Source organism: Rhodococcus sp. 05-2255-1e (genome assembly GCF_002259025.1).
Classification (GTDB): Bacteria; Actinomycetota; Actinomycetes; order Mycobacteriales; family Mycobacteriaceae; genus Rhodococcoides; species Rhodococcoides fascians.
Genome location: NZ_NOZE01000005.1, coordinates 54,969 through 112,639 on the forward strand (window position 1 = coordinate 54,969; position 57,671 = coordinate 112,639).

At 65.1% G+C, this 57,671-nt stretch carries 45 protein-coding genes (1 of these 45 only partly in view); 24 read left to right on the top strand and 21 right to left on the bottom strand.

Annotated elements, in window-relative coordinates; translation table 11 throughout:
• Together CH262_RS01795 and CH262_RS01800 are read left to right on the top strand one after the other, a co-directional pair.
• A protein-coding gene (locus tag CH262_RS01795) for a lysophospholipid acyltransferase family protein (protein ID WP_027494833.1) crosses the window boundary here: on the top strand, positions 1–51 show its end. The gene continues 690 nt to the left of window position 1, outside the view; 51 of the gene's 741 nt are visible here — the last part of the coding sequence; the start codon falls outside the window, past its left edge; the stop codon is at positions 49–51.
• A 9-nt stretch (positions 52–60) separates the two neighbouring features.
• Positions 61–546, top strand: coding sequence for a GNAT family N-acetyltransferase (locus CH262_RS01800; protein WP_032385346.1), 486 nt, complete (start codon positions 61–63; stop codon positions 544–546).
• A 25-nt stretch (positions 547–571) separates the two neighbouring features.
• On the opposite strand, the gene CH262_RS01805 is transcribed toward CH262_RS01800, so the two are convergent.
• Positions 572–1,987 (bottom strand): sensor histidine kinase, encoded by a 1,416-nt coding sequence (locus CH262_RS01805; RefSeq protein ID WP_256988618.1) that lies wholly within the window; start codon positions 1,985–1,987, stop codon positions 572–574.
• The gene (locus tag CH262_RS01810; protein ID WP_080731811.1) at positions 1,984–2,667 is read right to left on the bottom strand and encodes a response regulator transcription factor; all 684 of its coding nucleotides are present in this window, start codon (positions 2,665–2,667) and stop codon (positions 1,984–1,986) included. The genes CH262_RS01805 and CH262_RS01810 overlap by 4 nt, the downstream gene beginning before the upstream one ends.
• Before the next feature lie 127 nt (positions 2,668–2,794).
• Here CH262_RS01810 and CH262_RS01815 point away from each other — a divergent pair, with 127 nt between their 5' ends.
• A complete protein-coding gene (locus tag CH262_RS01815) occupies positions 2,795–3,391 on the top strand; it encodes a hypothetical protein (protein ID WP_143547043.1) in 597 nt (198 codons plus the stop codon).
• An 83-nt stretch (positions 3,392–3,474) separates the two neighbouring features.
• Here the strand turns inward: CH262_RS01815 and CH262_RS01820 are convergent, their stop codons facing one another.
• The 6 genes from CH262_RS01820 to CH262_RS01845 all read right to left on the bottom strand — a co-directional run bounded on the left by CH262_RS01820 (position 3,475) and on the right by CH262_RS01845 (position 8,525).
• Positions 3,475–4,308: an LLM class F420-dependent oxidoreductase gene (locus CH262_RS01820; RefSeq protein WP_094716752.1), complete on the bottom strand. Its 834-nt coding sequence runs from the start codon at positions 4,306–4,308 to the stop codon at positions 3,475–3,477.
• A 61-nt stretch (positions 4,309–4,369) separates the two neighbouring features.
• Entirely contained in the window at positions 4,370–4,828 is a 459-nt protein-coding gene (locus tag CH262_RS01825; RefSeq protein WP_094716786.1) for a nitroreductase family deazaflavin-dependent oxidoreductase, read from the bottom strand.
• Positions 4,829–5,219: 391 nt separating this feature from the next.
• Positions 5,220–5,813: a DinB family protein gene (locus CH262_RS01830; protein ID WP_094664345.1), complete on the bottom strand. Its 594-nt coding sequence runs from the start codon at positions 5,811–5,813 to the stop codon at positions 5,220–5,222.
• Between the two features lie 5 nt (positions 5,814–5,818).
• The gene (locus CH262_RS01835) at positions 5,819–6,562 is read right to left on the bottom strand and encodes a CPBP family intramembrane glutamic endopeptidase (RefSeq protein ID WP_032385351.1); all 744 of its coding nucleotides are present in this window, start codon (positions 6,560–6,562) and stop codon (positions 5,819–5,821) included.
• Between the two features lie 19 nt (positions 6,563–6,581).
• Positions 6,582–7,880, bottom strand: a complete 1,299-nt coding sequence (locus tag CH262_RS01840; protein ID WP_373453760.1) for a YhgE/Pip domain-containing protein — start codon at positions 7,878–7,880, stop codon at positions 6,582–6,584.
• A 51-nt stretch (positions 7,881–7,931) separates the two neighbouring features.
• Positions 7,932–8,525 (bottom strand): TetR family transcriptional regulator, encoded by a 594-nt coding sequence (locus CH262_RS01845; protein WP_032366746.1) that lies wholly within the window; start codon positions 8,523–8,525, stop codon positions 7,932–7,934.
• Between the two features lie 94 nt (positions 8,526–8,619).
• On the opposite strand from CH262_RS01845, the gene CH262_RS01850 reads away from it, so the two are divergent.
• Complete coding sequence (locus CH262_RS01850) at positions 8,620–9,666, top strand: NAD(P)-dependent alcohol dehydrogenase (protein ID WP_032366747.1); 1,047 nt, start codon at positions 8,620–8,622, stop codon at positions 9,664–9,666.
• A 53-nt stretch (positions 9,667–9,719) separates the two neighbouring features.
• Here CH262_RS01850 and msrA read toward each other — a convergent pair whose 3' ends face one another.
• Positions 9,720–10,232 (bottom strand): peptide-methionine (S)-S-oxide reductase MsrA, encoded by a 513-nt coding sequence (gene msrA / locus CH262_RS01855; protein WP_032392964.1) that lies wholly within the window; start codon positions 10,230–10,232, stop codon positions 9,720–9,722.
• Positions 10,233–10,287: 55 nt separating this feature from the next.
• Positions 10,288–11,319, bottom strand: a complete 1,032-nt coding sequence (locus tag CH262_RS01860; RefSeq protein WP_094716754.1) for an NADP-dependent oxidoreductase — start codon at positions 11,317–11,319, stop codon at positions 10,288–10,290.
• A gap of 75 nt (positions 11,320–11,394) precedes the next feature.
• Here CH262_RS01860 and CH262_RS01865 point away from each other — a divergent pair, with 75 nt between their 5' ends.
• Positions 11,395–12,231: a Cof-type HAD-IIB family hydrolase gene (locus CH262_RS01865; protein ID WP_027494821.1), complete on the top strand. Its 837-nt coding sequence runs from the start codon at positions 11,395–11,397 to the stop codon at positions 12,229–12,231.
• Positions 12,232–12,309: 78 nt separating this feature from the next.
• Here the strand turns inward: CH262_RS01865 and CH262_RS01870 are convergent, their stop codons facing one another.
• Positions 12,310–14,496, bottom strand: a complete 2,187-nt coding sequence (locus CH262_RS01870) for a peptidoglycan recognition protein family protein (RefSeq protein WP_179274890.1) — start codon at positions 14,494–14,496, stop codon at positions 12,310–12,312.
• Positions 14,497–14,678: 182 nt separating this feature from the next.
• Here CH262_RS01870 and cobM point away from each other — a divergent pair, with 182 nt between their 5' ends.
• The 16 genes from cobM (at position 14,679) to CH262_RS01950 (ending at position 38,912) form a co-directional block, all read left to right on the top strand.
• Positions 14,679–15,422: a precorrin-4 C(11)-methyltransferase gene (gene cobM, locus CH262_RS01875; RefSeq protein ID WP_094693452.1), complete on the top strand. Its 744-nt coding sequence runs from the start codon at positions 14,679–14,681 to the stop codon at positions 15,420–15,422.
• A complete protein-coding gene (gene cobF, locus CH262_RS01880) occupies positions 15,419–16,168 on the top strand; it encodes a precorrin-6A synthase (deacetylating) (protein ID WP_032407198.1) in 750 nt (249 codons plus the stop codon). Before cobM ends, cobF begins: the two co-directional genes overlap by 4 nt.
• Before the next feature lie 67 nt (positions 16,169–16,235).
• The gene (glf, locus tag CH262_RS01885) at positions 16,236–17,465 is read left to right on the top strand and encodes a UDP-galactopyranose mutase (protein WP_032366753.1); all 1,230 of its coding nucleotides are present in this window, start codon (positions 16,236–16,238) and stop codon (positions 17,463–17,465) included.
• On the top strand, positions 17,462–19,369 hold the full coding sequence (locus CH262_RS01890) for a glycosyltransferase (RefSeq protein WP_094716756.1): 1,908 nt from the start codon (positions 17,462–17,464) through the stop codon (positions 19,367–19,369). The genes glf and CH262_RS01890 overlap by 4 nt, the downstream gene beginning before the upstream one ends.
• Entirely contained in the window at positions 19,347–19,883 is a 537-nt protein-coding gene (locus CH262_RS01895; protein WP_174557191.1) for a phosphatase PAP2 family protein, read from the top strand. Before CH262_RS01890 ends, CH262_RS01895 begins: the two co-directional genes overlap by 23 nt.
• Positions 19,880–20,785 (top strand): decaprenyl-phosphate phosphoribosyltransferase, encoded by a 906-nt coding sequence (locus CH262_RS01900; protein WP_027494814.1) that lies wholly within the window; start codon positions 19,880–19,882, stop codon positions 20,783–20,785. Before CH262_RS01895 ends, CH262_RS01900 begins: the two co-directional genes overlap by 4 nt.
• Complete coding sequence (gene zomB / locus CH262_RS01905) at positions 20,763–22,628, top strand: flagellar motor control protein ZomB (RefSeq protein WP_032388102.1); 1,866 nt, start codon at positions 20,763–20,765, stop codon at positions 22,626–22,628. The genes CH262_RS01900 and zomB overlap by 23 nt, the downstream gene beginning before the upstream one ends.
• 213 nt (positions 22,629–22,841) lie before the next feature.
• Entirely contained in the window at positions 22,842–23,852 is a 1,011-nt protein-coding gene (locus tag CH262_RS01910) for an alpha/beta hydrolase (RefSeq protein WP_174557192.1), read from the top strand.
• A gap of 331 nt (positions 23,853–24,183) precedes the next feature.
• Positions 24,184–25,197 (top strand): alpha/beta hydrolase, encoded by a 1,014-nt coding sequence (locus tag CH262_RS01915; RefSeq protein ID WP_057473080.1) that lies wholly within the window; start codon positions 24,184–24,186, stop codon positions 25,195–25,197.
• A 219-nt stretch (positions 25,198–25,416) separates the two neighbouring features.
• The gene (locus tag CH262_RS01920) at positions 25,417–27,318 is read left to right on the top strand and encodes an alpha/beta hydrolase-fold protein (RefSeq protein WP_094716757.1); all 1,902 of its coding nucleotides are present in this window, start codon (positions 25,417–25,419) and stop codon (positions 27,316–27,318) included.
• Between the two features lie 83 nt (positions 27,319–27,401).
• Entirely contained in the window at positions 27,402–27,953 is a 552-nt protein-coding gene (locus CH262_RS01925; RefSeq protein ID WP_032374174.1) for a DUF732 domain-containing protein, read from the top strand.
• Positions 27,954–27,962: 9 nt separating this feature from the next.
• Positions 27,963–28,916 (top strand): cutinase family protein, encoded by a 954-nt coding sequence (locus tag CH262_RS01930; protein WP_027494808.1) that lies wholly within the window; start codon positions 27,963–27,965, stop codon positions 28,914–28,916.
• A 289-nt stretch (positions 28,917–29,205) separates the two neighbouring features.
• Positions 29,206–30,204: an LLM class F420-dependent oxidoreductase gene (locus CH262_RS01935; RefSeq protein ID WP_057473079.1), complete on the top strand. Its 999-nt coding sequence runs from the start codon at positions 29,206–29,208 to the stop codon at positions 30,202–30,204.
• Positions 30,205–30,383: 179 nt separating this feature from the next.
• Positions 30,384–32,282, top strand: coding sequence for a long-chain-fatty-acid--AMP ligase FadD32 (gene fadD32, locus CH262_RS01940; protein WP_094716758.1), 1,899 nt, complete (start codon positions 30,384–30,386; stop codon positions 32,280–32,282).
• A gap of 42 nt (positions 32,283–32,324) precedes the next feature.
• Positions 32,325–37,364 carry a polyketide synthase Pks13 gene (pks13, locus tag CH262_RS01945; protein WP_094716759.1) on the top strand — a complete coding sequence of 1,680 codons (5,040 nt, stop codon included), beginning with the start codon at positions 32,325–32,327 and terminating at the stop codon, positions 37,362–37,364.
• 3 nt (positions 37,365–37,367) lie between these two features.
• On the top strand, positions 37,368–38,912 hold the full coding sequence (locus tag CH262_RS01950; protein WP_094716760.1) for an acyl-CoA carboxylase subunit beta: 1,545 nt from the start codon (positions 37,368–37,370) through the stop codon (positions 38,910–38,912).
• 162 nt (positions 38,913–39,074) lie between these two features.
• Here the strand turns inward: CH262_RS01950 and CH262_RS01955 are convergent, their stop codons facing one another.
• The 5 genes from CH262_RS01955 to CH262_RS01975 all read right to left on the bottom strand — a co-directional run bounded on the left by CH262_RS01955 (position 39,075) and on the right by CH262_RS01975 (position 49,500).
• Positions 39,075–40,046, bottom strand: a complete 972-nt coding sequence (locus CH262_RS01955) for a hypothetical protein (protein WP_094716761.1) — start codon at positions 40,044–40,046, stop codon at positions 39,075–39,077.
• A 315-nt stretch (positions 40,047–40,361) separates the two neighbouring features.
• Entirely contained in the window at positions 40,362–43,679 is a 3,318-nt protein-coding gene (locus tag CH262_RS01960; RefSeq protein ID WP_094716762.1) for an arabinosyltransferase domain-containing protein, read from the bottom strand.
• Between the two features lie 75 nt (positions 43,680–43,754).
• Complete coding sequence (locus CH262_RS01965; RefSeq protein ID WP_256988623.1) at positions 43,755–46,925, bottom strand: arabinosyltransferase domain-containing protein; 3,171 nt, start codon at positions 46,923–46,925, stop codon at positions 43,755–43,757.
• A 10-nt stretch (positions 46,926–46,935) separates the two neighbouring features.
• Positions 46,936–48,705 (bottom strand): glycosyl transferase, encoded by a 1,770-nt coding sequence (locus tag CH262_RS01970; RefSeq protein WP_094716764.1) that lies wholly within the window; start codon positions 48,703–48,705, stop codon positions 46,936–46,938.
• A gap of 96 nt (positions 48,706–48,801) precedes the next feature.
• The gene (locus CH262_RS01975) at positions 48,802–49,500 is read right to left on the bottom strand and encodes a nitroreductase (protein ID WP_094716765.1); all 699 of its coding nucleotides are present in this window, start codon (positions 49,498–49,500) and stop codon (positions 48,802–48,804) included.
• Positions 49,501–49,582: 82 nt separating this feature from the next.
• On the opposite strand from CH262_RS01975, the gene CH262_RS01980 reads away from it, so the two are divergent.
• Positions 49,583–50,035: a winged helix-turn-helix transcriptional regulator gene (locus CH262_RS01980; protein ID WP_094716766.1), complete on the top strand. Its 453-nt coding sequence runs from the start codon at positions 49,583–49,585 to the stop codon at positions 50,033–50,035.
• Positions 50,036–50,080: 45 nt separating this feature from the next.
• Here CH262_RS01980 and CH262_RS01985 read toward each other — a convergent pair whose 3' ends face one another.
• From CH262_RS01985 to CH262_RS01995, 3 genes are read right to left on the bottom strand one after another with little or no spacing between them, the layout of a single operon-like run.
• Positions 50,081–52,078 carry a galactan 5-O-arabinofuranosyltransferase gene (locus CH262_RS01985; RefSeq protein WP_094716767.1) on the bottom strand — a complete coding sequence of 666 codons (1,998 nt, stop codon included), beginning with the start codon at positions 52,076–52,078 and terminating at the stop codon, positions 50,081–50,083.
• A 5-nt stretch (positions 52,079–52,083) separates the two neighbouring features.
• Positions 52,084–52,848 carry a decaprenylphospho-beta-D-erythro-pentofuranosid-2-ulose 2-reductase gene (locus tag CH262_RS01990; RefSeq protein ID WP_027494796.1) on the bottom strand — a complete coding sequence of 255 codons (765 nt, stop codon included), beginning with the start codon at positions 52,846–52,848 and terminating at the stop codon, positions 52,084–52,086.
• Positions 52,845–54,296 carry an FAD-binding oxidoreductase gene (locus CH262_RS01995; RefSeq protein ID WP_027494795.1) on the bottom strand — a complete coding sequence of 484 codons (1,452 nt, stop codon included), beginning with the start codon at positions 54,294–54,296 and terminating at the stop codon, positions 52,845–52,847. The genes CH262_RS01990 and CH262_RS01995 overlap by 4 nt, the downstream gene beginning before the upstream one ends.
• Before the next feature lie 47 nt (positions 54,297–54,343).
• Here CH262_RS01995 and CH262_RS02000 point away from each other — a divergent pair, with 47 nt between their 5' ends.
• Positions 54,344–54,862, top strand: a complete 519-nt coding sequence (locus CH262_RS02000; RefSeq protein WP_080729430.1) for a GtrA family protein — start codon at positions 54,344–54,346, stop codon at positions 54,860–54,862.
• Positions 54,863–55,036: 174 nt separating this feature from the next.
• On the top strand, positions 55,037–56,065 hold the full coding sequence (locus CH262_RS02005) for a TerC family protein (RefSeq protein WP_032385366.1): 1,029 nt from the start codon (positions 55,037–55,039) through the stop codon (positions 56,063–56,065).
• 62 nt (positions 56,066–56,127) lie between these two features.
• On the opposite strand, the gene CH262_RS02010 is transcribed toward CH262_RS02005, so the two are convergent.
• Both CH262_RS02010 and rfbA read right to left on the bottom strand, forming a co-directional pair.
• Entirely contained in the window at positions 56,128–56,709 is a 582-nt protein-coding gene (locus CH262_RS02010) for a dTDP-4-dehydrorhamnose 3,5-epimerase family protein (protein ID WP_027494792.1), read from the bottom strand.
• Positions 56,706–57,578 carry a glucose-1-phosphate thymidylyltransferase RfbA gene (gene rfbA / locus CH262_RS02015; RefSeq protein ID WP_094716768.1) on the bottom strand — a complete coding sequence of 291 codons (873 nt, stop codon included), beginning with the start codon at positions 57,576–57,578 and terminating at the stop codon, positions 56,706–56,708. The genes CH262_RS02010 and rfbA overlap by 4 nt, the downstream gene beginning before the upstream one ends.
• Positions 57,579–57,671 lie beyond the last annotated feature (93 nt).

Here is a 57,671-nt window from a genome sequence, read left to right on the forward strand (position 1 = left end):
AAGCTCGACGCCCAGGATCTGGCGGCGCGCGCAGCCAAGCGCGTCGAGTAGTCGGCGGGCATGAACCTCCGCGGTGAACGGGTCGTGTTGCGGCCGATCACCGCCGAGGACGTGCCGGAGCTACGCCGAATACTGCACACCCCCGAGGTGCATGCGCGGTGGGGTGACGAGGACGCCGACGAGAGCTGGCCGTTCGACAACCCTGAAGAGACCCGCCTGGTTGTCGAATTGGACTCCGCGACAGTCGGTTTGATCCAGTACGGCGAAGAGACCGACCCGATGTACCGGCACGCGTCGATCGACATCTTCCTCGATCCGGCTGTACACGGCCGCGGCGTCGGAAAGGACGCGGTAGGCACGCTGGTGCGTTACCTGACGGTCGATCTCGGTCATCACCGCCTGGTGATCGATCCGGCCGCCGACAACGCGGTAGCGATAGCCTGTTACAGCGCAGTCGGTTTCGAGCCGGTCGGGATCATGCGCAAGTACGAGAAGGGACCGGACGGCTGGCACGACAGTCTGCTGATGGACCTGATCGTCGAATAGCTGACATGTTCGGGGTTTCAGGGGTTCACGCGTTCAGGGGGAGAGTCAGCCGGAATCGCGCGCCCGAAGGCCCTGCGAGGCAGACGAGTTCGCCGCCATGGGCGCGCGCCAATGTCCGAGCGATCGACAGCCCCAGTCCGACGCCACCGGATGCGCGGTCACGGGCGGAGTTCAGCCTGACGAGTCGTTCGAAGATGCGCTCACGGTCTGCCTCTGCGACACCGGGTCCTTCGTCGTCCACGGTGACGAATGTGTGGGTGTCCCGGCCGACCGCTACCCGAATCGTGCCGCCGGACGGGGTGAAACGACCGGCATTGTCGAGCACATTCGACAGGATTTGTTCGATGCGTCCGACATCGATGTGAACCATAATCGGTTGCGCGGCAGCGACATCGAACCGAATATCCGGCATGACCAGAGCTGCTCGCTCCACGGTGCGGCGGGTGATGTCGGCAAGGTCGGTATCGGTTGCGTCGAGATCCGACGTGTTCTCCGCACGGACGGAATCGAGCATGTCGCCCACCAAGCGTGACGCCCTGCTCGATTCCCCGACCAGCAGCTCGCTCCAGCGTGGGACTCGATCGGGGCGATGCTCGGCATCGCGCTGCAGCGACTGCGCCAACGCCGAGATCCCGGCGACGGGAGTGCGCAGCTCGTGTGCGGCGTCGGCCAGAAAGCGCCGCATGTCCTCCTCGGCGAGCCTGGCCGTGCGTGCGGCCGCGGCCTCGCGTCGTTCGGCGTCCTCGAGGGCGTCGAGCATCTCGTCCACGGCCGAGGCGGTGCGGCCGAGGTCGGTGTTCGGTTTGGTGGGAAGCAGCCGTCTACCCCTGTCGCCGTTGGTTATTCGGCGCGCGACCGATGTCATCGAGTCCAGCGGGGACAGTGCTCGCCGTACGGCAAAGGTGAGTGCAGCGGCGGCCAGTAGCAGCGTCACAGCACCCGCTACCAGCATGAGGATGCGCAGTTGTCGCCGAACATCGGCGATAGCGGTGGTATCGCCGAGGAGAGACAGCGTCGAACCGTCGGGCAACGGTTCGGTGATCTCGAACGAATCGGACGGGGGCGCAGGAGGATCCGGCGGACCAGGGGGACTCGGAGTTCGCGACTGGCCCGCAGGCGGAGCCGGGGTGGCAGGCCGGATGTCCGGGCCAGGCGGTCCGCTGCCGGGAGCGCCGTACACCGTGCCGTCCGCAGCGGTGACACGAACTCGGATGGCGTCGCCCTGCAGCGCCTGCACCAGATCCCCGGGCCCGACGCCGCTCTCCACGAGCTCGACAGCCCGAGTTGCCCGGTCCGACAACCGCGCCTCCAGATCACGCCGAAGCTGTTGACCCAGAACGACATCCACCGACGAGCCGACAATCACCAGCAGTGCCGCGAACAATACGACGACGGTGGCGACCACCCGCATCCGAAGCGACGGAGTCGGCGTCCGCTTCACTGCGGAGCCCGCAATGCATAACCCAAGCCGCGGACGGTATGGATCAACCGCGGCCCATGCGCTTCCATCTTGCGACGCAACGCACTGATGTGAACTTCCACCAGGTTACCGTCGTACGCGCCGTAGCCCCAGACCGATTCCAGGATAGAGGTTTTGGAGACAGTACGTCCGCGTTGTGCGACGAGGAACGTGGCCAAGCGGAGCTCCGTCGCCGTCAGATCGAGAACCTGACCCGCCCGAGTGACCACTCCGGCGGGCTCGTCGACCAGTAGATCACCGACCTGGACCGCGTCGGACGAACGACCGCGACGCCGCAGCACGGATTTGGCGCGGGCGACCACCTCGTCGAGTTGGAACGGCTTGACCACGTAGTCGTCGGCACCGTCGCCGAGTCCACGCAACCGGTCGGCCAGCTGATCTTTCGCGGTGACCATGATGATGCCCGCGTCGCTGCTCTGCCGGACGACGTCGATGAGATCGAACCCGTCCCGTGCACCGGGCAGCATGACGTCGAGGATCACCACATCGGGACGAAAGCCTGCCATCGTGGGCTCGAAGTCGTCGCCGTCGGGCAGGGACACGGCGGTGAAACCCGCGTCCTCGAACGCCGCCACGAGCGCTTCCCTGATGGGTAGCGAATCCTCCACCACCATCACCCGGGGAGCGGAACTGTATGTCATGCCTCGATTGTCACCCACCAGCTGAAGTGATCCTGAAGATGCGCCCAGCTTCAGGGTGACTTCAGCTAGCGGCGGCAGTGTCGGTGACAGACCGAAACGAACGACGCAGTCCGAACAAGGAGTGAACGTGAACGATCAGACTCAGCCGATTCCCGCCGCATCGAACCCCGAACCCGGCACCGCTCGGGAGAACAAGCCCAAGCGGTGGAAGGGAAGGGTGCCGCTGGCCGCGACCGCAGCAGCGGGACTTGCCATCGGAGCCCTGGTGACGGCGGCGGTGTTCGCAGCCGCCGGACCCGACGTCTCGCCAGGCGTGTCCACCGTGGCGTCGTCTTCTGCCCTCGGACAGCGAACCGATGGCGGCGGCGGTGTGGATGCATCGGAGGTGCCTGCGGCTCCTGCCGCTCCCGATTCCGGTGACGGATCGACGGTTCCCGCAGTTCCGACCCCACCGGGTGATGGCTCAACACCACCGGCACCGGGTGACGGCGCAGCGCCGCCTGCCCCGCCCGCGGGTGGTCCGGGCAAGGGCGGGCCGGCCGATGGTGGTCCGGGTAAGGGTGGGCCGGGCGCAGGTGGCCCGGGAGCGGTGTGCGCACCAGAAGACGGAGCGACGCCGCCCGCGCCGCCGGCACCGGCCGATGGCACAACTCCGCCCGCGCTGCCGGCACCCGCTGACGGTGCGACGCCTCCCGCACCGCCGGCAGCGCCGTCCGGTTCCTGAACGCAAGCTCGGTCGGTCCCCGCACCGGATCGGTGCGGGGATCGGTGTGGGTGGAGGCGCGACTTCCGAACGCGCCCAGGGGTTTATCTCCCGCGGTACGCGGACGCCAGCGCGGCGTACTCGTCGAGAATTTTCAACGATTCGTCGTGCGGCGCGGTGGGCAGCATGAGCGCAAGCTGCCCGAATCCCAACTCTTCGCAGGCTTGCCAGTACTCGGGATCCGCGGGGGTGCCGAACTGTAGCAACGGAACGTCGTGCCCGAGTCCTTCGCGCATCGCATCGATGCGCGCGGACATGACATCGACGGGCTGTGGGTTGGCTATCCACCCGCCGTCGTGCCGGATGACGCGCTTCACCGTCGCATCGGAGGCACCGCCGATGAATATCGGGGGGTGCGGTGTCTGCACCGGCTTGGGACGGAGGTAGGAGGGTTCGATATCGACGTGCTTGCCGTGATACTCGGCCGGCTCGTTCGTCCACAGGGCTTTGATTGCTTCGATCTGCTCGTCCAACAGTGCACCCCGTGTCTTCGGGTCGGTGCCGTGGTTGCGGATCTCCTCGAGGATCCAACCCGCTCCCACGCCGAATACGAACCGGCCCCGTGAGATCAGGTCGATACTGGCGGATTCTTTTGCAGTGGTGATGGGATCACGCTGAATGAGCAAGGTGATACCGGTGACCAGCTCGATCTTCGATGTCACCGCTGCGGCCGCTGCCAGAGTGACGAAGGGGTCGAGCGTCCGATAGTAGAAGTCGGGCATCTCTTCGCCGGTGGGAAACGCCGTCTCCCTACTGGCTGGGATGTGAGTGTGCTCGGCAACAACCAGCGAGTCGAATCCACGCTCCTCGATGGCGCGAGCCAGCGACACCGGGTCGATCCCGTCGTCGGTGACAAAGGTGGAGATTCCGATCTTCAAGGCTGTTCCTAACGTCGGGTGTCGCCCGTGCACGGGGCGTGAAGTGGGATCACAGCCGGGGTCACTCCAGGATGAAGACGGGGAGTTGCCGGTCTGTCTGGGACTGGAATTCGGCGTACTGAGCGAAGGACTCGACGGCTAGCGTCCACCATTTCTCGCGCTCGGCCCCGTCGAGCTCGCGGGCCTGGAGGGTGAGAACCTTCGTCCCGTCTTGCACCGTGACGGTGGGGTTTGCCTTGATGTTGTAGTACCACGACGGGTTCGTGGCACCGGCACCGTTCGAACCGACCATGGCGTACTTGCCCTCGGCTTCGACGCGCATCAAGGGCACGTACCGCTTCTTGCCGGACTTCGCCCCGGTGATCGTGAACAGCACGACAGGCAGACCCTGATACTCGGCCCCCTCGGTGGTGCCCTGCTCGAGAATCTGCTCGGTCAGCTCGCGGACCCAGGACTTGGGGCTCAGCTCGGTTTCGGTGGCGGTCTCGTTATCAAGCACGTGGGCGCCAACAATCGCCATGGCCGGAAATTCCCGATACGTCTCGCTCAACGAAACTTTGCCCCTCTCCTGGTAATTCCACCCCTTCCACACCGGGGATCGTGGCATCGATGCGTGGGCAACGCGTGGTGGCCGCGGGCGCAGATTATTGCCGAAGACATTTTGGGGTACATCCGTGTCGGACGTGCATCCGATGCGCGATCGGGCAGGCTGGGGTCTTCGCTTCGATAGCAGGGGCGACACCGGTATCGAAGCTGCGCTCCGGGAAGGCCGTGAGAATCGAGAAAAAGAACGGTAGACGGACAGTGATCACTGCCCGGGATTACCGCGCAGGCTGTCGTCGCGCTGAATCGGGTCATCGATCGCGGTTGGACAGGTACACCGCGAAAATAGCCGTCGAGCCGAAAAAGGCTCAGTCGGCGGGACGGGCTTGATCAGCCTCGAGAGCAACGGTTTCCAGCTCGGATCGGTACTGATCCCACCAGGCTGCGTCGCCGTCGGCCATGTTCTCGTTGCCGAGGCGCAGTCCGACGGAGTTGTCGATCAATTCGCGCAGTATGTCTGCGTGTCCGGCATGTCGATTCGTTTCGATGCACAGATGCACCAGTACGCGATGCAACGTCACTTCTTGTTTGTCCGCAGGCCAGTGCAGGACGCGTCCCGCTGCATCCAGGTCGAGTGAATCGATGGTCTTGTCGGCATACGTCCACGCCTCGCGGTACAGGGCGACAATGGATTCCGACGATTCTTCGGCGGTGGCCCACATGTCGGAATTCAGCCGGGCCATGCCCTCTGCTTCCAATTCCGCGAAAGGAGATGGAAATTCGCGACCGAACGTGAGGCCGAAGTAGCCGTATTCGACGATGGCGAGGTGTTTGACCAACCCCAACAGGTTGGTTCCCGTCGGCGTCATCGGTCGGCGCTTCTGGTATTCGGTGAGGCCGTCGAGCTTCCACAGCATGTTCTGGCGAGCGATCCGAAGGTACTGGTGCAGCTCGTCCTTCATGTCGTTCAGCTCGTCGATGCGTGCCACACGAGGGCTGCGGCCAGTGCGCCGAGTCCGTTCAACGACCAGTGCAGGGCGATGGGTGCGATGAGACTTCCGCTTCGACTGCGCAGCCAGGTGAAGACGACCCCGGCTGCGGCGGTCGCGACGACTGCGAGCGCGATCCCGACGATTTGCCCGAACAGCCCGCCGCCGAGAAATCCGCTGAGTCCCACGTTCCCGGCGGTCAGGCCGAGCGAGGACGCGATGTGCCACAGACCGAAGAGCAGGGACCCTGCCGCGAAGACTCCGCGGGCGCCGTAGATGCGGCCCAACGTGCCGTGCAGCACTCCACGGAACGCGAGTTCTTCCGGGATGACCGTTTGCAGTGGGATGACGATCATCGAGGCGACCAGCGCCGCGGAGATGGTGGCATAGCGATCGGCCATGAAGAAGGGCCGCGTCATCGGCAGTAATGCACCGACGGCGATGACGGTCAGGACGATGCCGACGGCACCGAGTGCGTAGAGCGAACCCGTCTTCCATTGCTTGGGTGACAGTCCCAGCTCGGCCCATCCGAGTCCGCGACGGTTCGACAGGATCACCAGGAGAACGGCGGCGATCGGAACCGTCGCGATACTCGCCCACACCGTGGTGAAGTGTGCGATGAGGTTGGTGCCCACGAGGACGAGAACGACGATGGCGACGTCGAGATAGGCGCGGACGGCCCGTCGGGGTGCCACGCTCCCGGCTGGATTGACGGCAAGCATTGGATCGAGTGTACCGGCGTCAGCTGATGACACCCGGAGAATCGAGGCTTCTGTCGAGGCCCTTACGGTCGTAGAGAAGGGTGAACACCAGGCCGAACACGAGCCCGATGAGCAGCCCGAGGGACGTCATACCCACCGAATGCAGCAGGCCGGCGTCGGGCGAGGCGTTGAAGTACAGGATCGATCGGGTGCCGAGGAAAATCTGATGCATCGGCTCGAACTGGGCCAGCCACGTGAAAATCGGCGGGCTTGCCTCGAGAGGAATCGTGCCACCCGAGGACGGCAGGGCCAGGATGATGAAGACGACCAAGTTGACCAGCAACCCTGCTGTGCCGAATGCGGACATCACCGCCAGCGCCGTGAATCCGACGGCGGTGATCGCGAACGCGCCGTACATCCACAGGGTCCACGCATGGGTGATGGGCATGCTCAGCAAGTGGCTGATCAGTAGGTACAGGGCGGATACGAGCATGGCCAGAACGAACATCACCAGCCACTTGACCAACAGCGTCTGGAACCGGCTGATCCGGGTGGGTCCGCGGTGGATGTACTTCGGGCCGATTTCGGTGGGGGTGAACCCCAACAAGCCGTCGACGAGGGTGCTGACGATGGTCGCACCGGTGAATCCCGCCAAGACGAGCAGTAGCGCGTAGTAGAACGCAGACAGGCCACCGCCGGTACCGTCGGGCAGTGGATCGTGCTGAGCAACAATCACATTGATCGGCTGCGCCAACGTCAGAGCACTCGCGCCCGGAAGGGGAGTGTCGCCGAGCTGCTGGCGAACCTGATCGGTGATCTGTTGGCCCACGGTCTGATTCACCGATTCGAATGCAGGAGTGGCCACTCCGGTCACGAGCGACATTCCGAAGCTACCCGCCCGCGGATTCGTGTAGACGGTGATGATCGGCTTCTCGATATCACCGGGAATGATGCTGCCCTCGGCCAGAATTCCCATTCTCTTGGTGAAATCACTGGGGATGACGATGGAGCCGTAGACCTCGGCCGTGGACAGCAGCGATTCGGCCTGCGCCGGGCCGACCTCGCGGAACGCGACCTTCTCGGAATCGACGTTCTGAGTCAATCCGTCGACGATGTCGTTGCCGATATTGCGTTGCTCACCCGCAAGGGTGTCGCCCTCGTCCTGGTTGACGATCGCAATGGGCAGATCGTGCAAGTTACCCCGTGGATCGAGAACACCGCCCAGATACAGTGCCGCGAGAAACGACATGAGGGTCGAGACGAGAAGGATCGGAGCGAGCCAGAAGCGCGGCGAACGAAGGACGTCGGCCATCGACCGAGGGGTTCTGTCGGGTGTCACCGGATCAGTGTCGCAAGTTCGGCTCCCATGTGCGCGGTAGTTCGACCCCTGCTAGGAAGTCCCGCCCTTCTGGACAGGTCGGCAGAATGCACGCCGGACGGTGGCGGCGAGGGCGGCCCGGCGTCGGTCGTGGTCCGTCTCGGGCTCACTACGGTCGGCGGTGTGAATGATCGCCGCCTGAGCCCACGTGCCGGCCAACGCGATCAGCATCGACCAGATATCCGCGGGGTCTACGTCGTCCACGAGCAGCCCGGCGCGTTGAGCCTCGGCGATCATGACGAATTTCTCATCGTCGTGTCCGGGTCTGCGGTCGAACAGCGGCCCGGTCGGGGTTCGCTCCAGCCGGGCCCACGTCAGCAGACGTACCAGCGTGGGGTCGCCGAGGTACATGTCGTAGAGCTTCATCGCGTACCCGGGCAGGTCGCCGGGAGTGAAGGCGATGTTCTCGATATCGGTGTCGACTCGCGTGTCGAAGGCGGTGTCGAACAAGGTGTCCTTGTTGCCGAAGTAGCTGTAGATCAACGATTTGTTCGATGCGGCCGTCGCCGCGATTCGGTCCACTCGTGCTCCGGCGATGCCGTGCGTCGCGAACTCCTCGGTGGCGGCGGCCAGCAGCCGAGCTCGGGTAGCCGTCGAATTGCCCATGCGAGAACCATATATTTCCAACTGGTTGGTTGAAAACTGTCCCACGACCCGCTACCGTTTCCAACCAGTTGGTTATTTCTGAAGGGATACGAACATGCGGACAGCTACCGGATACAGAGCCGTCGACGAGACCGCGGCACTCGAGCGGTGGACATTCGACCGGCGGGATCTTCGCGACGACGACGTTGCCGTTCGGGTGACGTACTGCGGGGTGTGCCACACCGATCTGCACTCGACGCGGAATCCCGGTGACTTCCCTGTGGTGCCCGGGCACGAGTTCGTCGGGGAGGTGACCGAGATCGGTCCCGGAGTCACGGATTTTGCCGTCGGCGATGCGGTGGCCGTCGGAAACATCGTCGACTCGTGCGGGCGGTGCGATATGTGCACGGTGGGTCAGGAAAATTTCTGTCGAGAGTTCCCGACCCTGACCTATGGAGGGCGCGACAGACACGATGGAATTACCACTCGCGGTGCGTATTCCGACGAATACGTGGTTCGCGATCGGTTCGTCTACCACCGCCCGGAGAACCTCGACCCAGCGGCAGTGGCACCCCTGATGTGTGCCGGCATCACCGTGTGGGAGCCGTTGCGCCGCTGGAACGTCGGCCCCGGCGTGAGGTTGGGGGTGGCCGGAATCGGCGGGCTCGGCCATCTGGCGGTCAAGCTGGGCCGCGCACTCGGGGCGGAGGTCACCGTATTCACCACCAGTGCAGGCAAAGCCGCCGACGCGAAGGAGCTGGGTGCTCATCACGTGGTCGTCTCGACCGACGACGCCGCGATGAACGCACTGGCAGGTGGTCTCGATCTGATCATCGACTGCGTGCCCGTCGAGCACGATCTCGCGCCGTACCTACGTTGCCTCGCACTCGACGGAACGCTCTGCACAGTGGGCTATCTCGGCTCGACGACGGTCGATTTCCTGGATTTACTGATCGGCCGGAAGAGTCTGGCGTCGGCGGGCAGTGGTGGACGCCGATACACCCAGGAATTGCTTGATTTTTGTGGCGAACACGGCATCGTCGCCGAGGTGGAGACGATGCCGTCCGCTCGAGTGAACGAGGCTTTCGATCGGTTGGCAGCCAACGACGTTCGGTACAGGTTCGTACTCGATATGTCGGACCTGGCTGCCCTACCCATGTGAGTGGAACTTCGTAGCAGGCTACGAAGTTCCACGCACATGCGGCGCAGCCGCTCCTAGGCGGTTGCCCGACGCGGCAGCTTCCAGTCCGGGCGAACCCAGTGGCAGGTGTAGCCCTCGGGGTACTTCTGCAAGTAGTCCTGGTGCTCGGGCTCGGCTTCCCAGAAATCTCCTGCCGGGGTCACCTCGGTGACGACCTTGCCCGGCCACAGGCCCGACGCGTCGACATCGGCGATCGTGTCCTCGGCCACGCGCTTCTGCTCGTCGTTCAGGTAGAAGATGGCCGAGCGGTAGCTGGCTCCGATGTCGTTGCCCTGACGATTCTTCGTGGTGGGATCGTGGATCTGGAAGAAGAACTCCAGCAGATCCCGGTACGACGTCTGGGTGGGGTCGTAGACCACTTCGAGGCCTTCGGCATGGTTGCCGTGGTTGCGGTACGTCGCGTTGGGGACTTCGCCGCCGGTGTAGCCGACGCGAGTGGAGACCACCCCGGGCAGCTTGCGGACGAGCTCCTCGGCTCCCCAGAAGCATCCTCCGGCGAGAATGGCGGTTTCGGTGGCTGCAGACATGTGCTCTCCTAGTTCTCTATCGAGCGATACGTGGGGTTCAACGAACGAGTCGCCCTCATAATTCCGAATCGTGGGTGCGTTCGCCGACCTCGAGGACGAGTTTGCCGGTATTGGCACCGTCGAACAACAGGTTCAGCGTCGATCCGAACGCCGTGATTCCGCCGATCTCGATCTGTTCGCGCGCGGTCATCTTGCCGCTGGTGAGCAGCTCCGACAGAGCGTCGATGCCTTCCTGGTAGCGATCGAGATAGTCGAAGATGATGAACCCGGTCATCGACGCACGGTTGATCAGCAGGGACAGGTAGTGCGCGGGTCCGGGCTGCGGTTCGGTGGCGTTGTAGCCGGAGATGGCCCCGCACAACACCACTCGCGCACCTTTGCGCAGGCGCGAGAGCGCCGCATCGAGAATCTCGCCGCCGACGTTGTCGAAGTAGACGTCGATGCCCTTCGGTGCAGCAGCCTTCAGGGCCTTGTACACCGACTCGTTCTTGTAGTCGATCGCTGCGTCGAAGCCCAGCTCCTCGGTGAGCCAGGCGCACTTCTCGGGCCCGCCGGCAATCCCGATCACGGTGGCTCCCTTGGCTTTCGCGATCTGACCCGCGATGCTGCCGACGGCGCCAGCCGCCCCGGAGATGACGACGGTGTCGCCCTCGGCCAGCTTGCCGACGTCCATCAGGCCGAAGTGGGCCGTCAATCCCGGGAAGCCGAGGGCACCGAGCCACGTGGGTGCCGGTGCGATCGATTCGTCGACCTTCTGCACTCCCGACCCGTCCGAGATCGCATGCTCGGTGACGCCGAACGAGCCCGAAACGACCTCGCCCACAGCGTAATCCGGATGCCGAGACTCGAGGACGCGGCCGACGGCATGAGCACGCATCACCTCACCGATGCCGACGGGAGGCACGTACGAGCGCGCATCGTTGAGCCAGCCGCGCATGGCGGGATCGAGGGAGACGTAGTCGACGGTGACGACGAATTCGCCGTCGCCCGGGGTGGGGATGGGTTCCTCGGTGAGATCCCACGTCGACTCGTCGGGACGCCCCACGGGCCGCTGAGCCAAGCGGATCTGACGGTTCACGGATGTCATCTACCGTTCCTTCCACATCGAAGACGTGCATGTCGAAAACAGGGTCCTTCGACACTAGGGCAGAATGACGTCACGATGACCAACGCGCCGAACACCACCCGCCTCGCCCCTCGCCTCGTCGCCAGCGATGTCGACGGGACCCTGCTCGACCAGCACGAACGTGTCAGTGAACGCACCAAGCGAGCTGTCGCAGCCGTCGTAGCGGACGGAGTGCCGTTCGTGCTGTCCACCGGTAGGCCGCCGCGGTGGATCCACCCCGTCGTCGACGGTCTCGGATACGCGCCGATGTCGGTGTGCGCCAACGGTGCGGTCATCTACGACGCGGCCACCGATCGCGTGCTCAGTGCGGAGACCCTCGATGTCGAGACGTTGCAGTGGCTGGCCGACGTCGCATACCGCGCGCTACCCGGCTGCGGTCTCGCCGCCGAGCGCGTCGGTCGATCGGCGCACGACGCGGCCACGCCGCAGTTCGTCAGCTCGCCCGGCTACGAGCACGCGTGGCTCAATCCCGACAACGTCGAGATGTCCGAGGACGACGTCGTCGACGTCCCCGCGGTGAAGCTGCTGATACGACTGTCGGGATCGACCAGCGGCCACATGGCAAACATTCTTTCGCCGCTGATCTCCGGCCGCGCCGACCTGACCTTCTCCACCGACAACGGGCTCATCGAACTGTCGGCGCCGGGCGTCACGAAGGCGTCGGGCCTGGCGAAGGTCGCCGAGACGCTGTCCGTGGACGTCGCCGACATCGTCGCCTTCGGGGACATGCCCAACGACGTCCCGATGCTGTCGATGGTCGGCCTGGGCGTCGCCATGGGCAACGCGCATCCGGCCGCCGTCGCCGCCGCGGACGAAGTGACCGTCACCAACGCAGACGACGGAGTGGCGCAGGTACTCGAACGCTGGTGGTGATACGCCGGTACAGGGGCGCATCGAACACGACAAGGGCCGAGTCACCACGGTGACTCGGCCCTTGTCGACTGTCCGAACTCAGCCCGCGGGTGCGGGCTCCGGTGCCGGAGCGGGCTCGGCAACAGGTGCCGGCTCCACCGGCGCGGCGACCGGCTTCTGCATTTCTGCGTTGTAGGTGTCGTTGTACGTCTTGATCACCGTGGTCACGATGCCGGTGAGCTCATTGAAGATGAGCGAACCGTTCTCGAAGTCCGTTCGGAAGCCCTCCGGCACCTTGAACTCGTCGGTGAGCGGCAGACCGAGGACGCCGTCGACACCGCCCTGCTGCAGGTACTGCTGGAAGATCTTGCCGATGACGGCCACGGCCTGGCCGGCCATGTTGGTGATGATCTCGCCGTTCTGGAACTGAGCCTTCTCGCGGCCGCCGCTGACCTGAACCAGGCCGCTGACCGGTACGCCGAGAGCGCCGGTTTCGCCGCCCGAGGACAACCACTTCTGCGCGACGGGACTCGTCGACGCCAGGCGCTGCAATTCTGCGACCAGGGCCGGGATGTTCTCGCCCAGAGTCGAACTGACGTCCGTGCCCGGTCGTGACGGTGCCGGGTCGGTCACCGCGGTATCCGGTGCGGTGGCATCGGGCGCGGTCTCGGGTGCTGCCGGTGTGACGTCGCCGCCACCGCCGAGGTTCGCGGCCGCGATGTCGCGGATCTCCCCGAGCCTGGCGTATCCGGCGTCACCGGGGCATTCGGTGTTGCCGACGTCGCGGTGACCGAAGATCACCGGCAGGTCGACGCTCTTGCCTTTGCCGATGAACGTGAAATCCGTTCCCTCGGAGGTCATCGTCGTGGTCCCCTTGGGATCCAGACCTGCCTTGCCGAGTCGCCAGCCGAGGAACTTGCCGACCGAATCGACGGTCTCCTGCGACGGATCCTGAGTGGAGTAGTCGCCCATCATGGCCACTCCGACGGTGTTCTCGTTGAATCCACCGGCGTGCGCACCCTGGACCGGCTTGTCCAAGCCGCCGGCGCGACCCTCGAAGATCTGGCCGTACTTGTCGACGAGTGCGTTGTAGCCGATGTCGCACCAGCCCAGAGTCTGTGCGTGGTACGCGTAGATGGCGCGGACGATCTCGGCCGACTCGGACTTCGAGTAGTCGTTGCTGCCCGCGGTGTGGTGCACGGTGGCACCGCCGATGAAATCGTCGATTGTCGGGTTGGCGCAACGGATCGACTCGTCGGCACCCCACTGGGCGCGGGTGATGACGTTGGGACCTGCATCGCCCGCCACCGGAGTAGCGAGGTCGCTCAACGCCGAATCGGCGGGGGACGTGCCGGGGGTGATGAGCACGGCGCTGATGTCGCTCACTGCCGACGCCAACTGCTCGGCCGACACCTCAGGAGCGGCTTCGGGCGCAGCAGGCTCTGTCGGTGCCGGATCCTGTTGGCGCAGCGGCTTGCTCGACGACGCGGGTGTGTAGCCCAAAGGCTGCTCCGCAACGGCGGGAGCAGGCGCAGGTGCGGAGGCATCGGAAGGCAGCGGAACAACCGGGACCTCCGGAACCGGCGGCGTTGCAAAGCTTTCGGGAGCAGCGCTGCTCGTCAGCGGAGTCAACAGCACCTGCACGGCCTTGGTGAGCCCCACGAAGATCGGTTCGGTGCCCTGCTTTTCCGCAGCGGGAACGGCGTCGCTCGCAGTGGTATCCACCGGTGCGGTCTGCAGCCACGGGCCCCAGGATCCGTCCTCGAGCTGCCGACGAACCTGCGCGCTCGCGCCGTTCAGCTGCTCGGAGGTCAACGCCACCATGCTGAACGGGGTGTCCTGCGAGATCTCCTTGACTGCCGCTCCGAGCGGCGGCCCGGTGGGGTCGGCAGCCTCAGGATTGACCGGTGCCGAGGCGTCCACCCTGGGGATCGGGGCCTGCGCGGTTGCGCCACCCGGAGCCGGCGTCGTGAGACCCGGGATGTCGGGGATTTCGATCGGCGGGATCACGATGGAATCCGGCAACGGCAGGTATTTCAGATCGGAGAGCCGCAGATCGGGCAGCGGCAGGCCGGTGAGCTCCTGCAGCGGAATGACGATGTCCGGTGCAGCGCTCAGCGCGGTCTCGACGATCTTCGTCGGCACGGTGACCGGGGTTGTCTCGTTGGCCGGTCGAACTCCGGTGGTCGTGCTATCTGTCAGCCCTGCGACCGCAAACGGGGTCGCGACGGCGAGTAGTGCGACAGCACCGAGAACGATCGACGGCTTCGTTCGACGGTTCGGCAAGGCGGTACTCCCTGGTTGGTGGTAGGTACGCGTCGTAGAATCTCGCATTGCTGAACAACAACATTCACATCAGCAACATGAGTCCCATCAGACACAAGGCTAAACCTTAGCTTGACAGTTAGCCACAGCCGGGAAGTTCCAATGGCGCGGCGCGTCGGGCGCGTCACCTACGCTTTCCACCTGTGACTGTGCACTTCATCGGAGCCGGACCCGGAGCGGCAGACCTGCTCACGTTGCGGGCCGTCGAGTTCCTGCGATCCAGTCCGGTGTGTGTCTACGCCGGTACCTACATCGACGACGCGATCCTCGAACATTGCTCGGCCGGTACTCGCCTGGTCGACACCGCGAAGCTCGATCTCGATGCCATCACCGCCGAACTCGTCGCCGCCGACCAGCGCGGGGACGACGTCGCGCGCCTGTGCTCGGGTGATCCGTCCCTCTACTCCGCGATCGCAGAACAGTCGGCTCGACTCGACGCCGCGGGTGTGCCGTGGGACATCACGCCGGGAGTGCCCGCCTACGCGGCCGCTGCGGCCACGTTGGGCGTCGAGCTGACCGTTCCCGAGGTGACGCAATCGGTGGTGCTCACCCGCGCGCAGGCCCGCTCGACGGCGATGCCCGATACCGAAGCGCTGAAGAACTTCGCCGCTACCAGGGCAACGCTTGCGCTGCACCTGGCGATCACACGCACCCGCATCATCGCCGACGAACTGACGGAGTTCTACGGTCCGGAGTGCCCCGCCGCAGTCGTCTTCCACGCCAGCAAGCCGGACGAGCTGATTCTTCGCGGCACCCTGGGCGACATCGCCGACCAGGTCGAGGCCGCCGGGCTGCGGCAAGCTGCGGTGATCCTCGTCGGTCCTGCTCTGGCTCGTCGCGTCGTCGCCGAATCCCACCTGTACGACGCCTGCCGGGACCGCTCGTGAAAATCCATCTGATCGGCATCGGCGGTGGTCACCCGGATCAGGTGACGGTGCAAGCCGTCGAGAAGCTGCGGGCTGTGGACGTGTTCATCGTGGCCGACAAGGGCGCGTCCGTCGGGGATCTGGCAGCAGCCAGGCAGGAGATCCTCGAGCGCCACCACGGTGGCAGCTACCAGGTCGTCGAGGTGCCCGACCCCCCACGCGACCGGTCACCTCGGCAGTACGAGACCGCCGTCCTCGATTGGCACGACGCCCGCGCCCGGGCGTACGCCGACGTGCTCGACGGTCTCGCCGACGGCACCGTCGTCGGGTTTCTCGTCTGGGGCGACCCGGCGCTCTACGACAGCACTATCCGCGTCGTCGAGCGGATCGCCGAACTGCGCGGCGACATCGAGTTCGATGTCACACCCGGCATCTCCAGCGTGTCCATGCTGGCGGCGAGTCATCGACTCGTGCTCAATCGCATCGGGGGCCCGATCGTCATCACCACCGGCAGAAACTTGGCCGGCGACGTCGCAGCCGGGCTGGACAACCTCGTCGTCATGCTCGACGGCAACCTGGCCTGCAGTGCGCTGACCGGCGCAGGCTGGGGCATCCACTGGGGAGCCAACCTGGGTACGACCGACGAGAAGCTCGTGGCCGGGCCGCTCGACGCCGTGCTCGACGACATTCGCCGCGCCCGCGCCGAGGTCAAAGAGGCGCACGGCTGGGTGATGGATACCTACCTGCTCCGACGCCTGCCAGGTTGACACCGGACCGGCCGGGCGGTGCCTGGCGGGGTGGAGCCGTCACGATCGTCGGATACCCTGGTTGCCCGTGACTGCTGTAAGCCCCGAGACCACCTCTTCCGACGCCACCGCGACCGGCCGCTACGACCTCATCGTCGTCGGATCCGGGTTCTTCGGTCTGACCGTGGCAGAACGGGCGGCGTCCCAGCTGGGCAAGCGTGTTCTCGTTCTCGACCGGCGGCACCACCTGGGCGGCAACGCGTACTCGGAAGCCGAGCCCGAGACGGGTATCGAGATCCACAAGTACGGTGCGCACCTGTTTCACACGTCCAACAAGCGCGTGTGGGACTACGTCAACCAGTTCACCGACTTCACCGGCTACCAGCACCGCGTCTTCGCGCTGCACAACGGTCAGTCGTACCAGTTCCCGATGGGCCTGGGGCTGATCTCGCAGTTCTTCGGAAAGTTCTTCTCCCCGGCCGAGGCGCGGGCCCTGATCGAGGATCAGTCCAGTGAGTTCGACTCCAAGGACGCGCAGAACTTCGAGGAGAAGGCGATCTCGCTGATCGGACGTCCGCTCTACGAGGCATTCATCCGGGACTACACGGCCAAGCAGTGGCAGACCGATCCGAAGGAACTGCCCGCGGGCAACATCACCCGGTTGCCGGTGCGCTACACCTTCGACAACCGCTACTTCAACGACACCTACGAGGGGCTGCCGGTCGACGGCTACACCGCGTGGCTCGAGAACATGACACGCGACGAGAAGATCGACGTTCGCCTGAACACCGACTGGTTCGACGTTCGCGACGAGTTGGTCGCCGAGAGCCCGAACGCCCCGATCGTCTACACCGGGCCGCTGGACCGCTACTTCGACTACTCCGAGGGCGAACTGGGTTGGCGCACCATCGATTTCGAGACCGAGGTGCTCCCGGTCGGCGATTTCCAGGGAACGCCGGTGATGAATTACAACGACGGCGACGTGCCGTTCATTCGGATCCACGAGTTCCGCCATTTCCATCCCGAGCGTGAGTACCCGACCGACAAGACGGTCATCATGCGCGAGTTCTCACGTTTCGCCGAGAGCGGCGACGAGCCGTACTACCCGATCAACACCCCCGACGACCGGCAGAAGCTCGAGGCGTACCGCAACCGCGCGAAGGCCGAAACTGCCTCCAACGGAGTGCTGTTCGGTGGCCGACTCGGCACGTACCAGTACCTCGACATGCACATGGCCATCGCGAGCGCACTGAACATGTACGACAACACCCTGGCCCCGCACTTCGAGACCGGCACCGCCCTGGCGGGGGACAAATGACCGCCAAGCACCTGCTCGAGGACGGGGTGGCAGACGTCGCGCCGGTCCTCGGAAAATCGCTGTTGCAGCGTGTACTGCTGCCCCGTTCGGGTGAGCCGCTCGACGTGCGCACGCTGTACCTCGAAGAAGCGACCACCAATGCCAGACGCGCGCACTCGCTCTCGCGTACCTCGCTCACCATCGGCGGCGAGTCCGAGGTGTCGTTCTGCACCTACTTCAACGCATTCCCGGCGAGCTACTGGCGGCGCTACAGCATCCTGAAGTCCGTGGTGCTGCGCGTCGAGGTGTCCGGCCACTGCCGAATCGACGTCTACCGGTCCAAGGCCGATGCGTCGCGCATCCACGTCGAGGGCCGCGAGGCCGTGGACGGCGATGCGGCGCAAGAGTTTCTGATCGACCTCGGCCCGTTCGAGGACGGCGGGTGGATCTGGTTCGACATCACCTCCGATTCCGAGGTGGTCCTCGAGAGTGCCGGTTGGTACGCGCCGATCGACGCTCCCGGTGAGGCGACCGTCGCCGTGGGTATCCCCACATTCAACCGACCGACCGACGCCGTCAAAGCGCTTGTCGCCCTTGGCTCGGACCCGTTGGTGCTCGACGTGATCCAGGCCGTGATCATGCCGGATCAGGGCACCCGCAAGGCGAAGGACGAACCCGGCTTCGACGAGGCCGCAGCTGCGCTCGGTGGCCGTCTCGCGATCCACGATCAGGCGAACCTCGGTGGGTCCGGCGGCTACAGCCGGATCATGTACGAGGCGCTGAACAACACTGCCTGCCAACACATTCTGTTCATGGACGACGACATCGAGATCGAGCCCGACTCGATTCTGCGGGCGTTGGCGATGTCGCGATTCGCCAAGGTGCCCACGCTCGTCGGCGGCCAGATGCTGAATCTGCAGGCGCGTAGTCACCTGCACGTCATGGGTGAAGTGATCGACCGCGGGAACTTCATGTGGACCGGCGCGCAGAACGTCGAATACGACCACGACTTCTCCGAGGATCCGCTGCGCACCAGCAAGCTGCTGCACCGCCGCATCGACGTCGATTACAACGGCTGGTGGATGTGCATGATCCCGCGCGTCGTCGCCGAGGAACTCGGGCAGCCACTGCCCCTGTTCATCAAGTGGGACGACGCCGAATACGGCTTGCGCGCACGCGAAGCCGGCTACCCGACGGTAACGCTGCCGGGTGCCGCGATCTGGCACATGGCGTGGAGCGACAAGGACGACGCCATCGACTGGCAGGCGTACTTCCACCTGCGTAACCGTCTCGTTGTTGCGTCGCTGCACATGCCGGGCGACGGCAAGGGCCTGGTGCTGGACACCATCAAGGCCACCGTCAAGCACTTGCTGTGCCTCGAGTACTCGACGGTCGCCATCCAGAACCTTGCGATCCGTGACTTCCTGGCCGGTCCCGAGCACATCCTCGAGATTCTGCCCACGGCGCTGCCGACGGTGCATGCACTGCGCAAGGAATTCCCGGACGCCGTCGTTGTCGGGAGTTCCACGGAGTTGCCGCTCGCATCGGGTGAGGAAGTCGGAGCCGTCGGCCTGCCGACCAACCCGATCTCCAAGGTCCGTCGTCTGGCCAAGGGCTTGCTGCACAACGTCAAGCCTGCGCACGAGCAGCACCACGAGCGTCCGCAGCTCAACGTGCCGACTCTCGACGCGCGCTGGTTCCTGCTGTCCCAGGTCGACGGCGTCACCGTCACCACCGCCGACGGCCGAGGCGTCGTCTACCGCAAGCGCGACCGCGCGCAGGCGGCGGCGTTGCTGAAGGAAGCGCTGTCGTTGCGCAAGCAGTTGGCAGCCGAATTCCCTGCGCTCAAGGCTCGATACCGTGATGCCGTGCCGCACCTGACCAGTAAGGAAACGTGGGAACGTGTCTTTCGTTACCAGGCGTAAAGGCCAGACCGAGGTGCCGACCGAAGTGCGCATTCTCGAAAAGGTGCAGGCCACGGTCGGTAGCGCCCCCGGTGCGATCACCGTCGCGCGCGGGATGTCGCACTTCGGCGAACATGCCCTCGGCTGGGTGGCGATCGCAGGTATCGGCGCTGCTCTGGACGCGCCGCGGCGACGCCAGTGGGCGTCGGTGGCCGTCGGTGCCGTCGGATCGCATGCCGCGTCCATCGTCATCAAGCGCATCGTGCGCAGGCCGCGTCCCCACGATCCGGCCGTCCGGATCAATGTCTCGACGCCGAGCAAGCTGAGTTTCCCGTCGTCGCATGCGACATCCACCACAGCGGCTGCGGTTCTCCTCGGCCGCGTGACCGGGCTACCGTTACCGGCGGTCCTCGTCCCACCCATGTTGCTCTCGCGCTTGGTGCTCGGAGTCCATTACCCCACCGACGTGCTGGCCGGATCTGCACTCGGCGCGTTGACGGCTGCTGCCGTCGTGAAGTTCGAAGGAGACAAATGAGCGAGGATGCCGCACCCGTAGGCGCACCGCCGAAGAATCTGGCGGACGGCATCGTCAAGGCGCTTCGCCCGCGTCAGTGGGTCAAGAACGTGCTGGTCCTGGCCGCGCCGTTGGCGGCAGGCTCGGTCACCGATCGCGACGTGCTGCTGTCCGTCGCGCTCGCGTTCATCGTGTTCTGCTTCGCCGCCTCCGGCGTCTACCTGGTCAACGACGCCATGGACGTCGAGGCCGACCGCGCGCACCCCACCAAGCGGTTCCGGCCGATCGCTGCAGGAGTCCTGCCCGTCACGATCGCCTACGCGATGGCCGTGGTGTCGCTCGGACTCGCCGTCGGCCTGTCGTTCTTCGCGAACTGGAAGCTCGCGCTGGTCATCGGCGTCTACATCGTCATCCAGCTGGCGTACTGCTTCGGCCTCAAGCACCAGGCCGTGCTCGACATCTGCATCGTCTCCTCGGGCTTCCTGCTCCGCGCGATCGCCGGTGGCGTCGCTGCCTCGATCCCGCTCTCGCAGTGGTTCCTGCTGATCATGGCGTTCGGCTCGCTGTTCATGGCGGCGGGCAAGCGCTACGCCGAGCTGCAACTGGCCGAACGCACCGGGGCGAAGATCCGTAAGTCGCTCGAGAACTACACCACGACATATTTGCGCTTCGTGTGGACGCTGTCCGCGACGGCCGTTGTCATCTGCTACGGCCTGTGGGCTTTTCAGCAAGACGCCGAAACGGACTCCAACTGGTTCGCCATCTCGATGATTCCGTTTACTATCGCAATCCTGCGATACGCAGTGGACGTAGACGGCGGCGAGGCAGGCGAACCCGAAGAGATCGCGTTGGGAGACAGGGTTCTCCAGCTACTCGCCATAGCGTGGATCGGAGTGGTTGGTGTCGCTGTCTACCTCGCCTGACCAGCGAGACACGCGAGAAGACACCCCGGCATCGGCGGTCTCGACCAGGGCGGTCTTCTGGGTCGGGACCGTCGTCACCGGTGCCCTGTTTCTGTGGGGTGCCTGGGAACGTCGCTGGATCGCCGACGACGGCCTGATCGTCCTGCGCACCGTCCGCAACCTGTTGGCCGGCAACGGCCCGGTGTTCAATGCGGGCGAGCGGGTCGAGACCAACACCAGCACCATCTGGACGTACCTTGTTTACGCGGGCAGCTGGCTCAGCGACGGCCGGCTCGAGTACGTGGTGCTGACGATCGCGCTCGTGCTGTCCACAGCAGCCGTCGTCATCGCGATGATCGGCACGTTCGCCCTGCGTGGGCGCACCGCTTCACGCACTCTCTTCCTCCCCGCCGGTGTACTCGTGTACATCGCGGTACCGCCGGCCCGTGACTTCGCGACGTCCGGGCTGGAGACCTGCCTGGTCATCTTCTGGCTGGCGGTTTTGTGGCTGCTGATGGTTCGGTGGGGGCAGCGCCGCGGAGGTGGCGTCGAGCTGCTGCTGCTGGCCTTCTTCGCCGGCCTGGGCCCGCTGGTGCGCCCCGAGTTGTCCATCGTGTCGGTTCTGGCACTGGCGATGATCTTCCTCGCCCCGCAGACGTGGTTGTCGAGGCTGCGCGTGTTCGCATTCGCGGGCGCGGTTCCCGTGCTGTACCAAATTTGGCGCATGGGCTACTACGGCCTTCCGTACCCCAACACCGCAGTGTCCAAGGACGCCGGCGGTGCCAAGTGGTCGCAAGGGTGGGCGTATCTGACCAACCTGATGGGACCGTACCTACTGTGGCTCCCGCTGGTGCTGCTCCTGCTCGGTGCCGCCCTGTCGGTGACACGAGTGCGCCCGACGCTGCCCAGAACAGTGGGCGGCCTGCTCGCCGCGTTGCGCACGCCGACCGCTGTCGTCGTATTCGTGCTAGTCAGTGGATTGTTGCTCGCGGTCTACGCAATTCGAGTCGGTGGCGATTTCATGCACGGGCGAACATTGTTGCCCGCCCTGTTCACGCTGCTGTTGCCCATTTCGATATTGCCCGTCGCGCTCCCGCAACGATGGTCCGGTAATCGTGCGACTGCTGTTTTCGTCGCGGATGTATTCGTCTGGGGTGGGATCGTCGTCTGGGCTGTGATTGCGGCGAACACGACGGGAATGCCCCAGGGCTCGATCGTCGGACGAAGCGGAATCGTCGACGAACGAGCGTTCTATTCGCTCAACACCGGGCACGCTCATCCGATCCTGGCGTCGGACTATCTCGACTATCCGCGGATGCGGGCGATGGTTCAGGCGATCGACGACACCCCTGACGGCGGATTGCTGCTGCCGTCCGCGCAATTCACCTACTGGGATGTCGTCCCGCCGCCCCTCCCGATCCCCGAGGGTGGATTCGGTCACACCGTCTACTTCCTCAACCTGGGGATGACGAGCATGAACGTCGGCCTCGACGTGCGGGTCATCGATCAGATGGGGCTGGCGTACCCGTTGGCATCGCACACCGAGCGCCTCGAGAACGGCCGCATCGGTCACGACAAGAACCTCTACCCGGACTGGGTCGTCGCCGATCTGGGACTGGTCGGCATCCATCCCTACCTGCCCTGGTACATGGACGAGGACTGGGTGACCGAAGCTCAGGTGGCGTTGACCTGCCCGGACACCCAGGAAATGCTGACGTCCTACCGAGCACCGTTGACGAAGGATCTGTTCGTCCGGAATGTGAAACGTTCGTTGTTCTATGCCGGTTATCGATTCGACCGGGTGCCGAAATACGAAATACAGCGATGTGATCTTCCGGCACCTGTATTGAAGGCCGATAATTAGCCGACAGAACACGAGCAGATCACCGGGTTGCGCCGATTCGGTCTCGACGCGAAGATGAGCTGTCTCGATCCTGTAACGGACGACGTACTTCGTGCGATAAGTGCGGAGGATATGTATGCGCCAGACCCTGGGTCGGGCGCATACATGATGAACTTGCGAGATCAATCGTTGATTGCGTAACCGATGTGACGAAGCTGCTGAGAGGTCGAGTGCATGCTGGGTAGATGGAAGAGCCGGTCCGGGGACAAGCGAGCGGGCTCCTGGGGTCGCCGCGCCGCAACATCCATGCTGATGGCAGTGGTGCTACCACTGGGCTTGGCCGTGGCGGGCGGTGGCGCAACTGCCAACGCAGCGTTCGACGGCAACGCCATCGACGTCTGGACGGACTCGAGCATGGGCCCGATCAAGAGCCGGGTGTGGCGGGCAGCGGACGGTAACACCAACCGCGTCGTCTACCTGCTCGACGGCCTGCGCGCCACGACGGACATCTCGGGCTGGGAGCACGAGACCGACGCCGGAGCAGTTCTCGCCTCGTGGAACATCAACGTCGTCGAGCCGGTCGGTGGACAGTCGAGCTTCTACTCCGACTGGTACGCACCGTCCAACTTCAACGGTCAGAAGACCACCTACAAGTGGGAAACCTTCCTGACGCAGAACCTCCGCGAGAACCTGCGCGCGAACTACGGCTTCAACCCGAACCGCAACGGTGTCATCGGCATCTCGATGGGCGGCTCCGCAGCCCTCACGCTGGCTGCCTACCACCCGGACCAGTTCAGCTATGCCGGTTCGCTGTCGGGCTACCTGAACATCTCCGCACCCGGCATGCGCGAGGCCATGCGCCTGGCCCTGCTGGACTCCGGCCGCTACAACATCGACGCGATGTGGGGCCCGCCGTGGGATCCGGCATGGCTGCGCAACGACCCGTTCGTCTTCGCGCCGCGCTTGCGTGACAACGGCACGCGCGTGTGGGTCTTCGCAGGCAGCGGTCTGCCCGGCGGTCTCGATCGCCCACAGAGCTTCATCGATTACTACAACACCGCGAACGGTATGGGCCTCGAAGCCATCGCCCTGGCGAACAGCCGTGCCTTCCAGATCCGCATGGCGAGCATCGGTGCCAACAACGTCACGTATGCGTTCCCGGCCGTCGGTACCCACCAGTGGGGCTACTGGGGCGAGCAGATCCGCGTCATGGCACCGGACCTGAGCGCCAACATCGGTAACTGATCCACCCGGCAGCGTTTGCTGTCGCAGTCCCCGCTTTCGGCCCTGTAGTGATATTTCACGACTTTTCAGGGCTGTTCAGCGAGGACCGCGCAGGATAGTCTCCTGTTTCAGAAACTCGCAGAGGCGAAACTGGGACGCTGATCACAGTTTTGCCTTGGAACCGCTCGATGGAATAACCTCCATCGAGCGGTTCGCCTGTTATGCAGCAGAACCTCGACGTTTCGACACACCACAGCTTCACCCCGGCCTCATGGGCCGTCAGTCAGCCCTGTTCGATTGCCGGGGGCCGCTACGACAGCGGAGACCGCGTAGATGAGAGAGAGCACGATTCATGCGATTTGCCGGCCTCAGCAGTAACCCGAAGGCGTCATCACGCTGGCGTCAGCGCCTGCTCGGCGTGGGTGCTGCCGCACTCGTTCTGCCGATCGCAGCCGGTGTCGTCGGCGGCGCAGTCGCAGTCGCTGCCCCCACTGCCGTCGTCCACCAGACCCCGGCCGGTGGCCGCGAGGATCTGATCGTCCCGTCCGAGATGGGTCCGATCAAGGTCCAGGTCCAGTGGGCGGCACGCGGCGGAAACGCTGCTCTCTACCTACTCGACGGCCTGCGTGCCCGCGACGATCGCAACGCCTGGACCTTCGAGACCAACGCGCAGGATCAGTTCGCCAACGACGACGTGACGCTGGTCATGCCCGTCGGCGGACAGTCCAGCTTCTACAGCGACTGGTACACCTCGTCGAACTTCAACGGCCAGGAAGTCACCTACAAGTGGGAGACGTTCCTGACGCAGGAGCTCCCGGCGTTCCTGGAGAACTACGGCGTCTCGCGCAACAACAACGGTGTTCTCGGCCTGTCGATGGGTGGTTCGGCTGCCCTGACGCTCGCCGCGTACCACCGCGACCAGTTCAAGTTCGCCGGCTCGCTCTCGGGTTACCTGAACATCTCGGCCCCGGGCATGCGTGAGGCGATTCGTATCGCGATGCTCGATGCCGGACGCTTCAACGTCGACTCCATGTGGGGACCGCCCTGGAACCCGGCGTGGCTGCGCAACGACCCGTTCGTCTTCGCACCCAGGTTGCAGGGTCTGTCGCTGTACATCTCCGCAGCCAGCGGCCTGCCCGGTCAGTTCGATCACCCGGCCGCGCCGATCGATTTCTACAACACCGCCAACGGCATGGCGCTCGAGGCACTCTCGCTCGCCAACACCCGTGCATTCCAGATCCGCATGGGCACCCTCGGTATCCCGGCAACCTACAGCTTCCCGGCCAACGGAATTCACGCCTGGCCGTACTGGGGTGCCGAGCTGTGGAAGGCACGCACCCAGATCCTGGACGCGCTGAACGCCTGATTCGGTTCCGTAACGTGCTCTCCGACAATGCCGCCCCACGCTCTCGCGTCGGGCGGCATTGTCGGTTCGAGCGCCGGCTCTCCGAGCCTCCCCAATTCACATTCGCACCACCAGTCACAGCGAGTCTGCTGTTCGTGGCCATTGGGCACGTGTAGAAAGACATACGAAGCATGTCTCGAGACGAGACCTTCGGTCGTCACAGGAAAGAGAGTCACCATCATGCGCACTGGGCTTGTTCGGTTCGGTCGTACCCCATCGGCCGGCACACGGGCTCGGCGAGCGGCAGCAGCAGTGACTGTCGCCTCCGCGCTGATGATTCCCTTCGCGACGACGACGCTGGCCACTGCAGCCCCGGTTGCTCATGCCGCCCCGATGGCGCAGACCGGCCCCGCCTACACCCAGACCGGTGGAGCAACCGTCACCTCGGTGGACTGGCTCTCCGATCGCCGCGTCGCGCTGTGGATCCAGTCGCCCTCGATGGGAACGCCCATCCAGGTGCAGCTGCTGCTCGCGCGTGACTGGAACATCAACCCGCAGGCCACGTTCCCGCAGGTGTACATGTTGGACGGCCTCCGGGCGACCGACCAGGAGAACGGCTGGACGGCCGAGACCGACGCCGAGGCCTACTTCGCCGACAAGAACGTCAACGTCGTGCTGCCGATCGGCGGACAGTCCAGCTTCTACTCCGACTGGGTCGATCAGGACAACGGCAAGAACTACCAGTGGGAGACGTTCCTGACCAAGGAGCTGCCGCCCATCCTGGCCAAGGACTGGCGCAGTACCGACAACCGCGGCGTCGTCGGGTTGTCGATGGGTGGCACGTCCGCGATGTTCCTCGCGGCCCGCAACCCCGGCTTCTTCAAGTTCGCCGGTTCGCTGTCGGGCATCCTGACCACCACCTCGCTCGGCATGCCGCAGGCCATCCAGTACGCGATGACCGACGCCGGCGGCTACAACTCCAAGGCCATGTGGGGCGCACCGTCCAACTCGCTGTGGGCTCAGCACGATCCGTACCTGCTGGCCGACAAGCTCAAGGGCGTCAGCCTCTACATCTCGAGCGGCAACGGCTCGACCGGCCCGTACGATCAGCCGTCGCCGATTCCGGGCGTCAGCACCAACTACGCGGGCATGGGCCTCGAGATCCTCTCGCGACTCACCTCGCAGACCTTCGCCACCAAGCTCAACCAGCTCGGAATCCCCGCGCAGGTCAACTACCGCCCGTCGGGCACGCACTCGTGGCCGTACTGGCAGTTCGAGCTGCACCAGCTGTGGCCGCAGCTCGCTACGGCACTCGGCGTCGAGGTCGACAAGCCCGCCTGCAGTGTCGCGGGCATGATCGGCAATGCGAGCGGCGCGAACTCGTGGCTGGGTCCCTGCCTCACCGCGGAGTACAACGTCGCCGGTGGTCGAGCTCAGGACTTCACGTTCGGTCGGGTCTTCTTCACTCCCGGCACCGGGGCGCAGGTGGTTGCCGGCGCTATCGGCGGCATCTACCAGGGCAACAAGGGCCCCGAGGGTGCGCTCGGCTTCCCGAAGACCGGCGAGATCGCCACTCCCGACGGCCGCGGCCGCTTCAACGCCTTCCAGAACGGCATGGTCTACTTCACGCCGCAGACCGGAGCCCATGTGGTCAAGGGTGCCGTGCTCGACGAGTGGGCAGCCCAGGGGTACGAGGGCGGTCCTCTCGGATACCCGGTGCTCGACGAGGTGGCAACACCCAACAAGCCCGGCTCGGTGCAGGGCTTCGAGATCGGCGCGATCTACACCTCTCCCGACGCGGGCGTGCATTCTGTGCAGGGCATGATTCTCGGCAAGTACGGTGAATTGGGTTGGGAGAGTGGACCTCTCGGGTTCCCCAAGTCCAACGAGATCGGCCCCATCCGGGACGGCGGACGGTTCAATCAGTTCGAGACCGGCAACATCTACTGGAGCCCGGTCAGCGGAGCCTGGTCCATGCCGTACGGCCCGATCTTCGACGCCTGGGGATCGGTGGGCTACGAAGGTGGCCGCCTCGGCTACCCCACCAGCGATCAGTTCGACATCGACGGTGGCGGTAAGCAACAGAACTTCCAGTTCGGCATCATCACCGTCAAGGACGGCAAGGCCACGATCGCTCCGTGACCGGAGGCAGTCACGGCTTCAGAGTTCTCTCAGAGCGTGGCTGTACTCTCGCCTGCGACCCGACGACCGAAGGATTTCGATCGATGACGCGTAACTCTCTGGCCAGAACTCTGTCACTCGGCGTGCTCGCCGTGGCGGCGAGCTCGATGCTGGTGGCGTGTGGAAGTGACGACTCGACGGCCACCGGCGCGCCGACCAGCACCACCACGGCAGCTGCGACGACGACCGAGGCGAGTTCGTCGACGTCGGCGGCCGAGAGCACCACCACTACTGTCGCTCCGACCACCAGCCCGGGCGAGGCGGCGACGGCACCGCCGGAGCAACCCCAGGCCGTGCCGGACGACTTCCCGGGGCCGACGGAGAGCCAGATCGACAACCGTGGCCAGCGTTTCCTCGACGAGCTGAAGAGCAAGGGCGTCACTCCGGCGGGCAACGGCGACATCGCGGTGTCGACGGCCAACTACATCTGTGCCGCGCAGGCGCAGGGCGTCGCAGCCGACGAAATCACGACCTACGTCACCGCGAACGTCGGCGTCGAGGCGAGTGCAGCCGGAACGCAGATGAACGAGACGCAGGCCCAGCAGGCAGCCCAGACCTACATCGCCGCCGCGCAGGCGACGTACTGCACGCCGTAGTTCGCGCTGATGGCCAAACGTAAACGCAGAGTTCTGCCGGTGATCGCCTTCGCGGTGATCATCGGGCTCGTCATCGTGGCCCTGTGGTACCTCCTCGCCGGGCGTCTCGGACCCGGACCGGGACCGGTGCCGCCGCCGGGGCCCGAGCAGCCGACCTCACAACCGGCGGACTGCCCGGACGTCCAGGTCATTGCCATCCCCGGTACGTGGGAGTCGTCGTCGACCGACGACCCGTACAACCCGACCGCCAATCCGGTGTCGCTGATGCTCAACGTCACCCGGCCGCTGCAGGAGCAGTTCCCCGGATCTCGCGCGGACGTCTACACGGTTCCCTACGTCGCACAGTTCTCGAACCCCATCGCGCTGCCGCCGGACGGCCAACAGTCCTACAACAACAGCCGCACCGAGGGCAAAAATGTTGCGGTGCAGAAGATGTCGGACGTCGCAGCGCGGTGCCCACTGACCAACTTCGTCATGGCCGGCTTCTCTCAGGGAGCAGTCATCTCCGGCGACATCGCGGCCGACATCGGCGCGGGTAACGGACCCATCTCCGCCGATCGTGTCCTCGGCGTCACCCTCATCGCCGACGGCCGCCGCGACGGAGTGTCGGGTACCGACGTGCCGGGACCGCTCGACGGCGTCGGAGCCGAGGTCGCCCTCGGGGGACTCGACCTCCCCGGCATCACCATGACGGGGCGTCGGGACGGCGGATTCGGCGCGCTCGACGACCGGACCAATCAGATCTGTGCACCCGGCGACCTGATCTGTGCGTCCCCGTCCGATGGACTGTCGCTGCGCAACATTCCGCAGAGCATCCAAATTCTGATCGGGGCGGCGGGCAATCCGGTGCACGCGTCGTACAACAGTTTCGTCGTCGACGGTTCCGGCACGACGGCCACCCAGTGGACGGCGGCGTGGGCGGCCGATCTGATCGAGAATGCGCCGACGCCTCCGCACTCGTGATCGGGTCGTGTGGACGACGGCGTGATCGGGGTCGTGGGTAGCGCAGTGACCGGTGTCATGGATAACGGACAGGTCACAACGCGGCGTGTCGCCAACTGGTGCAGGGCACAAACCTGTGGTCTGCGACCCCCAGTCGGTGGGATCCGCTCCCGCGAGCGGCTAGAGTGACGCCTTGGACCTGCGCGGATCGGCCCCGGCCGACTGCCCCGCACGGTGTGCCCAGACCCCCGGTACCGACCACCTCAGACCCCAGGTGCCGGCCGCTCCAGACCCCAGAGGAGAGCAATAGATGAGTTCCGCCGAGGCCGCGACCCCCGGGCCGCGCAAATTCCGCTTCGCTGCAGGCGGAGAGGGAAACGCGGAGGAGGGCGGGGCTCGGAAGTTCATCAAGCTGGCTCAGCAGGCCGAGGAACTGGGTTACGACAGCTTCATGATCCCCGATCATCTCGGTAATCAGGTCGGGCCGATCGCGGCGCTCGGAGCTCTCGCCGTCGCCACCGACAAGATTCGGCTCGGCACGGCGGTGCTCGCCAACGGCTTCCGCCATCCCGCGGTGCTCGCCAAGGACGCGGCGACCATCGATGTGCTCTCCGGCGGACGGCTCGAACTCGGACTCGGCGCGGGCTGGATGCGCGAGGAATACGACAAGGCCGGCATCACCTACGACCGTCCCGGCGTCCGCATCGAGAAGCTCGCGGAGACCCTCGACATTCTCGACGTGTTGCTGCGCGGCCAGGAATGCAACTACGAGGGCAAGCACTACACGATCACCGGTCTCAAAGGCAGCCCTCGTCCGCGTCAGGGACCGCGTCCGCCGATCTGCATCGGCGGCGGCGGCCCCAAGATGCTCGCGCTGGCGGCCAAGCACGCCGACATCATCTCCGTGGTGCCGAGCACCTCGAAGGAAGGCAAGTTGCTGCTGTCGGGCATGACCATCGAGAAGACTCTCGAGCGCGTCGAGCTCATCCGGGCTGCCGCAGGGGATCGGTTCGACGACATCGAGCTGAACTGGGCCATCACCACCATCGTGGTCACCGACGATCGCGAGCAGATGGCCGAGATGGCATTGGCCGCGCTGGACAACGGTTATCCGCCCAACGTGGACGTCGACGTCAAGCTCACGGTCGACGACATTCTGTCGTCGCCGTACCTCGCCTTCGGAACGTACGAGGAAATCGCCGATCAGATCCGTAACGTTCGCGCGCGGACGACGATGTCCTATGTCGGGGTTTTCCCCACACAAATGGAAGCATTCGCTCCGGTTGTCGACTTGCTGAAAGGCGAGTGACGCAGGCGCGTGTCGGTAGCATGGAGTCGGCCTCGAGGTCGACCGAAACCGCCACCGCTGGAGTTACCACTTAGTAACATAAAACGCTGTTCGGGGTCTGCATCGATGAACGTCGTCAATGCAAGGCCAGGTCACGCACGATGTGTGGCAGCGATTCGTGTCGGAGGAGATTGAAGCAAATGAGCCACACGTTCGATGATTTCATCGATGAGAACGGCCACATCACCATCGGTGAAGGGCAGACACTCGTCCGCCACGTCGAGGCGAACGTCGAAGAGAACGCCGACACGCTCGCGTACCGGTTCATGGACTACTCCCGGGAACGGGACGGTGAAGCGCACGAGTTGACCTGGTCACAGTTCGGCAAGCGGCTGCGCGCTGTCGCCGCCCGTCTGCAGCAGGTCACCGAGCCCGGTGACCGCGTGGCGATCCTCGCTCCCCAGGGCCTCGAGTACGTCATCGCGTTCTTCGGTGCGATCTACGCGGGCACCATCGCGGTGCCGTTGTTCGATCCCGACGAGCCCGGCCACACCGACCGCCTGCATGCCGTCCTCGGCGACTGCAAGCCCAGCGCGATCCTCACCGCCAGCAACTCCGCGGCGGGCGTTCGGGCGTTCTTCCGCGCGCTCCCCGCTGCCGAGCGGCCCCGCATCATCGCCGTCGACGCCGTTCCCGACAGCGTCGGCGAGACGTGGGTCGAGCCCAAGGCAGGGTTGGACGACATCGCCTACCTGCAGTACACGTCCGGTTCGACGCGAACCCCGGCCGGCGTCGAGATCACGCACCGCGCGGTCGGCGTCAACGCGCTGCAGATGGTCGACAGCATGGAGATCAACTACGACTCGCGCGGCGTCACTTGGCTGCCGATGTTCCACGACATGGGTCTGCTCACCGTCATCCTCCCGGCCCTCGGTGGCAAATACATCACGATCATGAGCCCGCGCGCGTTCGTGCAGCGGCCGTGGCGCTGGATCAAGGAACTCGCCGCTGTCTCCGACGGAGCAGGCACGTTCGCCGCGGCACCGAACTTCGCGTTCGAGCACGCCGCCCAGCGCGGACTGCCCAAGAACGGTGAAAGTCTCGACCTGTCGAACGTCATCGGCCTGATCAACGGCAGCGAGCCCGTCACCACGTCGTCGATGAAGAAGTTCAACGAGGCCTTCGGCCCGTACGGTCTGCCGAAGTCCGCGATCAAGCCGTCGTACGGCATGGCCGAGGCCACGCTGTTCGTCTCGACGAGCAAGCACGCCGACGAGGCCAAGGTCGTCTACGTCGACCGTGTCGAGCTGAACGCAGGCAACTTCGTCGTCGTCACACCCGACGCTCCCGGAGCCATCCCGCAGGTATCGACCGGAACCGTCGCCCGGAGTCAGTGGGCCGCGATCGTCGACTCCGAAACCGCCACCGAGGTGCCCGACGAACACGTCGGCGAGATCTGGCTGCACGGCGAGAACATCGGCAAGGGCTACTGGGGTCGCGAGACCGAGACCAGCGAAACCTTCCACAACAAGCTCGTCCACCGCGTCGCCGACGGGTCGCACGCCACCGGTGCCCCCGAGGGCGCCAACTGGATGCGCACCGGAGACTTCGGCGTCTATCACGACGGCGAGCTCTACATCACCGGCCGCGTGAAGGACCTCGTCATCGTCGACGGCCGCAATCACTACCCCCAGGACATCGAGTTCTCGGCGCAGGAAGCAAGCAAGGCTCTGCGGCCGGGCTTCGTGGCAGCGTTCGCGGTGCCGCTCAACCAGCTTCCCGACGTCGTGTTCGAGTTCAGTGGTGCCGCGTTGACCAAGGATTCGGACGACAGCTCCGAGCAGCTCGTCATCGTTGCCGAGCGCGCTCCCGGCTCGGGCAAGGCGGACCCGGCTCCGATCGCCGACGAGGTGCGCACCGCAGTCTCGGCGCGGCACGGCGTCACGGTCCGCGACGTCCTGCTCGTCCCGGCCGGTTCCATCCCGCGTACGTCGAGCGGCAAGATCGCCCGACGCGCGTGCAAGGCCGCCTACATCGAGGGCACCCTGCGCGGCGGTTACCAGCAGACGGCATTCCCGGACGCCGAACTACCCGACTGATCTCTGGGCCTCCCGTTCCTTCGATACATAGCTTGGTGAGTAATGGCTGAACAAGAGACAGACAAGATTCAGAGTGCCGACGGGACGGACCTCACGGTCGCCCAACTGCGGGATTGGCTACGCAACTGGGTTGCAGACGCGACGGGTCAACCCGCGTCGGCCATCTCCGACGACCGTCCGATGGAGGAATTCGGTCTGTCCTCTCGCGATGCCGTCGCACTGAGCGGTGAGATCGAGGAGCTGGTGGGGGTCACGCTGACCGCGACCGTCGTCTACCAGCACCCCACCATCGCGTCTCTGGCCAAGATCATCATCGAGGGCGAACCCGACGAGCCGGTGGGTACCGTCGACGACGCGTTCTACACCAGCGGAGTGCAGTCGGGCGACGCCCACGACATCGCGATCGTCGGACTGTCGTCCCGTTTCCCCGGCACCGGTCACACCCCCGAGGAGATGTGGTCGCTGCTCATCGAGGGCCGCGACGGCATCACCGACCTGCCCGAGGGCCGGTGGAAGGAATTCACCTCCGACCCCGTCATCGCCGCAGCCGTCGACGCGACGGTCACCAAGGGTGGCTACCTCGACGACGTCAAGACCTTCGACGCCGAGTTCTTCGCGATGTCGCCCAACGAGGTCGTCAACGTCGACCCGCAGCAGCGCCTCGCGCTGGAACTGACCTGGGAAGCGCTCGAGCACGCGCACATCCCGGCCAGCTCGGTCAAGGGCAGCCAGGTCGGCGTCTTCATCGGCAGCTCGTCCAACGACTACCAGCTCATCGCCGTCAGCGACCCGGCCGTCCACCCCTACGCACTCACCGGCACCTCCACCGCCATCGTCGCCAACCGCGTGTCGTATTTCTACGACTTCCGCGGGCCGTCGATCGCCGTCGACACCGCCTGCTCGTCCTCGCTGGTTGCTGTGCACCAGGCAGTGCGCAGCCTGCGTACCGGCGAATCCGATCTGGCCGTGGCGGGTGGCGTCAACATGCTGCTCGCGCCGCCGATCACCGTGGGCTTCGGCCAGACCGGTGTGCTCGCTCCCGACGGTCGGATCAAGGCGTTCTCGTCCGACGCCAACGGCATGATTCGCTCCGAGGGCGGCGGACTCGTCGTGCTCAAGCGACTCGAGGACGCCGAGCGAGACGGCGATCAGGTGCTCGCCGTCATCGCCGGATCCGCCATCAACCAGGACGGCCGCTCCAACGGACTCCTCGCGCCGAACCCCGACGCACAGGCCGACGCACTCCGATTCGCATACCGCGACGCCGGCATCAACCCGTCGGGCGTGGACTACATCGAAGCGCACGGCACCGGAACCATCCTGGGCGATCCCATCGAGGCCGACGCGCTGGGCCGAGTGGTCGGTCGTGGCCGCGACGCGGACAAGCCGGCACTGCTCGGCTCGGCGAAGACCAACTTCGGACACCTCGAATCTGCCGCAGGCGCAGCAGGTTTGATCAAAGTCGTGCTGGCGATGCAGGAGAACAAACTCCCGGCGTCACTGAACTACGTGGGCCCCAACCCGTACATCGACTTCGACAAGGCGCACCTGAAGGTCATCCCGGAGGCCACCGACTGGCCGCGGTACACCGGCAAGGCCGTCGCCGGCATCTCCGGTTTCGGCTTCGGCGGCACCAACGCCCACGTCGTCGTACGCGAGTACGTACCGGGTGAGACCTCGGCCGAATTCGACCCCGCTGCCGTGGATCCCGAAGCCGCGATGGTGGAGGGCGTCTACGAGGAGCAGCTCGATGCCGAGACGACCAGCCCGGTCGCCGAGGCCGAGACCATCCTGGCGGAGTCCGACAGTGTTCCGGAGACAGTGATTCTCGCGGTGTCTGCGGCGTTGCCGTCGCGGCGTAAGCGCGCGGCGTCGGAACTGGCCGACTGGCTCGAGACCGAAGAGGGCAGCACCACGCCTCTCGTCGATGTCGGCCGCACGTTGGCTCGGCGTAACCACGGGCGTTCGCGCGCAGTGGTTCTCGCGTCCACCACGGCCGAGGCCATCGCCGGATTGCGCGCCATCGCGGCGGGCAAGCCCGGACCGGGCGTGTTCTCCGCGGACTCGCCCGCGTCCAACGGCGCAGTGTGGGTGTTCTCCGGATTCGGCTCGCAGCACCGCAAGATGGCATCGCGGCTGTACCGAACCAACGCCGTGTTCGCCGCCGAGGTGGACAAGGTGGACGAGCTGCTCGTCGACGAAGCCGGCTACTCCATCCGCGAGATCATCCTCGACGATTCGCAGACCTACGAGTTCGAGAACTCCCAGGTCGCCATCTTCGTCATCCAGATCGCTTTGGCCGCAACGCTTCGCGCACACGGTGCCGAGCCGTCGGCCGTCATCGGCCACTCGATGGGTGAGGTCGCGGCAGCGTACGTCGCGGGAGGCCTGAACCTCGAAGACGCCGTCCGCATCATCTACGCCCGCTCGCGGCTGCTGGCCGAGGGCCAGGACGGCCTCGGTGCCGCCTCTCAGGGTGCCATGGCACTCGTCGAGTACACCCCCGACGAGGTCAAGACCCTCACCGATCAGTTCCCGAACGTGGAGCCCTGCGTGTACGCCGCGCCGACGCACACCACGGTCGGCGGACCCCGCGCCGAGGTCGAAGCCCTCGTCGAAATGGCCGAGGCCGCAGGCAAAATGGCCCGTCTGCTCGACGTCAAGGGAGCCGGCCACACCGCAGCAGTGGATGTACTGCTCGGTGAGCTCGCCGCCGAGCTCGCCGGAATCGAACCGAGCAAGCTCACCGCCGGGGTCTACTCCTCGGTCGATCGTGAGGCGCACTACCGCGTCGGACATGCGGCGATTCACGGCGTCGACTACTGGACCAAGGGAATGCGTCACCCGGTCTGGTTCACCCAGGCCGTCAATGTTGCTGTGGGAGACGGGCACACGACGTTCGTCGAGCTCGCCCCCAACCCCGTCGCACTGATGTCGGTTGCCGCTACCGCGTGGGCTGCCGGCCTGGCCGACGCCACGTTGATTCCGACGCTCAAGCGCAAAGAAGACGAGGCAGACACGTTCCTCGCCGCCCTGGCGCAGTTGTACGTGCACGGTCACGCGCTGGAACTGGCGACGCTGTTCGAGTCGGGTCCGTATGCTGCAATTCCGCGAACTGCGTACTTGCGCAAGGAGTTCTGGCTCAACTCGCAGGTCAGCTCCAGCGGTAACTCTCGCGTCCCCGGTGCCCGGGTGGCGTTGCCGGACGGCCGCCACGTGTGGGAAGTTCAGGCCTCGGCCGTCTCGGGATTCGATGCGTTGGTCACCGCCGCTGCCTCGCAGGTGTTCTCCGATGTGGCGCTGGGTGCTTCGGTCTCGCATGCATCGGTGCCCGCGGCCGGCACGGTCGTCACCACATTGACCTCGCACCTAGGTGGTGCGTCGGTCCAGGTCCATGCACACGAGGGCTCGGCGTTCACCCTGCTGCACGAGGCTGTCGTCACCTCGGGTGATGCTCGTCCGGAACCTGTTGTGGCGGTAGAAGAGCGATCCTCGTCTCCGATGGAAGAGTTGCCCGAGGTCGTCGAGACGTTCGGTGACCGCTGGGATCCCAACGGCAATCAGAAGCTCGAAGATCGGCTGGCGATCATCGTCGCCGAGTCGATGGGCTACGCACCCGAGGACTTGCCTCCCGAGGTGCCGCTGATCGAACTGGGGCTCGATTCGCTCAGCGCCGTTCGGATCAAGAACCGCGTCGAGTACGAATTCGACATTCCCACAGTGCAATTGCAGGCCGTGCGTGATGCGAACCTGCGTGAGGTGGAGAAGTACCTGCGCTACGCGATCGAGAACCGCGACGAGGTGCAGGCGCTGGCAGACAAGCAGGCCGCCGAAAAGGCTGCAGAGCAGGCTGCCGAGAGTGGCGCGACTGCACGCGACGCAGCCCTGGAGACGGCCGTCGCCGCACCGGAGACCGCGGTGCCGAGTGCGGAATACCAACCCGCACCGGTGGTCGCAGCGCAGACCGACCTGGGCGGCAAGGAAGCGTTCGCCGAGGCCGCCGGATCCGATGTGCCCCCACGTGACAACGCCGAGCGGATGACGTTCGCAACGTGGGCAGTGGTGACGAAGGAATCGGCCAAGGGCATCTTCAACACCCTGCCGATCCTCGACGACGAGACGGCCGAGAAGTTGGCCGCTCGCCTGACCGAGCGGGCCGACGGCGAGATCACTTTCGACGACGTACTGGACTCGGAGACCATCGAGCAGCTCGCCGACAAGGTACGCCCGCATCTCGAGGACGGCGAGATCGACGGTGTCGTGCGCAATCTTCGGGCCCGTCCCGAGGGCTCTACGGCCACACCGGTGTTCGCGTTCCACTCGGCCGGTAGCTCCACCGTCGCCTACGAGCCGTTGCTGCGGAAGTTGCCGGCAGGCACGCCCATGTACGGCCTCGAACGCGTCGAAGGACCCATTGCCAAGCGCGCCGCGGAGTACGTGCCGTTGATCAAGGCGATCCAGCCCGAGGGACCGTACGTGTTCGTCGGATGGTCGCTCGGCGGCATCCTCGCCTACGAGGTGGCGCGTCAGATGGAAGAGGAAGGCATCGAGGTCGCCTACGTGGGGCTGCTCGATACCGTCATGCCCGGCACCAAGATCCCCGATACCAAGGACGAAGTCCACAAGCGGTGGGAGCGGTACGCGGCGTTCGCGAAGAAGACGTACAACGTCGACTACCCGATCCCGTACGACAAGTTGGTCGACTCCGACGACGAGGGCCAGATCCGGATCATCACCGATCTCGTCAAGCTCAGTGGAGCAAAGATTCCCGGCGGCATCATCGAGCATCAGCGGACGTCGTGGCTCGACAATCGGGCTATCCAGACAGCCGAGCTCAAGGAGTACGGCGGGCACGTCACGCTGTACCTCGCCGACAAGTACCACGACGACGCGATCGCCCTCGAGCCCGCATACGCCACCCGCGAAGAGCACGGTGGTTGGGGACCGGTGGTCAAGGACCTCGAGATCGTCTACGTCGGAGGCGACCACCTCGCGGTCGTCGACGAGCCGTACATTGGAAAAATTGCGGCCCATCTGTCGAAGACGCTCGAGAACATCGAGTCTGCAAGAACCGGAGCGTAGATTTTGAGTGGCACCACTGCGGAGAAGCTGGCCGAGCTACGGGCGAGGCTGGAGCTGGCCAAGGAACCGGCCGGCGAGATCGGCATCGCCAAGCGCGCCAAGAAGGGGATTCCCAGCGCCCGAGATCGCGTGAACTCGCTGCTCGACCCCGGCAGTTTCGTCGAGATCGGCGCGCTGGTGAAGGCCCCGAACGATCCGGGTGCCCTCTACAGCGACGGCGTCGTCACCGGGCACGGAACCGTCGACGGCCGTCCGATCGCAGTGTTCTCGCACGATCAGACCGTATTCGGCGGAACCGTCGGCGAGATGTTCGGCCGCAAGGTCGCCGGCATCATGGACTTCGCGATCAAGATGGGCTGCCCGGTCGTCGGCATCAACGACTCCGGTGGAGCTCGCGTGCAGGACGCCGTCACCTCCCTCGCGTGGTACGCCGAACTGGGTCGACGCCACGAGGCGCTCTCCGGCCTGTGCCCGCAGATCTCGCTGATCCTCGGTAAATGCGCCGGTGGCGCGGTGTACGCACCGATCAACACCGACATCGTCGTCGCCACCGAAGAGGCGTACATGTTCGTCACCGGGCCGGACGTCATCAAGTCCGTCACCGGCGAGGACGTCAGCCTCGACGAACTCGGCAGTGCCCGCGTCCAGGCCATCAACGGCAACGTGCACCACGTCGCTGCCGACGAGAAGGCCGCATTCGACTGGATTCGGAACTACCTGAGCTACCTGCCGTCGAGCTGCCAGGAAGAGGCACCGGTGATCAACCCGGGACTCGAGCCGGAGATCACCGAATCCGATCGCACGCTCGACTCGTTCATGCCCGACGCCGACAACGCCGGTTACGACATGCACGACATCATCCTGCGCATCTTCGACGACGGCGAGTTCCACGAGCTCGCCGCCCAGACTGCACAGAACGTCATCACCGGCTTCGCCCGCGTCGACGGTCGGCCGGTGGGAATCGTCGCCAATCAGCCGATGCACCTGTCCGGGGCACTCGACGCCAAGGCAGCGGACAAATGTGCGCGGTTCATCCGCCTCAGCGATGCCTACAACATTCCGATCATCTTCCTCGTCGACACACCCGGCTTCCTGCCCGGCGTTGACCAGGAAACCCTCGGCGTCATCCATCGCGGTGGCCGCTTCATCTTCTCGTTCGTCGAAGCGACGGTGCCGAAACTGACTGTCGTCATTCGTAAGTCGTACGGCGGCGGATACGCGGTGATGGGCTCGAAGCAGCTCGGATCCGATATCAACCTCGCCTGGCCGACCGCCCGCATCGCCGTCATGGGTGCCGAAGGTGCCATCAACATCATGAGTCGCAAGCAACTCGCCGAGGCAGGCGAAAATGCTCCGGCACTGCGCAAGCAACTGATCAACTTCTACAACGAGCATGTCGCAACACCGTGGATCGCCGCCGAACGTGGCTACATCGACGCCGTCATCGAGCCCTCGCAGACGCGCCTCGAAATTCGCAAGGCCTTGCACATCCTGAAAGACAAGGAAGTGCACAAGAGTCCGCGTAAGCACTCTTTGCTCCCGATCTAGCCACGCGCGCCGGTCCTGCGTCGGGGTCGCTTCGCTCCCTTTTGGATCAATGTGGGTTTCAGTCGCTCTGACTGCAACAAAGCCGCATTCATTCGTCGGTCTCCCCGAGCCAGTAGCGAATGAATGCGGCTTTGTTGCAGTTGAAGTGCTTGCAAGAGACATTCATCCGGTCGACGTCGCGCTCCGTCGAAGAACGAGGTTCGGACGGGGCCGCGCCAGAGCCTGTTGATAGCCGGCCCGAAGATCCGCGAGCACGCGCTGGGGGTCGTCCCGGATGTCCTGCGGCAGATGTGACACCACGATCGCGCCGTGGCGTTGCAGGAGAGCTCGGCGAGCCATCGTGTTCGCATGATCGATCGGCGTGAGGTGATGAGCGAGGGAGTCGATCTCCCACCCGAAGCAAACTGTGTCGAGGAAGCCGTCGGGGCTACCGAGGAATGTACCGTCCGAGGTGAACAGCCGGGCATTGTGAATCATTGGTGGGAGTCCGCTCGATCGGTAGAGCCGTTGAGCGTCCGCCTCGGCGACGGAGTGAGCGTTTCCTTCCAGATCCCTGATAGCCAACCGTGTCGATGCGCTGTAGCGTCTCGGCCCCTCCGCCAATTCGATTGCCAGCTCTTCGAGTGATGCCGCACCCCGTCTGATGATCTCCGCAATCAGAGCCGTGCACTGAGATCGTCCGCGTAGTGCGCGGGTCGCGTCGACGACACTCCGGGATACCGGAGCGCAGCGCGGACCGTGGTCGAACACGGCTTCGGGCATGCGCCAGGTGCGTTCGGATCGGACGAATTTGACGGATGCTCGCTGCATCTCGTTCGGGACGAGAATGTGAACTTCATTCGACGGTGGATTCGGCCCCAAGCCATGCACACTCAATGCCGCGTTCCCAGTGAGGATGCTGTGTGGACCGCCGTACGCCAGGGCAGCAGCCATTCGCTGTCGGTGAGATGGGAAGCCGTTGTGCAGCAGCACCACCCCTGGGAGCAAGTGCTGCCAAGGTCCGCCGGCTGCGCATCGGCCGGCTACCGTCCCGTCCGCGACACCGGCCGAGCGAAGCTGTGCCCTTGTCACGACGCCGTGATCGGCGACGTCCTCGAGCATCGATAGGTCTGTGGCCCAAACTCCCCGTTTCATGCCTCGACTGTCGAACGCGACACTGACAATTCGACGTCGAAAACGGCCGTTCAGGGGATCCCTGTGGATGGTCGACGAGGTTGTGCACAAATGTCTCGAGGGCGTGTCTTGTGCACCGAAGACTGTCGGGGGTCGGTGGTAAGCCCCCGCTCCATCGATCGTGTGACGAACCCCGCTCCATCGGCCGTACGCCAACCCCCGTCCGAATGAATGCGGGATTCAGTCAGTCAGAGTGCAACAAAGGGACATTGATCCCAAAAAGGAGCGGGCGACACCACGCGGAGGGGCGGGTGAGGCTGGGTGAGGCTGGGTGGACTATTTCTCGAAGACTCGCAGCTTTCCGTCTTCGTAGAATCCCGATCGCGTGGTTTCTCCGGTTTGCAGGTCGGCGGGCACGGCGTTGGGGTAGTACTGCTCGTAGCGCTCCAGTGAGCCCCAGTCCCTGGCCCAGTCGTTTTTGAGGTAGGTGGGGACGGCAACAGGCTTGGCGAGTAGTTCGGACCATCCGAGCGGTCCGCCGTTCTCGCCGGATTGCCAGGTGTCGGTGGAGCTGACGGCCAGTGGGCGGTCGGGGAGGATACGGTAGCCCGGTACCTCGGCGACGCCGAAGCGGTGGTCGAACGGCCGTTGGCACGGGAACTGGAGTCCGACAGCCCAGTCGAGCAGAACGGGCTGCTCACTGCCGATCATGGTGTTCAGATTCTCCATCACCGGTACTCGCGGCGGGGTGAATGCGAGCCACTGGTCGCCGGTGAGGTTGGGGTCGTTGGCGACGATGCGGACGGCGTCGGCGTCGGGTGCGATGTCTGCCAACGGAACTCGCAGGTTGCGCCACGAGGGTGCGGGTCCGATGTCCCGAGGTAGGTAGGTGCCCTGCGCCTGGACGCTTCCGTCGGGCTGACGCTTGCCGTATTCGAGCAGCAACGACTGGCCGTAGGTGAGGGCACCGGTGTCGTCGTAGGACCAGATACGTCCGGCTGCGGAGAACACGACGAGTGGTGCGTCGTCGCTGCGGGCGGGTAGCTGGTACCAGCTCGAGGTGGCCTCGGCCGGTTCCTGGATTCCTTCTTGGTAGGAGCCGAGGACAGGTGTGGTGGCGGGGTCGAGTCCGAAGGGCAGGGCGGCGGTGGAGCCGTTGACGCCCAGTGCGCCGGTGCCTCCTGCTGTGCCCGAGCTCTGGCCTTCCTCGAAGGCGGGGCCGACGGCTTGTTGGTCGGTATTGCCCTGTCCTGGTTTGACTTCCACGGCGTCGGCGCTGAGGTCGCTGGGGATTCCGTTGGCGGTGAAGTTGCGCAGGGTGTCGCTGGCTCCGCCGAGGGGGCCTGCGACGGGATCGAATTCACCTGGGAGGGGGCTCAGTACATCAGCGTTGGGATCGGCTTCGACGAGCACGTCGTTGGCGAGTCCGCAAGAATTGCCCAGTACCGATTGCACATTGGAGCGCGCGAGCGAGTAGGCGGGATATTGGGAGACGGCACCCTTGACGAGGGAGAGGACCTCGAACAGGACCATGATTCCGGCGATGACGGTCAGTGGTGCGGCAGCGAACTTGCGAATGCGTCTACCGCGGGCCGACGTCGGTTTCGGTTGTGGCGGTGCGTATCCCTCACGTAGATATTGGAATGCCGCGACGGCGAGAACCAGTCCGAAGAGGACGAGGAACAGCGAGCCGGATTCGTTGCCGCCGAGCGAGACCGTTTTGTCGAACCACGGCACGCCGTAGCTCGAGACGTACCAGTAGCCGTTGATGCCCGAGAACGACAGTGCCAGAACGAACATCAGGCCGGCCGTGAACAGGGATCGATTCCGGCGTGAGCGCAGTGCGCTGGCCGAGACGGCCACTGCGGTCAGGGCAGCGAGCCCACCGGCGATTCCGGCGTAGGAACCGAAGTGGTGAGTCCACTTGGTGGGGTTGAACATCATGAAGAAGATGGTTCCGAGGACGACGCCGAGCAGTCGCCAGGCAGGCCCGTTCGCGATGCCGGGAATGCGTCGGCGGCGCAGGAGCACGAACAGTGTGGTGAACAGGCACAGGAGCATCGCGAGGAACGCGAAGCGGCGGGCCACGGAACCGTCGACGGTCTGGACGAAGAGGTAGTAGTACCGCAGGAAGTCTTGGTACCAAGCCTCGTTGGGGCCGATGATGGTGCGCACTCGGGTGGACTCGATGACCGTCGCGAAGGTCTGGTCGGCGAACACGACGACGAGGACGAGTACTCCGGCAGCGGCCAACGGTGCCAGCATGGCAAGGGTGCCGACCTGCCGGTGACGTCGGACCACGATGCGAGCGATGGGCCGGGCTCCGGCGAGAAGCGCTGCCACACACATCAATCCGGTGGGCGCAGCGGCCAGGGTGAATGCACCGATGAGGCAGGCGGCTGCGGCGGGAAGCAGTCTGCCGGTGGCGATGGAGCGTTCGATCGAGCACCAGGTCAGCAATGCGCCGAGGGCGACGATCGGCTCGGGACGCAGTCCGTTGTTGTACGGGAGCCAGAAGGCGAGGAACACCAATCCGCCGGTCCACAGCGCCACGTTCGATTTGCGCACGGCGCGTCCGAGGCGCGGCACCACCTCGCGGCTGATCACCATCCAGCACAGGACTCCGGCGATCAGGGCGGGCAGGCGCATCCACGGGCTTGCGGTCGAGATCTTGGCGAAGACGGCCAGGACGTCGTAGTACCAGCCGAACGGTGCCTCGGGGACGCCGAACCAGCGGAAGTAGTTGGCCATGTAGCCGGAATGTTCGGCCGCGCGGGCCATAGTGAGCAGATAGCCGTCGTCGGAGGTGTTGGCTCCGACGAAGTGCCAGCCGACGAGGACTCCGAGAACCGTGACGTCGACGCCGGTGAACTTCCACCAGTGCGACGGGAAGAAGCGGCGGTGCGCGCGGCGGTCGGTGCCGTCGAGCCGTGCGAGCGCGCCCATGGCCAGTAACGTGCAGGCGATCGCCAGCACCATGATCAACGACTTCAGGATGGTCGGAGTCGACGAGAAGCGGGAGTCGACGTCGACGGTGACCGACATGTCGGCCGGGGCCGCGCCACTGAGATCACTGAAGATGCCGACGACCTGCGGACGGAGGTCGCCGTCGAGCCGACCCTGGACGGGTTGGCCGCTCTCGTCGGTCAGTCCGGTGAAGGCTGCGGAAGTGTACTGGTCGTTCGAGGTGATCTCGATGGCGGCGCAGCGCGTGCTCTGGACGTCGGCGCGCGGTGCCGTCGCGACGACGACGTTGCGGTCGAGGACATCGACGTTCGACTCGCCGACGCGAACGAACAGGCTGTTGAGCGCGGCACCCTCACCTTGCGGGGGTGCGGTCGCCAGCAACAGCCCGCCCGACGCGGGTAGTGCGGCCACAGCAGAGCACGGGAGGGTGGCGGACAGTCGCAGGGGTGCCTGGGACACCAGTGGGGCGTCCACGTCCTGTAGGAGGCCGTTCTGCGGCCACTCGATACTCGCGGTGGTCTGCGTGACGGGTGCGAACGGAGTGATCAGTGCGAACAGCACGCCGAGTATGCCGGCCACCATCGCGATCAGCCGGGGAATCCGTACCTGAGCACGAAGTTCATCCGAGGCTCCGAGCGGAGCGGGGACGGGGGGACCAGCTGATGAATCTGTCACGACGTCGGGCACGATTGTCGATGTTATGCGAGCGTGACTTCGAGGTCACACAGGCGCCGTCCCCGGATCCGATGGAGAAACAGGGAATCAGCCGGTCTTCATCGGTCCGTCGCTGGACAGTCCCGACCGAGACTGTTGCTCGACGGTGATCCGGGCGGCCGCGGCAGCCGGATCGAGTGGCGTGTATCTCTCGATCGACCCCCAATCGCGGGCGTAGTCGTCGGCCAGATACGACGGCAGAGTCTGGGCACCGAGCAGCAGTTCGGTCCACCCCAGCGGGCCGCCACCGAAAGAATCCTGCCAGGCGTTGGTGGATTCGGCTCCGGTTCGGTCGGGCAGGATGCGGTACTTCGGCACCTCGGCGACGCCGTCGCGATGATCGAACGGACGCTGGCACGGGAACGCCAGTCCGACCGCCCAGTCGAGCAGAACGGGGTCGGTGGACCCGACCAGAGAATTCAGCGTCTGAGTTTTCGGGACGCGAGGGGGAGTGACGGCGAGCCACTGATCTCCGGCCAGGTCGTTGTCCTCGGCGACGATGCGAACGGCGTCCGCGTCGGCGGGTAGGTCGCTCATCGGTACCCGCAGGTTGCGCCACGACGGTGCGGGGCCGATGTCGAGAGGCGTGACACGGCCGAGTGCCTGGACGTCGCCGCCGTCGCGGCGTCCGTATTCCAGTTCGACGCGTTGGCCCGGGGTGACGATGCCGTCCTTGTCCACCGAGCGAATTCGGCCTGCGGCGGCGATGGTGATCAGGTCGCCCTCTCCAGGCAGCGAATACCAACCGGAGGTCAGTGACGCGGGCTCGGTGGCTCCGAAGCTGCCGAGGACCGGGGTCGTTTCGGGGTTCAGTCCGAACGGCAGAGCGACTGTGCTGCCGTTGATTCCGACGTTCTCGTTGGTTCCGCCCGAGGTGCCTGCGGAGTTCGACGAGGTGGCCGACGCGCTCTCTTCGGAGTCTTCGGGGCGGATGGAGTTGGCACTGCCCTGGGCGGTGTCCTCGGAGTCGGCCGTGAGGTCTTCGGCGACGCCGTCCGGGGTGAATCCGGTGCTGCCGCCTGCTCCCAGCGCGTCCGGGGCGGGGTCGATCGGCTGCAGGACGGATCCGTTGACGTCGGTCTCCACCTGCACATCACCGGCGAGTCCGCACGAGTTGCCGGCGAGTGCGGAGAAGTTTGATCGCGCGATGGAGTACGCAGGGTATTGAGCCACAGCACCTTTGGCGAACGAGAGCACTTCGAATGCGACGACACCGCCGGCGACGATGGTCAACGCGGAGGGTGCGAAGCGTCGACGCGTGGTGGTTTCTGCTGTGTGATAAGGCAATCGGACATGTTGGTACGCGGCATACAGCAGGGTCAGCACGGTCAGGCCGAGCAGGATGGTCGAGAAGCCCTTGCCGGCAATGGACGGCGGCTTGTCGAACCAAGGAATGCCGTAGCTCGAGACGTACCACCAACCGTTCGAGCTGGTGAACGCCACGGCCGTCAGAAACAGCACTGCGGCCGTGAACAGCGTTCTGTTACGCGGGGATCGGACTGTGGCCGCCGTGACGGCCACCGCTGCCAGTGCGCCGAGAGACGCGGCGAGACCGGCGTACACACCGAAGTGGTGGGTCCACTTGGTGGGGGTGAACATCATCAAAGCCAGTGCGCCCAGCACGATTCCGAGTATCCGACGCGATGGCCCGGTGGCGGTACCGGGGATGCGTCCGTTCTTGCGGAGCATCACCGCGATGCAGACGACGATGCACAGCAGCATCGCGAACATGCCGAATCGTCGGGCGAGCGAGCCGTCGGGGGAGATGGTCATCAACGCGTCCCAGCGCACTCGTTCCTCGAACCAGGGCACGTTGGGTCCGAGAGCCGAGCGCACCCGGGTCGCTTCGAGCACGGTGCTCAGAGTCTGGTCGGCGAAGATCGCGATCACCACGGCCAGTCCCGACGCGATCAGTGGCGCGAGGACCGCGAGCAACCCCACTTGCCGGGCTCGTTTGACGATGATCATCACGATCGGGCGGAGGCCGGCGAGCAGCGCGGCGACGGCGATCAGTCCGGTGGGTCCGGCGGCGAGCGAGAAGGCGGCGATCAGTGTGCCGACCGCGGCGGGCAACAGTCGTCCGGTGGCGATCGCACGCTCGATCGAGCACCACGTCAGCAGCGCGCCCAGGGCGATGACGGGTTCCGGGCGCAGTCCGTTGTCGTAGGGCAGCCAGAAGGCGAGGAACACCAGGCCTGCGGTCCACAGCGCGACGCGGTTGGTCAGTACCGCGCGCCCGAGGCGGGGGATGACCTCGCGGCTGATGACCAGCCAGCACAGCAATGCGGCGATGGTGGCGGGTAGGCGCATCCAGATGCTGGCGGTGCTGACTTTGGCGAGGGCGGCCAGCATGTCGTAGTACGGCATGCCGAACGGTGCTTCGGGAACGCCGAACCAGCGGAAGTAGTTGGCCATGTATCCGGCGTGCTCGGAGACGCGTGCCATGTTGAGCAGGTAGCCGTCGTCGGAGGTGTTGGCACCGATGAAGTGCCACAACACCAGCACCCCGACGACGACGGCGTCGACGCCGGTCACCGTCTTCCAGCGTGACGGCAGGAAGCGACGGTGACGTCGACCGTCCACGCTGTCGAGGCGATGCAATGCGAACAGGGAGGCGATGACGGCCAGCGAGCCGACGATCATCGCCAGCAGCTTGAACGTCGTCGGGGTCGAGGAGTAGCGGGAGTCGATGTCCACGCGCACGTTCAGACCGTCGACCGGCGCGGTGAGGTCGGTGAAGATGCCGACGACCTGGGGCCGGACGTCGCCGTCGACAGTCGTGGCCGCGCCGCCGAGGTCGACCACCGTGCGAGCGGCGTTCGAGGAGATGGTCAGCGCGCAATCGGAGGCCAGGTCGGATACGGGAGCCTCGGCGAGAACGCGATCGCGCAGCAGCACCTGCAGTCGATCGTCGTCGACCCGCACGGTCAGTGCTCGCTGCTCGGTTTTCGCCGCCGCGATCGGAGCGGTGGACATCACCGTGCCGCCGCCGTCGAGCCGAGTGGCAGTACTGCACGGGATCGTCGCGTCCAGATCGAGTGGGGAGTAGCTCACCAGCGGAGCGTTGACGCTGCCGAACGAGTTCTGCGGCCACGACAGCGTGGAGACGTCCTGCTGCACCGGCAGCAGCGGAGTGGCGATGGCCAGGACGGCACCGATGATGCCGGTGACGATCGCTATCAGCCGGGCAGTCGTGATGTTCGGAGCGGTCGCAGGCACACCGGCGATGCTATTGGACGAGCGAGCGCACATCCCACACCCATACGCCGCCGGTGTATTGCGGCTGCACGTCGAGCAGCTCGGTGACCGTGCTGCGCAGGGCGACGGTGTTCTTGCTCGGCGGAAGTACCACGACGTCGGCTTCCCAGAAGCTCATGTCCTGCGCCGCCTGGCTGCGCTGATCGGCGGTGATCTCGGGGACGGTGCCGGAGTCGTAGACCGAGCCGAGCAGCAGCGCCGTCGGGCGGTCGACGGCGCCGTACTTGGCGACCTTCTCTTCCTGATCGCTCGGTCCGACGAAGTATCCGGCGGCCAGCGTGAAGCCCATGTCCGCGTCCATCTGCCAACGCAGCGGCCGGGCGTCCTCGGGCCGTGGGAGAGGGACGGTGACGACGGAACCGTCGTCGACGTAGTTCTGCCAGTCGCCGTCGGCGAAGAACCGGGGTGTGGGGGATTTGTCGACGGTGACCAGCGCCGTCGGGATCAGCGGAACGAGGGCGAGGGCGAGTCCGGCGATCCAGAACGCGGGCAACGGTCGTAGTCCGTTGCGGAACGTCCGATCGGTGGCCAGGACGAGCAACAGAGCCAGCGCAGGGACCGCGCCGAGAGCGAAGCGGGTCTCGAGGACGGATTCGACGAGTGGGTATTCGGCGAGTTTCGTCCACGGCAGGGTGATGCCGGTGTCGTTCTTGCCGATCATCAGCGTTGCGCCGAGTGAGAGCACGCTCATGACGATGGCCGTGGCAGCCGCGGCCCTGGCGCAGGCAACACGCCACATCCACACTGCCGCCACGAGGCACAGCACGAGCAGCGGCCAACCGAAGTAGGCGTTCTCCTCGGTGGCGTTGATCCGTACGTTCTGTCCTGGGGTGGCGACGCCACCGATGGATTGCGTCGGGAACTGGAACAGGGCTTTGGCGTCGTTGCCCATCGGGCCGTGTTCGAGGAAAGAATACGACTGCGGTCCGAAGAACTGCCACCACAGCGGCAACGCGACGATGGCCAGCGCGATGCTCGCCGATACCGCGAGCCGGGGTACGGCATTGCGTACGGCCGGCCACAGGGAACGCGGCCGGGACAGGTAGTAGACGACGGCGAAGATGGCGAACGACATCGCGAAGATCAGCAGCGGTTCTTCGCCGAGCAGGATCTGCAGCGCGACGATCAGGCCGAGCCCGACGGTGTTCTTGGTGGTTCCGCCGCCGTGTGCGATGCGGGTGACCAGCATCGCGATGACCGGGAGCAGGAACAGCACCACGAAGTTGGGGTGGCCGTTGGCATGGGAGATGACACCGGGCGCGAAGCCGCACAGCGCGCCGCCCATTGCGGCGGCACCCTTGGACGCGTTCAGCTGACGCGAGAACAGCCAGTACCAGGCTAACGAGGTGCCGGCGAGGCCGGCGGTGAGGGCGATCGCCCAGGTGACGGTGGGTCCGAACAACAGCGTGATCGGGGCCAGCGGAATGGAGATGCCGAACATCGCCGTGTTCGCCATCAGATTCACCCCGAGTGGGTAATTCTGCAAGTCGCTGGACAGTGGATTGTCCAGATGCGCGACGGCATGGGCGGCGACGGAGAAGAACCACTCCCACATCGTCTGGTCCTGGCCGCTGTTGTAGAGGTAGCCACCGTTCAGATTGCGCCACTGACCTTGTAGGACGTACACGGCGGCGATCAGAAATCCGACGGCCGCCACGAGGTCGCCACGCCCGACGCCGGAGTGTCGAGCCGGTGCCGTGGTCGGCTGCCGCTCGAGAACGCTCTGGTCGTGGGTGGTCATCGCGTCGAGGTTACAGAAAGATCACGGTGGGCGAAAACTCGAACGGGCTGGGTCACACCGGCTGGAGTGCGACGCCGCCCCACCCGTATGTACAGATCAGTCACCGATCCAGGTGGCCACGTTCGTCACGTCCGCCCGTTCGGTTCGGAACGAGTTGATCGGGTGCTCCAGGTCCGCGTATCCGAACGAGATGCCGAGCACGACGCGCCGGTGCTCCGGTATGTCGAAGTAATCGTGCAGAAAACCGGAGTACGACGCGAGGGCGGCCTGTGGGGCGGTGGCGATGCCGAGGCTGTGTGCGCTGAGCAGAAAGGTGTTGACGTACAGACCGCAGTCGATCGCTCCGTACTCGCCGAGATCGGCCTCGGTGGTGATCACGGCGACGTGTGGCGCATCGAAGAAGTCGAAGTTGCGGAGCATCTGAGCAAGGGCGCGCGGATCCCCCTTCTCGATGCCGACGCTGTCGTAGAGCTGCAGTCCGCACGCACGGCGACGGTCGCGATAGTCGCCGGCGTACTGGGTGGGGAAGGGGATGTCACTCTGCACGGTGCCGCCGCCGCGGACGTGGTCCTGGAGTGTCCGGCGGAAGCGGTCTGTCCCTTCCCCTTCCGTCACGATGACCTGCCACGGCTGGGTGTTGCACCACGACGGTGTGCGCTGGCTCAGCGCGAGCACACGCTCGATATCGCCGCGTGGCACTGCATCCGGCCGGAACTGTCGGCACGTCCAGCGTTCTTCGAGAATTCCGGCGAGTGCCGAGAATTGCTGCCCTCGATCGTCTGTCACAGCGTCCATGTACACCCCTGGTCTCATTTCGAGACTACAAAGTAGCAGCAATAGTCTCGTTTCGAGACTATTGCTGGGTAAGGTCGACGGTATGCGTCACGCGGAGCTGGCCGATGTGCCCTGCTCGATTTCGAGGTCTCTGTCCGTTCTGGGTGACCGGTGGACACTGGTGATTCTGAAGTGGTCGTTCGCAGGGGTTCGCCGTTTCAACCACTTCCAGAGCGCCATGGGGATCTCACGAAGTCGGCTGCAGGATCGACTCGACCGCCTCGTCGAGCACGACATTCTCGCCAAGGTGCAGACCGATTCCACCTACGCGGAATACCGGCTGACCCGCAAGGGCCACGACATCTATCCGATTCTGATGGCCTTCAAAGACTGGGGCGACGCGTACATGGCACCCGACGGTGTCCCCGTGCACTACACGCACCGCGACTGTGGGGGCGACGCACACGTGAGGCTCGAGTGTGACTCGTGTGGGGATGAGATCACGGCTCGTCAGGTGCTGCCGACGCCTGCCGTGGGTAACCCGCTTGCGCCGTGACGTACTCGGCCTGCAGCCGCGGTCTCGATCCGGCGCGCGCGGCGATTATGCAGTGCGTACGACCAGTGCGAAGGGCCCGATATCGGTCACGGTGAAGCGTGGATCCTCGAACAGTGACTCGGGGAAGGTGACGGTGTAGCGCCGCACATTCGGATCGTTCGGGTAGACGTCCTCCGCCAGTCTCAAGGTGTAGCCGTCGGCACCGCGGCGGAACAGGAAGGCGTCGGGGGCGCGCCACTGGCTGGTGTCGAGCGCCTCGATCATCTGGTCGGGAGTCTCGAGCTCGGTCCACCGCTCGATGGCGTCGGCCCGCTGATCGAACTGCGCCAGTGGATTGGCGTAGTGCGAGGTCAGTCCTTGGAACCCGAAGTACGGGTAGTAGCTCAGGAACGAGGTGTCCGCGGTGAGCAGGACGGTTTCGTCGCGTGGGCGCTGAGTCTGTTCGGTCAGGGCGTCGTCGACCTCGCGGTAGTACGACACAGCGCTAGGCGGACGCATATCGGCACGGTTGCCGTCACCGTCGGTGTCGGAGTACGCGACAGTGATCTCGCTCTGCAGTACCTGGGGGATGTTCTGCGCGAAGGCCATTGCGCCGATGGCCGCGACGACGACGGCAGCGATGCGGAACTTCGGTGGCTCGTTGATGGCCTGGTAGATCGCGTGGCTGCCTTCGAGGAATCCGAAAACGCCTGCGCTGCCGAGCAATACGATGAGAACCGCTTCGAGTCGGAACGAGAGCAGTGTGGTGCCCGCAGCCGTGGCCGCCATGGACAGCAACGTCCACAGGTAGACCGCGACGACGCCGACTCCGAGTGCCTGTGCTCGACGCGACGACGAGAAACGTACTGCGACCCATACCGTTCCGAAGAGGCACAGAATGCCCATCATCGAGAACTCGAACATCGGGAACGGAAGCGTTGCACCGGCCTCGGGCAGGTAGTGCAGTGCGGTGCCCGATGTGGACGGTGCGCCGCGGAGGAAGTCGACGAGATACGGCAGCCATACCGTCGCCGCTATGAGGCCCGAGATGACAGCGATCGCAGCCACTTTGAGTGCAATGGGAATCAAGGCCCGCCAGGTCTTGCGCTCGCGGTAGGAGAGAACGGCGGCGAACAAGGCCATCAGCACGACGGTGAAGGCGGCCAGACCCAGGTACAGGGTGTAGAACGTCGCGGCCAGACCGAGGAACAGGCCGGTACCGATTACCGCTCCCCAGCCGCCTGCTGCGCGTCCCCCAGTGGGGATGAATGTCCCATTCTTGCAGTCTGACCGACTGGATGTCGCATTCATCCCGACGGGGGTGGCCGCTCCAGCCCCGTCGGAGACAGGAGTGACGGGGCGATGCAACGCGCCCCAGGCCAGGAGCAATGCCGGGGCGAACAGCAGCACGATGACGGCGCTGTAGGCCTCGGGGGAGGCGTAGGCGACAACCAATGCAGTCGTGACAGCGCTGACGGCGACAGCCCAGTCGCTGCGGATCAGGGCCTTCCACAGTACGAAAGCGACCACCGACGTGACAGCAAGCAGTCCGATTGCGTACGGCTTGAACACTTCCCAGCCGTCCATACCCAGCAGGTTGCCGACGCGTCCGCCGAGCCAGAACCAACCGGCGGGGTAGAACGGTGGGATGTCGGCGTACGTCATGTCGCGCAACGACGCCGAATCCGTCAGCCGCGTCAGGTATTCGGTGCGAAACTCCTGGTCGACGGAGATGCCGAACAGGTACAACTTAGTGGCCGCCAAGGGCATTCCGAGGGTGACGGTGACGAAACCGGACAGGCCGACCCACGCTGTGATTCGAGCGATCCACGGCCACTTACGGATTCGGTACAGGTAGATCGACGACGCGAACAGGGCCGCGGCTACCACCTGGCCCAGAGTTGTCAGAGCGCGAGTGACGTTGGACGAGTTGAACGCCGGCCACTGAACCAGTGAGAAGGCGTACAGCCCGACCGTCGCCACCACGACTGCGACGAGCGCACCGAGAACGATCTCCCCGACGGCAGAGGCGGTTCTGCGAGCCGGTGCAACCCCGTCAGTCATCGAAATCAGATGGGCAGCTTGCGGAAGATCGGCCGCGGCACGTGTCGCAGCACCATCATCACCAGACGCCACGGTGCGGGAGTCCAGATGAGCGGGGTGCCCTTGCGCGAAGCGTTCACCGCGAGCTTCGCGATGACCTCCTTGTCGACGGTCATCGGCGCTTCCTTGACGTGGGCGCTGAACTTGGTGCGCACCATGCCCGGACGAACGACCGTGACCCGAGGACCGAACTCGCGCAACGCTTCTCCGAGTCCGAGGTAGAAACCGTCGAGGCCGGCCTTGGTGGAGCCGTAGACGAAGTTCGAGCGACGGACCCGCTCGCCTGCCACCGAGGACATGACGATGATGCGGCCGTACGCCTGCGCCTTCATCTTCTCGCCCAGCAGGACGCCGACCGACACGGATGCGGTGTAGTTGATGTTCGCGGCGAGGACGGCCTTGCGCTGGTCCTGCCAGAGCTGCTCGGCATCGAAGTCGACGGCGAAGGCGACGATCGCGACGTCGACGTCACCCTTGGCCCAGGCCGCGTCGATGACCTTCGGATGCGACGCGGTGTCGAGTGCGTCGAAGTCGATGACGTCCACGGACTTCGCGCCCTTGGCGGTGAGCTGTGCAACGGCACTCTCGCGCAGCGGATCGTTGGGCAGCGCAGCGAGAACGACGCGTGCCGGAGACTTCGAGAGGTACTCCTCGGTGATCGCGAGACCGATCTCGCTGGTGCCACCCAGAACGAGAATCGTCTGTGGGTTACCTACGGCGTCTATCGTCACAGCAGTTCCAGCCTTCTAGCCATATCGGAGGCGAAAACGCCTGTGGGGTCTACAGATCGACGAACCTTGATCCATTCGTCGATCCGCGGGTACATCGAGTGGAACGTCTCGGCGTCGGTGCGCGAATCCTTCGCGGTGTACAGACGACCGCCGAACTCGAGCACACGCTTGTCGAGTTCGCGGACGAACTCGTTCAGGCCCGGCTTGATCGGGAAGTCCACGCAGATGTTCCAGCCTGGAATCGGAAAGCTCAGCGGCGCTTTGTTTCCCGGCCCGAACAGCTTGAACACGTTGAGGAACGAGTAATGCCCCGACTTCTGGATGTCGACGATGATCTTCTTGAACTCGTCGACGGCCTCCGGCGGCACCACGAACTGGTACTGCAGAAATCCCTTGGAGCCGTAGGCGCGGTTCCACTCACTGAACATGTCGAGTGGGTGGTAGAACGCTGTCAGGGACTGAACCTTGTTCCGATAGTTGCCGGCCTTGCGGTACCAGGCCTCGCCGACGGCGGAGAACGTGTACTTGTTGGCGAGCCCGTTCGGAAAGATATCGGGGAACTTCACGAGCGGCTTGGCGTTGAAGCGCAGCGGATCCTTCTGCAGCTTCTCGGGAAGCTGGTCGAGGCGCGCCAACGATCCACGTGAGAGAGCTGCGCGGCCGAGCTTGGGGGGCGGAGCCACGGCGTCGAACCAGGCGCTCGAGTAGTCGTAGTTGTTCTCACTGCCGTCGCTGTGCAGGGCGATGGTCTCGTCGAGAGTGCTGGTGACGTCGCCGTCGGCGATGAAATAGGCCGTTTCCGTGGGCGTCATCTCGATCGTCGCGCGCAGGATGATGCCGGTCAGGCCGTTGCCGCCGACCGTCGCCCAGAAGAGCTTGGCGTTCTTGCCCGTCGGCGTCAGGTGGCGGATCTGACCATCGGCGGTGAGCAGTTCCATCGAGCGGACGTGGTTGCCGAAGCTGCCCGCGCTGTGGTGGTTCTTGCCGTGGATGTCCGTGCCGATTGCTCCGCCGATGGTGACCTGACGGGTACCCGGAAGCACCGGAACCCACAGACCGAACGGCAGTGCAGCACGCATCAGCTGGTCGAGGTTGACGCCACCGTCGACGTCGACGATGCGCGTCGACGCGTCGATGCTGTGAATGCCGTTGAGGGCATTCATGTCGATGACGAGTCCGCCGGAGTTCTGCGCGTTGTCACCGTAGGAGCGGCCGAGGCCGCGGGCGATGACGCCGCGTCGGAGGTAAGCCGGCTTGGAGTCGTTCTGCTCGGCGACCTGCTTGACCGCGTTCGCGATGAGCTCGGGGTCGGAGGTCGAGAGCACCTCGCCGGTGGAGGGCGCAGTGCGACCCCAACCAGTGAGTGTGCGGGTCTGCGTGGGTAGCGGCGCAGTGTTCCCGGCCTGTGGTTCCAGGGGGAAGAGTGCGTCGTCGGCTGTCGTGGACATCGCTCAAGAGGGTACCCGCATTGCGATAGCAGCTAATGTCAGTCCTCGTGTCCACCCCTGATCGCTCCATCGAAGACGGCTCCGGGAACGACGACTGGTCGCCCGAGGACGACGAGCTGCAGCATCACGTCCCGCTGCCCGTCGAGCTGCCACTGACCGAGAACATCGCCGACGCGGCCCTCGATCTCAAGACGCAGGTAGTGCGGTTTTTGGCGACGGGTGTGCTGTCGGCGATCGTCGATCAGGGCGTCAATCTGATCCTGCATTTCGTGTTCGGCGTCGGGGTGACTCTGGCCAAGGCGATCGGGTTCGTGCTCGGCACCACCACGGCGTATCTGATCAACCGTCGGTGGACGTTCAACGCGGCACCGTCCCGGGCCCGGTTCCTCGCCGTCGTCGCACTGTACGGGGTCACCTTCGCCGTCCAGGTCGGCATCTACACCTGGCTCTACCAGGTTCTTCCCGACGGCTTCTGGTACGCCAACGTGGCTTTCGTCGTCGCGCAGGGAACGGCGACGGTCATCAACTTCCTGGTGCAGCGGTTCGTGATCTTCAAAATTCGGTAACTGTTGTGGGGCGCTGAGTTTCCTTGATCCCGGGCCGAAGTCCTGGTTCAATATGGCCTCAGGAGGGGAGTATCCCCCAGCAGCTTCGTCGTCACCACGGCCCGGCAATCCGGGCCCGGCGAGCGGCCCACGTCGGGCGGGAGAGACCTCCAGTTCACAGAACTGGAGGTTGTCATGTCCGTTCCATTCTGGGCTTGGGTGGCAGTACTCGGCTTCATCGTCGCCATGCTCGCGGTCGATTTGTTCGCCCATCGGCGAGCACACGTCATCGGAGTGCGCGAAGCGGCTGTCTGGTCAGGTATCTGGGTCGCTTTCGGCGTCGGATTCGGAGTACTGATCTGGGCCACTGCCGGTGCGGAGTTCGGCCAGCAATACTTTGCCGGCTACCTGATCGAGAAGTCGCTGGCGGTCGACAACGTGTTCGTGTGGGCCATCATCTTCACGTATTTCGCGGTGCCCAGGGAGTTGCAACACCGCGTCCTGTTCTTCGGCGTACTCGGTGCGCTGGTCTTTCGTGGCATCTTCATCGCCGGGGGATCTGCCCTCATCGCCAGCTTCAGCGCGGTGCTCTACCTCTTCGCTGCCTTCTTGATCTTCACCGGATACCGAATGGTGCGTCAGCGCAACGAGCATCTCGATCCCGAACAGTCTCGTACGCTGCGGTTGTTCCGTCGCTACGTTCCCATGACCGACGCGTTCTACGGGCAGAAGTTCGTGGTGCGCATCGGGGGCGTCGCGTTGGCCACTCCGCTGTTGGCCGTGCTGGTCCTCGTCGAAGTCACCGACATCGTCTTCGCTGTCGATTCCATCCCGGCGATCTTCGCCGTCACCGACATTCCCTTCCTGGTGTTCACCGCCAACGCATTCGCCATTCTCGGACTGCGCGCGATGTACTTTCTGCTCGCGGACCTGATGCACCGATTCGTGTATCTGAAGGTGGGACTGGCGTTGGTCCTCATCTGGGTCGGCATCAAGATGGCACTCAAGGTCGACGTGTTCTACATCCCCACCGCCGTCTCGCTCGGTGTCATCTCGTCGATTCTCGCGGTCTCCGTGATCCTCAGTTTGCGAGCCACCCGAGGGCAGGATGCGCACCCGCAGGTCGACCAGTCGGCGTCTCCGTTCCGGACGGCGACGGAAACGGAACTTGCTGCGGCTCAACCTTTGTGGAGCACGCGCGGTCGACGGAAAGACCGTCTGTAGCCTTCGCATCGGGTGTTGGGGCGACGCCGATCTACCGCGGTGTCGCCCCAGCAACGACTTACTCAGAAGGTGGGCAGGTTCCCTGCTTCGAGGGCTTCGGTGAGGGTGGGGGCGGCTTTGTCTTTGGCGGAGAGCTCGTAGGTCAGAGGCGATCCGTCGCGGCCGGTGGTGGGCCAGTCGATGCCCAGGGCGGGGTCGAGGGGGTTGATGTCGCGGTCCAGTGCCGGGGTGTACTCGAGGCCGCACAGGTACATGACGGTGGAGTTGTCTTCCAACGACAAGATGGCGTGCCCGAGGCCTTCGGAGAGGAACACTGCTTTGCGGTCGATGTCGTCGATCAGCACGCTGTCCCATTGCCCGAACGTCGGGGAGCCGACGCGCAGGTCGACGATGACGTCGAGGAACGCTCCGCGGGCGCAGGTGACGTATTTCGCTTGCCCGGGTGGGTTGGTGGTGAAGTGGATCCCGCGCAGGACCCCGGCGGCGGAGACCGAGCAGTTCGCCTGCTTCAGATCCAGGGCTCGCCCGGTGGTTTCCTCGAACAGGCTCGCTTTGAACCATTCGAAGAACACGCCGCGGTCGTCACCGAACTGGCGTGGGGTGTATTCGTAGGCGCCGGATATTTTCAGTTCGCGAAAGGTCATCTGTGTCCTCGGTCGATCAGATCGAGCAGGTAGCGGCCGTAGCCGGATTTGACGAGTTTCTCGGCGCGGGCGCGCAGTTCGTCGTCGGTGATGAATCCGCGTCGCCAGGCGACTTCTTCGGGGGACCCGATCTTGAGTCCTTGGCGTTGTTCGATGGTGCGCACGTAGTTGGAGGCGTCGAGGAGGGAGTCGAAGGTGCCGGTGTCGAGCCAGGCGGTGCCGCGGGGCAGGACTTCGACCTGGAGGCGGCCGGCCTCCAAGTAATGCCGGTTGACGTCGGTGATCTCGTATTCCCCGCGGGCGGAGGGGGCGAGGTCGCGGGCGATGGCGATGACGTCGTTGTCGTAGAAGTACAGGCCCGGGACGGCGTAGTTCGATTTCGGGGCGGTGGGTTTTTCTTCCAACGACACGGCTTTGCGGTTCGCATCGAATTCGATGACGCCGTAGGCGGTGGGGTCGGAGACCTCGTAGGCGAAGACGGCTCCGCCGTCGATGGTGTCGAAGCGTGAGAGTTGGGTGCCCAGCCCGGGGCCGTAGAAGATGTTGTCGCCGAGCACCAGGGCTGCACTGTCGGTGCCGATGTGCTCGGCTCCGAGGACGAAGGCTTGGGCGAGGCCGTTGGGTTCGTGTTGGACCTTGTAGGTCAAGGAGATGCCGAATTGGGAGCCGTCGCCGAGCAGGCGTGTGAACTGGTCGGCGTCCTGGGGTGTGGTGATGATGAGGATCTCGCGGATGCCGGCGAGGATCAGGGTCGAGAGGGGGTAGTAGATCATCGGTTTGTCGTAGACCGGGACCAGCTGTTTGCTCACTCCCATCGTGATCGGATGAAGCCGTGAGCCCGTGCCGCCCGCCAGAATGATTCCCCGCATGAGCCCGAAGTCTTCCAGACCCTCCGATCACCCGCTCGGTCGTGCACCTTCGTTCCGGCGCGCGAGGTGGCAACTGCCCATAGACTCCGGCCA

Bases quoted from the DNA above. Each gene is read 5' to 3' on its own strand.
- CH262_RS01800 (WP_032385346.1), top strand. From the start codon at position 61: ATGAACCTCCGCGGTGAACGGGTCGTGTTGCGGCCGATCACCGCCGAG.
- CH262_RS01810 (WP_080731811.1), bottom strand. From the start codon at position 2,667: ATGACATACAGTTCCGCTCCCCGGGTGATGGTGGTGGAGGATTCGCTA.
- CH262_RS01825 (WP_094716786.1), bottom strand. From the start codon at position 4,828: ATGGCGATTGTTGGCGCCCACGTGCTTGATAACGAGACCGCCACCGAA.
- CH262_RS01830 (WP_094664345.1), bottom strand. From the start codon at position 5,813: ATGAAGGACGAGCTGCACCAGTACCTTCGGATCGCTCGCCAGAACATG.
- CH262_RS01835 (WP_032385351.1), bottom strand. From the start codon at position 6,562: ATGCTTGCCGTCAATCCAGCCGGGAGCGTGGCACCCCGACGGGCCGTC.
- CH262_RS01845 (WP_032366746.1), bottom strand. From the start codon at position 8,525: ATGGGCAATTCGACGGCTACCCGAGCTCGGCTGCTGGCCGCCGCCACC.
- CH262_RS01850 (WP_032366747.1), top strand. From the start codon at position 8,620: ATGCGGACAGCTACCGGATACAGAGCCGTCGACGAGACCGCGGCACTC.
- msrA (WP_032392964.1), bottom strand. From the start codon at position 10,232: ATGTCTGCAGCCACCGAAACCGCCATTCTCGCCGGAGGATGCTTCTGG.
- CH262_RS01860 (WP_094716754.1), bottom strand. From the start codon at position 11,319: ATGACATCCGTGAACCGTCAGATCCGCTTGGCTCAGCGGCCCGTGGGG.
- CH262_RS01865 (WP_027494821.1), top strand. From the start codon at position 11,395: ATGACCAACGCGCCGAACACCACCCGCCTCGCCCCTCGCCTCGTCGCC.
- CH262_RS01890 (WP_094716756.1), top strand. From the start codon at position 17,462: ATGACCGCCAAGCACCTGCTCGAGGACGGGGTGGCAGACGTCGCGCCG.
- CH262_RS01900 (WP_027494814.1), top strand. From the start codon at position 19,880: ATGAGCGAGGATGCCGCACCCGTAGGCGCACCGCCGAAGAATCTGGCG.
- CH262_RS01910 (WP_174557192.1), top strand. From the start codon at position 22,842: ATGCTGGGTAGATGGAAGAGCCGGTCCGGGGACAAGCGAGCGGGCTCC.
- CH262_RS01915 (WP_057473080.1), top strand. From the start codon at position 24,184: ATGCGATTTGCCGGCCTCAGCAGTAACCCGAAGGCGTCATCACGCTGG.
- CH262_RS01920 (WP_094716757.1), top strand. From the start codon at position 25,417: ATGCGCACTGGGCTTGTTCGGTTCGGTCGTACCCCATCGGCCGGCACA.
- CH262_RS01925 (WP_032374174.1), top strand. From the start codon at position 27,402: ATGACGCGTAACTCTCTGGCCAGAACTCTGTCACTCGGCGTGCTCGCC.
- CH262_RS01930 (WP_027494808.1), top strand. From the start codon at position 27,963: ATGGCCAAACGTAAACGCAGAGTTCTGCCGGTGATCGCCTTCGCGGTG.
- CH262_RS01935 (WP_057473079.1), top strand. From the start codon at position 29,206: ATGAGTTCCGCCGAGGCCGCGACCCCCGGGCCGCGCAAATTCCGCTTC.
- fadD32 (WP_094716758.1), top strand. From the start codon at position 30,384: ATGAGCCACACGTTCGATGATTTCATCGATGAGAACGGCCACATCACC.
- pks13 (WP_094716759.1), top strand. From the start codon at position 32,325: ATGGCTGAACAAGAGACAGACAAGATTCAGAGTGCCGACGGGACGGAC.
- CH262_RS01955 (WP_094716761.1), bottom strand. From the start codon at position 40,046: ATGAAACGGGGAGTTTGGGCCACAGACCTATCGATGCTCGAGGACGTC.
- CH262_RS01970 (WP_094716764.1), bottom strand. From the start codon at position 48,705: ATGACCACCCACGACCAGAGCGTTCTCGAGCGGCAGCCGACCACGGCA.
- CH262_RS01975 (WP_094716765.1), bottom strand. From the start codon at position 49,500: ATGGACGCTGTGACAGACGATCGAGGGCAGCAATTCTCGGCACTCGCC.
- CH262_RS01980 (WP_094716766.1), top strand. From the start codon at position 49,583: ATGCGTCACGCGGAGCTGGCCGATGTGCCCTGCTCGATTTCGAGGTCT.
- CH262_RS01985 (WP_094716767.1), bottom strand. From the start codon at position 52,078: ATGACTGACGGGGTTGCACCGGCTCGCAGAACCGCCTCTGCCGTCGGG.
- CH262_RS01995 (WP_027494795.1), bottom strand. From the start codon at position 54,296: ATGTCCACGACAGCCGACGACGCACTCTTCCCCCTGGAACCACAGGCC.
- CH262_RS02005 (WP_032385366.1), top strand. From the start codon at position 55,037: ATGTCCGTTCCATTCTGGGCTTGGGTGGCAGTACTCGGCTTCATCGTC.
- CH262_RS02010 (WP_027494792.1), bottom strand. From the start codon at position 56,709: ATGACCTTTCGCGAACTGAAAATATCCGGCGCCTACGAATACACCCCA.
- rfbA (WP_094716768.1), bottom strand. From the start codon at position 57,578: ATGCGGGGAATCATTCTGGCGGGCGGCACGGGCTCACGGCTTCATCCG.